The following is a 56285-nucleotide window of genomic DNA, read 5'->3' as shown; positions in this document are numbered from 1 at the left end:
CGTTCCGACCGAGCCGGAGAAGTGTTGGATCGAGATCGGCGGGCGTCATTTCTTCTGGGAGGAAGGCAAGCCTCTGGTGTTCGACGACACGCGCGAACACTGGGTCAAGAACCAGACCGACCAGACCCGGGTCGTGCTGATCATCGACTTCGACGCCCGCATGCCCTTCCCGGTGAACCTCTACACCTCGCTCCGCTACAACCTCATCCGCCGCAGCGCCGAGGTAAAGGCGGTCTACGAACGCGCCGCCATCGGCGTGCCGCCGCGCAACCAGAGCACCCCGGCGCCCGTGCTCGCCAAGGCGGCCTGATCGATCGGCCGCGACCCGTCAGAGTCGAAGGTCCCTCGCCTGCGGCGCTCACCACATCAGGCGCCGTAGGCGAGGGACCTTTTCTCTATTGGCGGCAAGCGGGCACGAACATCGCTGCCGCTGCGCCATGCCGGTGTGGCGCGCGACTCGCTCGACCCGTATGCGGTAGAAACCTTCAATGAGGCATGGCTCGGCGATGATCCTGGGCTTCACCGGCGGCGCGCTGGGCGGCCATCTTGGCGGCTGGCGTCATCCCGACTCGTTTCCCACGACCACCATGCGGCTCGACTGCATGATCGAGATGGCCAAAATCGCCGAACGCGGAATGCTGGACCTGATGTTCCTGGCCGACGGCAACGGCGTGCGACAGATGGACAAGCCTGCCCTGTTCGCGGCGAACAGCCCGTCCGATCGGCCGGCCGTATTCGAGCCGGTGACCCTGTTCGCCGCCCTGGCGCAGCACACCAGGCATATCGGCCTGGTCGCGACAACGACCACGACCTACGAGGAACCTTTCACCATCGCCCGCAAGTTCGCCTCGCTCGACCATCTGAGCGGCGGCCGTGCCGGCTGGAACCTGGTCACGACGCAGTACGTCGAGGATGCCAAGAATTTCGGCCGCGACGAGCATATGGGCCGCCTCGAGCGCTACGAGCGGGCGTGGGAGAGCCTCGATGTCGTACGTGCGCTCTGGGATTCGTGGGCAAGCGATGCCTTCGTTCAGGACAAGTCGACCGGCCAATATCTCGACCCGACCCGCGTGCGCCTGACCAACCATCGCGGCAACCACTTCGCGGTCAAGGGTCCGCTCAACGTGGCGCGCGCGCCGCAGGGCCAGCCGGTGGTCTTCATGGCCGGCCAATCGGATGCCGGCAAGGAGCTGGCGGCCTATGGCGGCGAAGGGCTGTTCGGCACCGCAAGCAACAAGGCGCAGGCCCAGGCGGAGTACGCCGACATCAAGGGCCGCATGCCCAAGTACGGTCGGCCGCCGGAGGCTCTGCGCATCCTGCCGGCGCTGAGCGTCTTCGTTGGCCACACCAGCGCCGAGGCCGACGCGTTGTACGAGGAACTGCAGGGGCTGATCTCGCCGGCGCTCGCCGTCAGCTACCTGTCGAAGCTCGTCGGCCTGGACGTGACGGGGGCCGATCTCGATGGCCCGATGCCGCAGAAGCTCGAGGAGAGCGTCGGCGGCACCGCGATCGGCCGGTCGGTGCTCGACATGGCGGCGCGCGAAGGGCTGAGCGTGCGGCGCACCGCCGAGCGCGTCCTGTCGTCGATGGGCGGCAACACGGTGAAGGGCGATGCCCGCCATGTCGCCGACGTGATGGAGGATTGGTACACCAGCAAGGCCTGCGACGGGTTCATGCTCTCCATGCCGGTGCAGCCGCGCAGCCTGCGCGATTTCGTCGAGCTGGTGGTGCCCGAGCTTCAGCGCCGCGGCCTGCGTCCGCCGGACTATCCCGGCACGACCCTGCGCGCCAACATGGGCCTGGCGGAGCCAGCCGATCCCTTTCGGCGTGACGCAGAGGAGTAGACATGACCTTCTCGATCGCAGGCCGTTGCTCGAGGACCGGAATGCTGGGCGCCGTCGTCGCGACATCGTCGATGGCCGTCGGTAGCCGCTGCTGCTGGGCGGAGCCCGGAGTCGGCGCGGTCCTGACTCAACACCGTACCGACCCGCGTCTCGGTCCCATGATCCTTGAAGAGCTCAAGGGTGGCGCGTCACCCCAGGCCATCATCGATGGATTGGAGAAGCGGGACTCCAACCTTGCATGGCGGCAACTCGCCGTCCTCGCAGCCGATGGAACGGGAGCATTTTTCAACGGCGCCAGGATCGTCTCGGTTGCCAAGGGCCGGATTGGACGCAACTGCGTCGCAGCCGGCAACATCCTGCGAAATGTCGCCGTCGTGGACGCGATAGTCGAGGCCTTCGAGGAGAACGAGGATGTCGAGCTGGCGGAACGGCTCGTGCGCGCCATCGAGGCCGGCGATGCGGCGGGCGGTGAGCTGAAGCAACTGAAGTCCGCCGGCCTTCTCGTTGTTCACCGCGAGAGCTTTCCCTATGTCGACCTTCGCGTCGACCTCAATTCCCAGCCGCTGGTCGAGCTGCGCTTCCTGTGGGAACTCTACCAACCCCAGGCGGCCGCCTACGTGGTGCGCGCCGTCGACCCCGACCAGGCTCCAGGGCCGGCGTAAGGGCTCGCCTCCCCCGATTACGAACGGCATTCGCACATGGCAAAAAGGCCCGTCATCCCGACCGGAGCCGAGCGTAGCGAGGCGTAGTGGAGGGACCTTTCTTCTTGTAGCATCAACAAGAAAGGTCCCTCGACTGCGCCGCCCTTCGGGCGGCTCCGCTCGGGATGATGGCATTTTTTGCCATGTGCAAATGCCCCTGTAATCGGGGAGGAAGGCGCCGGGCTACGCCGCCAGCCGGGCAGTGATGCGGTCGAGCGATTCGAGGCCGTCGATCGGGCCAAGGGCGGCTAGCGTCAGCCTGCCCTGCAGCAGCCGTTGAGCGACGCCGCGAACCGCCTCCTCGTCGACCGCTTCGATGCGCGCCACGATCTCGGCATAGGGAATCGGCCGGCCATGGATGATGAGATGGCGGGCCGCCTGCTCGCAGCGCGCGCCGCTCGATTCCAGCGCCATCAGCGTGCCGGCCTTGATCTGGTTGCGCGCACGCACCAGCTCGGCGGTCGTCAGGCTGCCGGCGACGCCGGCGAACTCCTCGCACACCGCCGGCACGAGCTCCGCCAGATCGTCCTCGCCGGTGCCGGCATAGATGCCGAACAGGCCACCGTCGGCATAGGCGGTGTTGAAGCAATGGATGCCGTAGACCAAGCCGCGCTCCTCGCGGATGCGCTGGAACAGGCGGGACGACATGCCGCCGCCGAACAGCGTCGAATAGACGGCGAGCGCGAAGTAGTCCGGGTCGCGATAGCCGATGCCCTGGCAGCCCAGCACCAGATGGGCCTGCTCGAGGACGCGCACCTCGCGGCCGTCGCCGCCGACATAGCTCAACGGCACCGGCCGCTCGGCATTGGCCGGCGTGCGCGGCACCGAGCCGAAATGCTTCTCCGCCAGGTCGAGGATCTGGGCATGCTCGACCCGCCCCGCCGCCGCCAGGACCATATTGGAAGCCGTGTAGTGGCGCGCCAGATAGGCGAACAGATCATCGCGCCCGATCGCCTCGACCGACTCGGCGGTGCCGAGCACCGGCCGCCCCAAAGGCTGGCCGGGCAGCGCCGTTTCCTGGAACTGGTCGAAGATCACGTCGTCGGGCGTGTCGAGCGCCTGGCCGATCTCCTGCAGGATCACGCCGCGCTCGCGCTGCAGTTCGTCGGGATCGAACACCGAGTTGCGCAGGATGTCCGAAATCATTTCGACGCCGAGCCCGACATCCTCCTTCAGGACCGAGGCGTGATAGGCGGTGATCTCGCGGCCGGTATAGGCGTTGAGGCTGCCGCCGACATTCTCGATCTCCTCGGCGATGGCACGCGCCGAGCGGCTGCGCGTGCCCTTGAAGGCCATGTGCTCCAGCATGTGCGCCATGCCGTTAAGCTCGGCCGTCTCGTGGCGCGTGCCACAGGCGACCCAGATACCGAGAGAGGCCGATTCGACCTCGGGCATTTCGTCGACCGCGACGCGCAGCCCGTTGGCGAGCGTGGTGACCTTGACGTCGCTCATGACAGCACCTTGGCGCGAGTCGGGCTGGCCTGCGTGGTGTCGCGCCGGACGTCGATCAACGCCTTCAGGGCGGCCACGTCGTTCGGCAGGCTGTCCGTACGCTCGGGCCGCCGCAGGAGGTCGCCGAGCCGCGGCGGCAACGCCGGCCGTTCGCCGGTCGCCTTCTCGACCGCGTCGGGAAACTTCGCCGGATGGGCAGTCGCCAGCACGACCATGGGGATCGCCGTGTCGCGCCGATGCTGCTGCGCGACCGCGTATCCCACGGCGGTGTGCGGGTCGATCGTCTCGCCGTAACGCCGGCGGCAGTCGGCGATCGCCGCTAGCGTACCGGCATCGTCGAGCCGGCCGGCGTCGAAGAGCTGACGCACGCCCGCCAGGGCATTGGCGCCGACCGTGAGCTTGCCGGTGCTGCGAAACGCCACCATGGCGTCGGCCAGCGCCGCACCGTTGCGGTCGTAGAGATCGAACAGCAGGCGCTCGAAGTTGCTCGAGATCTGGATGTCCATGCTGGGGCTCAGCGTCGGCATGACGGTCGACGTCTCCATGATGCCGCTCTCGAAGAAGCGGGCGAGGATGTCGTTGCTGTTGGCGCCGACCACGAAATGCGACACCTGCAGGCCCATCTGGCGCGCTGCATAGCCCGCATAGACGTTGCCGAAATTGCCGCTCGGCACCGTGAAGGCGACCGGTCGCTGCGGCGCCCCAAGTCTCAGCGCCGCCCAGAAGTAGTAGACGATCTGCGCCATCACGCGCGCGAAGTTGATCGAGTTGACGGCGGTCAGGGCGTGGCGATCGCGGAACGCGAGATCGTTGAAGCAGGCTTTGGCGAGGTCCTGGCAATCGTCGAACGTGCCGTCGACGGCGATGTTGTGCACGTTGGGCGCCAGCACCGTCGTCATCTGGCGCCGCTGCACCTCGCTCACCCGGCCGCGCGGATACAGCATGAAGATGTCGATGGTCCTGCGGTCGCGCACCGCTTCGATGGCGGCCGAGCCGGTGTCGCCCGACGTGGCGCCGACGATGGTGGCGTGCCTGCCGCGCGCCGTCAGGGTCTCGTCGAGCATGCGGCCGAGCAGCTGCAGCGCCACGTCCTTGAAGGCGAGGGTCGGGCCATGGAACAGCTCGAGCAGATGGAGGCCCCCATCGGACGGCGTCGCGGCGCCGAGCGGCTTCAGCGGCGCCACCTCCGGCGTCTCGAACGAGGCATAGGCCTCGGCGATCAGGCGGCGAAAGGTCGGCTCGTTGAACGTGTCGCCGACGAACGGCCGCATGATCTCGAAAGCCAGGTCGACATAGGACAGGCCGGCGAACCGGGCGATTTCCGTCGTTGAGAAACGCGGCCACTCGGTCGGCAGGTAGAGCCCGCCGTCGCGGGCCAGGCCCGCGAGCATGATGTCCTCAAAGCCCAGCGGCTCGGGCGTGCCCTGCGAGCCGTGGCGCGTGCTGATGTAGCGCACTGTAAACTCCTGCTCGGCAGCTCTGGCTAGGCGACCTGGCGACAGGCTTCATGATCCTTGCGGACACGCTTGGTCGAGGCGGGATACCTCTGCAAGGCCCGCTCCGGCCGGGTCGGCCGCCGGACCAGATCGCCGCCGCAATTGGGGCAATGGCCGCCCAGCCGGGTTCGCGCACACTCCGCGCAGAAGGTGCATTCGAAGGTGCAGATCAGCGCGTCCGGCGCGCCGTTCGGCAGATCCTTGTCACAGCATTCGCAATTGGGTCGGAGCTCGAGCATGGCTTCCTCTTACGCCGGGAGATAGCGGCTTTCCAGATGCGCCTTGAAAGCGGCGGTTCCGAGGGGGGCGCCGGTGGCCTCGGTCAGGATCTGGTCAGTGCTGGCGAACGAGCCCTTGCCATGAACGTTGGCGCGCAGCCAGCCCAGCAGCGGCGCGAAGTCGCCCTTGCCGATGGCGTGCAGGAGATCGGGATGAGCGCGCCCGGCGGCGGCAAACAGCTGGGCCGCCGCCAGGGCCCCCAGGGTGTAGGTCGGGAAGTAGCCCCAGCCGCCATCCGGCCAATGGATGTCCTGCAGGCAGCCCAGCGCGTCGTCGGGCGGGACGATGCCCAGCAGGTCGCGCATCCCCTCGTTCCAGGCCCCCGGAAGTTCCCCCAGCGGCAGGTCTCCGGCGAGCAGCGCGCGCTCCAGGCGGTAGCGCAGCATGATGTGCAGCGGGTAGGTCACCTCGTCGGCGTCGACGCGGATGAAGCCCGGAGCGACCTGCGTGTAGAGGCGGTGGATATTGTCGACCGCCCAGGCCGGCCCGTCCTTGCCGAAGGCGGTGCGCATGCGCGGAGCGGCAAAGGCGACGAAGGCGTCGCTGCGGCAGGCCTGCATCTCCATCAGCAGCGACTGGCTCTCGTGCAGGGCCATGCCGCGGGCATTGCCGACCGGCTGGCGCCGCCAGTCACGCGGCAGCCCCGCCTCGTAGAGGCCATGCCCCGTCTCGTGCAGCACCCCCATCAGGGCGCGCGCGAAATCGGCCTCGTCGTAGCGCGTGGTGATCCGCACATCGTCGGCCGTGCCGCCAGTGAATGGATGCGCCGAGACGTCGAGCCGCCCGTGCGAAAAGTCGAAGCCGATGAGACGGATCAGCTCCTCGCCGAGCTTGCGCTGCTGCTCGACCGGAAAGGGCCCGTCCAGCGCGAGCGGCGGCGGTTGGCTCCTCTGATGCTCGATCACGCGCCCCAACAGCCCGGGCAGGAAGGATTTCAACTCGGCGAACAGCACGTCTATGCGCGCCGCGCGGCCGCCGGGTTCGAACTCGTCGAGCAGGGCGTCGTAGAGCGTCGTGCCCAACGCGGCGGCCTTGGCCTCGCCGGCCCGGCGGACCAGGGTCAGTACTTCGCCGAGCGTCGGCAGCAACGCCTTGAAGTCGGCATTCTTCCTGGCCTCGCGCCACACCATCTCGCAGGCCGCTGTGGCGCGGGTGCGGGCCTCGACGAGATCGGCCGGCAAGGCGCTTTCGTGCACCCACAGCCGCCGCATCTCGCGCAGATTGGCCACCCGCCAGGGATCGAGGCCGGAAGCCCTCGCCTCTGCCCGGCCGAGCAGCTCCGGCATGTCGGGGGCGGAAATCATGCCGTGGGCGATGACGCCCAGGGTCGCCAGCTGATCGGCGCGATCGTCGCTGGCGCCGTCCGGCATCATGGTCGAGCGATCCCAGTTCAGGATGGCGCTGGCGCGCTGCACGGCGCTCAACCGGGCGAATCGGCGCTCGAGCTCGGCGTAGGGATCGTTGGCAATCATGTCTTGACGTTGGTGCGGCCGGCGATCGTGAGACGCCCGTTCTCCCAATGATAGGCGAGGTAGACGCCGGCCAGCGCAAGCGCGATCAGGAACCAGGTGATGGCGTACTGCAGGTGATCGTTGGGAATGTCGAGCCTGGTCTGGCCGCCCACCGGCAGGCCGCCGGGGTTGGGCGTCGCATCGGCCTCCAGGAAGAAAGCGTCGAGCTTCGCGTCCGGCTTGCCGCCGGCCATGCTGCGCATCAGCGGCACGTCGACATGGAACCAGACGTTGCGCTCGGGCACGTTCTCGGGCGCGAACTGGCGGCGCTCCTGGTTGCGCCGCACGATGCCGGTGAGCTCTACACGGCCTTGCAGCTGGCCGGCGGCGCGGCGCGCCGGATCCTTGGCCTCCTGCGCTATCCAGCCGCGATCGAACAGCACGATGCGGCCGTCGTCGGTTCGCAGCGGCGTCACGACCTGCAGGCCGACCTTGTTCTTGAGGCTACGGGCGCCGAGGTAAAACTCCTTGTCGTGCAGGAAGGTGCCGGCAACCTTTACACGGCCGTATTCCAGTCGCAGCGGATCGCCCTTCAGCAGCTCGTCGAGGCTGATCGGCGCCACCGCCTGGTTGGCGGCGATGCGATCCAGAATGTCGCGCTTCCACTCGCGCCGCTCCAGCTGCCAGATGCCGAGCCCCATGGCGACTGCGAAGATGGCCAGCGAGACCACCGACGGCCAGAAGGCGGGCCGCAACGCCAATATCGGCCGGCTACTGCTCATCGAGAGTCGTCGAACGATGGATGAATTGCTGGGCGATCAGCAGCGCCTTCATCAGGCGCAGCAGCCACACCGCCAGGCCGACCGTGATTGGCCCCCACAGCAGGACGTGCAGCCACCACGGCGGCTCAAAGCGGAACTCGACCCAGAACACGAGCATCATGATGATGGTGCCGAGCCCCAGGATGACGAATACCGCTGGCCCATCGCCGGCGTCGTTGCCACGCAGATCGAGGTCGCAGACGGAGCAGCGATCGACGATGCCGAGCACACCCTTGAACAGGCGACCTCGGCCGCAGCGCGGGCAGGCCGCGCGCAGCGCGACGTCGACAGGCGATTGGCGCGGCCATTGCGACATCACCGACTCCTAGATGTTGCTCCTCCCACGCCATGCGTGGGGAGGTGTCGCTATGCGACGGAGGGGTCATGGTGTTTTGGACCGCGGGCGTCCCGCCCGCTCATGACTTGAGCGGGCGGGACGCCCGCGGTCCAAAACACCATGACCCCTCCGTTGGCGAAGACGCCGACACCTCCCCAGCAGAGCTGGGGAGGAATTCAGAGACGCCCCTCAGTGCAGCGCGATCGGCGCGTTGCCGGAGCCCCACCAGTAGATGCAGAAGAACAGGAACAGCCACACGACGTCGACGAAATGCCAGTACCAGGCGGCCGCCTCGAAGCCGAAATGCTGCTTGGGCTTGAATTGGCCGGCCATTGCCCGGAACAGGCAGACGATCAGGAAGGTCGTGCCGACGAACACGTGGAAGCCGTGGAAGCCGGTCGCCATGAAGAAGGTCGACGAGTAGATGTTCTCGCGGAAGCCGAACGGCGCGTTGATGTACTCGTAGGCCTGGATGCCGGTGAAGCAGATGCCCAGGATGACGGTGAGGGTGAGGCCGCGCACCGCGTCGCGCTTGTTGCCTTCCAGAATGGCGTGGTGAGCCCACGTCACCGTCGTGCCCGAGAGCAGCAGGATCAACGTGTTCATGAAGGGCAGGTCGAACGGCGCGATGACGCTGATGCCCTTGGGCGGCCAGACGCCGCCGGTCGCTTCGGCGCGCGCCGGCATCTCGGGGCTGCCCGGAAAGAGCGACGCATCGAAGAAGGCCCAGAAGAACGCCGCGAAGAACAGCACCTCGGAGGCGATGAACAGGATCATGCCGTAGCGCAGGCCGAGCTGGACCACCGCGGTGTGGTACTTGCGAGACTCGACGATGACGTCGCTCCACCACCAGAACATCACCGCCAGGATGAGGCCGAGCCCGGGAGCGATGATCCACCATTGGACCGACTTGACGAGCCCTTCGACACCCTTGCCCAGCAAGTCGGGATGCATGCCGAGGGCGGCGCCGACCGCCAGCAGCAGGGCTCCCAACGCGCCCAGCGCCGGCCACGGGCTGGGATCGACGAGGTGATAGGGATGCTTCGGTGTGCCGTCGGCCATTGTCTCATCCACCCTTTCCGGTCGCACTGGCGGGCGAGCCGCCCAGCAAGGTCTTCGCCCGCTCCGTCTTGGCCTCGAAGAAGGTGTACGAGAGCGTGATGGTGCGGACGTTGTCGTAGCGTCGATCCTTGTCCATCTCGGGATCGACGAAGAAGATCACCGGCAGGTCCACGGACTGGCCGGGCAGGAGCAGCTGCTCAGTGAAGCAGAAGCATTGCACCTTGTTGAACCACGGACCAGCCGGCTCGGGCGTCACGTTGTAGGCCGAGGTTCCGACGATCGGGCGCTGCGAGACGTTGGTCACCCGGTAGTGCGTCAGGTGCTCCTCGCCGAGCTTGACCTTGATCTCGCGCTCGAGCGGCTGGAAACGCCACGGCAGGTTGGGATCGACGTTGGCATCGAAGCGGACGGCCACGGTTCGGGCGAGAATGGGCCGTTCGCCAGCCTGCGCGATCACCGGTGTGCCGCCGAAGCCAGTGGCGCGGCAGAACAGGTCGTAGAGCGGCGATGCGGCGTAGGCGAGCGCCACCATGCCGCCGACCAGGGCGGCGAGCCGCCACGCCAGCCGGGCATTCTTGTCGCCCGCCTTCCCGTCAGGTGCCGCGTTCACCCTTGCCCTCCCATGCGCACGATGGTGAGGAGGAAGAAGATCACCACGAGCACCAGCAGGAATCCGGCCACGAACAGGTTCTTGCCGCGCTGGCGGCGGTGCCTGTCGGTGTCGCCGGGACGGCGGGTCTCGACCATCACGCCACTCATCCGATCACGATCCGGTCGACGGGCAGGGCCGCGAACAGGCCGGCGAGGTAGAGCAGCGAGAAGCGGAACATGCGCCGTGCGGCGGAGTGCCCGTTCTCGTCGTCGGCCGTCCGCCACACCCGGAGGGCGTGTCCGATGAAGGCCAGGCTCAGCAGCAACGCCACCGCGCCATAGAGCCAGCCGACGGTGCCGAGCAGCGTCGGCACCAGAGCCACCGGCGCCAGCAGCACGGTGTAGATCAGCATCTGCCGCTTGGTCTCGCGCGCCCCCACCACGACCGGCAGCATGGGCACGCCGGCCCGACGATAGTCGTCGCAGCGATAGAGTGCGAGCGCCCAGAAATGCGGCGGCGTCCACAGGAAGATCAGCAGGAACAAGGCCACGCTGACGGTGGAGACGTCGCCGGTCACCGCCGCCCAGCCGATCATTGGCGGGAAGGCGCCGGCGGCGCCGCCGATCACGATGTTCTGTGGCGTACGCCGCTTCAGCCAGACCGTATAGACGAACACGTAGAACAGGATCGCCCCAACCAGCAGCCCCGCTGCGACGAAGTTGGTCGCGACCGCCATGAGCAGGACCGAGAACAGCGACAGCAGCACGCCGAGACCGAGCGCGTCGTCCGGCGCCACGCGGCCGGCCGGCAGCGGCCGCCGCCGGGTCCGCGCCATCAGGGCGTCGAGGTCGCGCTCGTACCACATGTTGATGGCGCCGGCGGCGCCCGAGCCGAGCGCGATCGCCAGCACGGCCAGCGCCGCGGCAAAGGGATGGAGATGGCCGGGAGCGATCACGACGCCGACCAGGCCGGTGAAGACGACCAGCGACATCACGCGCGGCTTCAGCAGGTCGACATAGTCGCGAACCCGCGCCGACGGCGTTGCGCCGGTCGGCGGCGCTGCAACAAAGGACCGGGGCAGGATCTGGGCGGTATCGCTCATCGCTTCACGGCGGAGGCGCCACTCGGGCGCCTCCGCTCCTCGGGATCAGTGGTGCGCCGCCGGGGAAATGTGCGGCAGCTCTTCGAAGGTGTGGAAGGGCGGCGGAGACGGGACCGTCCATTCGAGAGTCGTTGCGCCCTCGCCCCAGTAGTTGGCGCCGACCCGGCGGCCGTACAGCAGCGTGCCGAAGACCACGAAGATCAGCCAGAAGATGGTCGAGGCGAAGGAGATGAATGCGCCGAGCGAGGACAGGTAGTTCCAGTGCCACATGGCGTCGGCATAGTCGACGTAGTGGCGCGGCATGCCAGCCAGCCCGCTGAAGTGCATCGGGAAGAAAGTCAGGTTGACACCGAAGAAGGTCGTCCAGAAATGGATCTGGCCGGCCCATTCCGGATACTGGCGGCCGCTCATCTTGCCGATCCAGTAGTAGAAGCCCGCGAAAATGCCGAACACCGCGCCGAGCGACAGCACGTAGTGGAAGTGCGCGATCACGTAGTAGGTGTTGTGCAGGGCGTAGTCGACGCCGGCATTGGCCAGCACCACGCCGGTCACGCCACCGACCGTGAACAGGAAGATCAAGCCGATCGCCCACAGCATCGGCACCTCGAGCCGGATCGAGCCGCCCCACATGGTGGCGATCCAGCTGAAGATCTTCACGCCGGTCGGCACCGCGATGACCATGGTGGCGGCGACGAAGTAGGCGCGCGTGTCGACATCCATGCCGACCGTGTACATATGGTGCGCCCACACGACGAAGCCGACGACGCCGATCGCCACCATCGCGTAGGCCATGCCGAGATAGCCGAAGATCGGCTTCTTCGAGAAGGTCGAGATGATGTGGCTGATGATGCCGAAGGCCGGCAGGATCATGATGTACACCTCGGGATGGCCGAAGAACCAGAAGAGGTGCAGGAACAGCGTCGGGTCGCCACCGCCGGCCGGATCGAAGAAGTGGGTGCCGAAGTTGCGGTCGGTCAGCAGCATGGTGATGGCGCCGGCCAGTACCGGCAGCGCCAGCAGCAGCAGGAACGCCGTCACCAGGATCGACCAGGCGAACAGCGGCATGCGGTGCAGCGTCATGCCGGGCGCGCGCATGTTGAAGATGGTGGTGATGAAATTGATGGCACCCAGGATCGACGATGCGCCGGCGATGTGCAGGGAGAAGATGGCGAGGTCCATGCCGGCGCCTTGCATGGTCGAGAGCGGCACGTAGATCGTCCATCCCGTGCCGACTCCGCCGCCGATCAGCGCCGAGGCGAGCAGAAGGATGAAGGCCGGCGGCAGCAGCCAGAAGCTGATGTTGTTCATGCGCGGGAACGCCATGTCGGGCGCACCGATCATCAGCGGCACGAACCAGTTGCCGAACCCGCCGATCAGCGCCGGCATGACGACGAAGAACACCATGATCAGGCCGTGCGCGGTGACGACGGTGTTCCACAGGTGGCCGTTCGGCGTGCCGTCCGGTCCGTTGAAGTACTGCACGCCGGGCTGCAGCAGCTCGAGCCGCATGACCACCGAGAAGGTCGCGCCGATCAGCGCGGCGATGATCGCGAACACCAGGTACATCGTACCGATGTCCTTGTGGTTCGTGCTGTAAAGCCAGCGGGTGATGCCGGTCGGCGTATGATGCTCGTCGTGCCCGTGAGCGTGGGCGCTGTGGTCGTGGGCGGCGCCGTGCGCGGTGGCCATGTGAACTCTCCTGCGGCGATGCGCTTAGCGGTTGGCGGGAGCGGTGGCGGAAGCGACGTCGGTCGCGGGCAGCAGGCCCGCCGACTTCTTCTTCTGCTCGACCCACTTGTCGAATTCGGGCTTGGAGACGACGCGGACGGCGACCGGCATGTAGGTGTGGTTGTTGCCGCAAATCTGCGAGCACTGACCGAAATAGTAGCCTTCTTCCTTGACGCTGATCCAACCCTCGTTGAGCCGGCCGGGAATGACTGTCTTCTTGATGCCGAAGCCGGGCACCGTCCAGCCGTGCATCGAGTCGGCCGCCGTGCCGATGATGCGGATGACGGTGTCCTTGGGAATCACCATCTCCTCGTCGACCGCGAGCAGGCGCGGCATCGTGGGCTTCTGCTTGAGCCGGTCGGCGTCGCTCAGGATGCGGCTGTCGACCGAGAAATTGCCCTGGTCGGGGTATTCGTAGCTCCAGTACCATTGATGCCCGATGACCTTGATGGTCATCGCCGCATCGACCGCCTTGTCACCGTAATACAGCAGGCGGAACGACGGGATGGCGATCACGACCAGGATCAGGATCGGCACAACCGTCCAGGCGATCTCGAGGACGGTATTGTGCGTCGTCGTGCTCGGCGTCGGATTGCGCGCCGCACTGAAACGCATCACCGCGTAGATCAGCAGCGCCAGGACGAACAGGCAAATCAGCGAAATGATCACCAGCAGGAGGTCATGGAGCGACTCCAGCCGCTGTCCCACCGGCGTGTAGGCCGGCGGCAACCCCATCTGCCAGTCGTGCGGCACGCCGACGATCGGCTGTGCCTGGGCGCCACCGGCAATGCCCAACCCGGCGATTGCCGCCAGTAGTCCCAAGATGCCCCGTGCGCACTTGCCGATCATGCAATCATCCCCTCGGCGGGCCCTCCCCTCTTCAAGGGTTCCGGTCCGCAAAATCCCCCGCCATTTAAAGCGGTTAGTACCAGATATAGACCTGACACGTAACGGGTTTTCGCCCCCACTCGGTATGTGGCGGCCAGTCGCAGTGAAGGCACGCGCTCGGTTGACCTTAGCCCCGCCCACCGACGCCCGGAAGTCCCCGACACCGGCCCTTGTTGCCTGTCCTCCCGTGACAAGCGCCCCGGGTGCGCTTGTATTTCCGGGGTCGGCCAGTATGGTCGCCCGCCGGCCGCATCCGGCCAGTTCAGCAAAGGGACCACCAGATGCGTCTTACCCTGACGCCGTTGATCGTCGCCATCTCTTTCATGTTCGCAGGAGCGACCGCCGCCATGGACAAGGAAAACACGCTTTACATCGACCTCAAGGACGGCCGTGTCGTAATCGAGATGCGCCCCGACCTCGCCCCCAATCACGTCAAGCAGATCAAGAAGCTGGCGCGCGAGGGCAAGTACGACGGCGTCGTGTTCCATCGCGTCATCGAAGGCTTCATGGCACAGACCGGCGACCCCACGGGCACCGGCTCGGGCGGCATGGGCGAAACGCTGAAGGCCGAATTCTCCAAGGAGCCGCACGTCCGCGGCGCCGTCTCGATGGCGCGCACCAACGACCCCAACAGCGCGCGCAGCCAGTTCTTCATCGTCTTCAAGGACTCCAACTTCCTCGACGGCCAGTACACGGTCTGGGGCAAGGTCACGTCCGGCATGGACTTCGTCGACAAGATCAAGCGCGGCCAGGGCCAGTCGGGCTCGGTGCCAGCGCCACAGGACAAGATGATCAAGGTCCAGGTCGCGGCGGACGCGAAGAATTAAAGCCCTCCTCCCCAGCTCAGCTGGTGCTCCGCTGGGGAGGTGTCGGCGTCTTCGCCGACGGATGGGTCAAGCCTCTTCCGGACCGCGGGCGTCCCGCCCGCTCGTGATCTCATGATGATGAGCGGGCGGGACGCCCGCGGTCCGCATGATTTATGACCCCTCTGCCCCGTATGACGGGGCGCCTCCCCCGATTACGGGGGAGGAAAAATGATTCACCCTTCCTTGGTCACGGTATGGAATGTCTTGGAGATGATCTGCCAGCGGCCGTCGACCTTCAGCAGGGTCAGGTAATCGGTGAAGTAGCGCGGCGGCAGCTGGCATTCGACCTTGGCGATTGCCGTGTTGGGGCCGGAAAAATCGATCGACACGATGCGGTCGGCGCGGGCGCTGCCCTTGGCTTTCCCCGAGGGGCGGCTTTCGACCATCTTGAACCACTCGCCGCGTGGCCAGTCGCTGGCCTTGCCGTCGCCGCCGGCTGCATAGAGATGCGACGCCGCATGAAACGCTTCGCCGAGCTTCTTGGTGTCACCCTCGTAGAGGCCGTCGAAATAGACCTGCAGGACCTTCTCGACTGCCGCGACATCGGAACCCATCGCCACTCCTCCTCGCTCAAATCGCCCCGTTCGGGCTGACCAGAATCTTGCCGTTGCGCCCACCCTTGTCGGCATGCGCCAGGGCATCCTTGATGTTCTCTATCGGATAGACCGTGTCGACCGGGGCCGACAATGTTCCCGCCATGACCTGCTTGGCCAGGTCAGCATAGATCGTGCGTATCTGCTCCGCACTGCGCCGCGCCAGGAAGCGGCCAAGCATGAAGCCGGTGAGCCTGACACCGCGATAGATGAAGTTGTTGCGCGTCACCTTGGGGTCCTCGCCGCTCATCGAGCCGTAGTGAACCGCGGTGCCGTCGGTCGCCACGCAGTCGACCAGCCGACCGGTCGCAGCGCCGCCGATCGCCTCGATGCCCAGCGTGATGCGGGCATCGCCGGTGGCCTGGGCGACGCGCTGGGCGAGGTCGTCGCCGTCGACCACCACGATATCGGCGCCCAGGGCCTTCAGCTCGCCGGCGAGCTCGGCCCGCCGCACGATGTTGACGGTGCGCAGGCCACGCTGCTTCGCCAGCACGATCAACAGCCGGCCGACCGCCGAATTGGCGACGTTCTGGATCACCCAGTCGCCGGGCGCGAGGTCGACGAAGTCCGAGAGCATCAGTTGCGCCGTCGGCGGGTTGATGCGCACCATGGCCGCCTGCCTGAGATCGATGCCGGCCGGCAAGGGGATCGCATCGTCGCCCTTCACCTTGCGGCGCTGCGCCCAGTTCTCGCGTTGCAGATTGATGACGAGGTCGCCCGGCTTCACGTGCGACACGGCTCCCCCCACGGCCGTGACCCGGCCGACGCATTCGGCGCCCGGCGTCGCCGGCAGTGGCGGCTTCAGCCGGTAGCTGCCGCGGCAGAACCACATGTCCGCCGGATTGATGGGGAAGGCCAGGACGTCGAACACGACCTCGTCGGCGGCGGGCGCCCCGACATCGGCCATCTCCGCGCAGCGCGCGACTTCCCACGGCGTGCCGTAGCGCTCGATCAGCACCTGCTTCACCGGTCCCCTCCCGCAACAGTCCCGACGGCCCTTTGTTGGCCCATCGATTGCTTATATGTTGATTCGACGGGGGGGTGAAATGCCGGATGGCGGCCAAGGCATTTGACGAGATGAACTCGGGCGCGAGCGATGCGGTGCGCGCGCCCTATCGCGCGGTTGCCGACTGGCTGGCGCGCACAACGCCCGAGAAGGTCGCGGCAACGCGCGCCGAGGTCGACCAGTTCTATCGCCGGCACGGCATCACCTTCGGCGCCTACGGATCGGTCGACGGCAGCGAGACGACGATCCCGTTCGACATCATTCCGCGCGTCATCGCGTGGGACGAATGGGAGCACCTGCACAAGGGGCTTGTGCAGCGCGTGCGCACTTTGAACGCATTTCTCAGCGACGCCTACGGCAAGCGCGAGATCTGCCGCGCCGGCATCATCCCCGAGCGGCAGGTGCTGATGAATGCCGAGTTCGTCGCCATGGCGCAGGGGCTGGAGCTGCCGGGCGGCGTGCACGCCCACATCGCCGGCATCGACCTCGTGCGCGTGGGCGAGAAGGAGTTCTACGTCCTCGAGGACAATGTGCGCACGCCATCGGGCGTCTCCTACGTGCTCGAGAACCGCGAAGTCATGATGCGGCTGGCGCCCGAGCTATTCTTCGCCATGGGAGTGCTGCCGGTCGCCGACTATACGGAGGAGCTGCTGGCGACCCTGCGCTCCGTATCCTTCAGCGACGATGCCGAGCCCAACGTCGTCCTGCTGACGCCGGGCCATTACAACAGCGCCTATTTCGAGCACGCCTACCTGGCCGACGAGATGGGCATCGAGCTGGTCAAGGGCTCCGACCTGTTCGTCGACGAGGGTCGCGTCTACATGCGCACGCCGCGCGGGCCGCAGCGCGTCGACGTGATCTACCGGCGGGTCGACGACGCCTTCCTCGATCCGCTGGCTATGAGGCCGGATTCTTTCCTCGGCGTCGCCGGCCTGCTGGGCGCGCTTCGCGCCGGCCGGGTCAACATCGTCAATGCGCTCGGCAACGGCGTGGCCGACGACAAATCGACCTATACCTACGTGCCGGAGATGGTGCGCTTCTATCTCGGCGAGGAACCGATCCTCGCCAACGTTCCGACCTGGCGCTGCGATCGCGCCGACGACTACAAGTACGTCATCGAGCGGCTTTCCGAGCTGGTGGTCAAGGAGATCCACGGTTCCGGCGGCAAGGGCATGCTTGTCGGCCCGACCTCGAGCAGGGCCGAGATCGAGGAGTTCGCGGCCGTCCTGAAGGCCAGGCCCGACAACTACATCGCCCAGCCGACACTCGCCCTGTCGACCTGCCCGACTTTCGTCAGCCAGGGCGTGGCGCCGCGCCATGTCGACCTCCGCCCGTTCGTCCTGTCGGGCCGCAAGATCACCATCATCCCCGGCGGCTTGACCCGCGTCGCCCTGAAGGAGGGCTCGCTGGTCGTCAATTCGAGCCAGGGCGGCGGCACCAAGGACACCTGGGTGCTGGCGCCGCGCACCGGTGCGAGCGCGCAAGTCCCATGCTGAGCAGCACTGCCAAGAACCTGTACTGGATGGGCCGCTACCTGCAGCGAGCCAAGTCGACGGCCCGCCTGATCGAGGCGACCCAGCGCATGGCCCTTCAGTCGCGTGGCGAGGAGGCCGTCGGCGTGGCGGCGATCTTCGGTATGGAGGACGAGTTCCGCCAGAGCCAGCAGCAGTCGGGCGGCCGGCTGGCCAACCTGATCGACTTCCTGGTGCTCGACCCGAACAACCCGTCGTCGATCGCGAGCTCGATCGATGCGGCACGACGCAATGCCCGCGAGGAGCGCAACAACATCACGGTCGACGTGTGGGAGAGCCTCAACGGCCTGTGGCTCGAGCTCAATGCCCGCCTGCGCCGCGATCGTGCCCTGCTCGACCGCGGCGCCCTGATCGAGATGGTGCGGACCCAGGCGGTGATGATCTTCGGCGCCGCACAGGTCACGCTGCTGCGCGACGAGGCCTACAATTTCCTGCAGCTCGGCGCCTTTCTGGAGCGCGCCGACAACACGGCGCGCATCCTCGACGTCAAGTTCCACGTGCTACGGCCCGACGGCAACCCCTACGCAGGCGGCCTCGACTACTTCGCCTGGTCGGAGGTGCTGGCCTGCATTGGCGCGGTGCGCACGTACCGCCGCATCTACCGCAGCGCGCTGCATCCGATGAAGGTCGCCGAGCTGATGATGCTGCTCCGCGACGTGCCACGCTCGGTGCACCATTGCCTGTGGATGGTCGACATCAGCATGCGCGAGCTCGCCGACGTCTACGGCACCCGCGGCGAGGCCGACCGGCTGGCCGGCGAGCTGCACGCCCGGCTGCGCTATGCCCGCATCGACAAGGTTTTCGACCAGGGCCTGAAGTCGTTCCTGGGTGGCGTGCGCAGCGACATCGCCACGCTGTCCGACGAGATCGGCCGGCAATTCCTGCTGGATTGAGCGAGCACCCATGCGCCTCTCCGTCCACCATGCCACCCGCTTCAAGTTCGACCAGCCGTCCGGCCATTCCATCCACGATGTCCGCCTGACCCCCAAGCCCGCGACCGGGCAGCGCATCGTGTCGTGGCGCATCGAGGGACCGGGCAAGCGCTCGGAGTGGCTCGACGGCCACAACAACCAGGTGACGACCTTCTCGGTGGCGCAGCAGCACGATGCCGTCGAGATCGTGGTCCACGGTGTCTACGAATACAGCGGCGCCGACCATTGGCTGCGCTACGCCGAGGTGCCGACCCTGCCGGCGCCGTTCTGGCTGCGCAATTCGCCGCTCGCCACGCCGGATGCGAGCTTCGACCCGCTGGTCGAGGGTCTGCGCGAGGGGGCTGCCGACCCGGCGGAGCGCGTCGCCGTGCTGCACGAGGTGATGGGCCGCATCGGCAAGCGCATGACCTACGGCACAGGCGCCTCGACCGTCGACACGACCGCCACCGAGGCGTTGGCTCGCGGCGTCGGCGTGGCGCAGGACGAGACGCACATCTTCATCGCCTGCTGCCGGCACCTCGGCGTGCCGGCGCGCTACGTCAGCGGCTACCTGCGCAACGACGATCCCGAGTTGCATGTCGGACGCACCAGCCATTCGTGGGCCGAAGCCTGGGTCCCGGGCCTAGACTGGGTCGGCTTCGACCCGGCCAACGGCATCAGCCCGCGTGGCGACAGCCTTCGCGTCGCGGTCGGTCTCGACTACCGCGACGCCGCCCCGGTGAGCGGCCGGCGCATCGGTTTCGGCGAGGCGACGATGACGGTGGATGCGACGATCAAGGTGATCGATTGAGAACTCATCTCCTCTCCGGCTCTGGCCGGGGAGGTGTCGCCGTCATGTGGCGACGGAGGGGTCAAGAGTCTTGGACCGCGGGCGTCCCGCCCGCGCAGCGACCGCCTCATGATCGGGCGGGGCGCCCCCGGGCCGCATGTTTCATGACCCCGCCGTCGCCGCATGCCGGCGGCACCTCCCCAACTTCGTTGGGGAGGATTAGAGCCGGTACGGGACGAGCGTATTAGAAATAGCTCTCGCCCGGTTCCCTTTCCTTGCAGAGCCCGCGCGTCGTCAGTATTTTCGCGCGCCTTTTCAAACGCCTGAAAGGAGGCGCCGCGTTATGGCTTTCATTGCCGACCGTCTCAGCCGCATCAAGCCCTCTCCGACCAATGCCGCGCAAGGCAAGTTCCTGGAGATGAAAGCGGCGGGCAAGGACGTGATCGGCCTGGCCGCCGGCGAGCCCGATTTCCCGACTCCCGACCACATCAAGGAGGCGGCGATCAAGGCGATCCGCGAGAACGACACCCGCTACACCGCGGTGCCCGGCACGCCGGCCCTGCGCCAGGCGATCTGCGCCAAGATGAAGCGCGACCACGGCCTCGACTACAAGCCCGCCCAGACCGTCGTCACCTCGGGCGGCAAGCAGATCATCTTCAACGCCATGCTGGCGACCCTCAATCCGGGCGACGAGGTGATCATCCCGGCGCCCTACTGGGTATCCTACCCGGAGATGGTCCTGTTCGGCGACGGCACGCCGGTGATCGTCGACTGCCCCGAGTCGAAGGGCTTCAAGCTGCAGCCCGAGGATCTCGAGCGGGCGATCACGCTCAAGACCAAGTGGCTGATCCTGAACTCGCCCAGCAACCCGACCGGCGCCGCCTATACGCGCGCCGACCTGCGCGCGCTGTGCGACGTGCTGCTGCGCCATCCGCACGTTTGGGTGTTGACCGACGACATGTACGAGAAGCTGGTCTACGACGACTTCGTCTTCTCGACGCCCGCCGAGGTCGAGCCCAGGCTGTACGACCGCACGCTGACCATGAACGGCGTGTCCAAGGCCTACAACATGACGGGCTGGCGCATCGGCTACGCCGCCGGCCCGCAGAAGCTGATCGAGGCGATGACCACCGTGCAGTCACAGAGCACGAGCAACGCCAGCTCGATCAGCCAGGCGGCCTCGGTCGCGGCGTTGAACGGACCGACCGACTTCATTCCGAAGAACGTCGCGGTGTTCAAGCAGCGCCGCGACCTGATCGTCTCGATGCTGAACCAGGCCAAGGGCCTGCGCTGCGCCCGGCCGGAAGGCGCCTTCTACGTCTATCCGTCGTGCGCCGGCGTGATCGGCAAGACGACGCCCGACGGCAAGAAGATCGAGAACGACACGGATTTCGTGGGCTATCTGCTGGAGTCCGAAGGACTGTCCGTCGTCCAGGGATCGGCCTTCGGCATGGGTCCGGCGTTCCGCATCTCCTATGCCACCGCGACCGAGCTTCTCGAGGAAGCCGGCCGCCGCATCCAGCGCGCCTGCGGCGCCCTGACCTGATACGACCTCGCTCGGGGCCAATCAGAGGTCCCTCGCGGCGCCAGGAACGACAGGCTCTCCCGTCGGTTCGGACGCTGGCGGGGGACCTTTTTCTTGACAGCAATCCTGGCGCACGACCACGATTTCGTCGGGGAAGTCAGCCAAGACGGCGCTGACCGAAACGGCGAGGCGGCGATGGTGAGCGTGGTGGCCGTTGCCCGGCGTGCGGGCGTGTCGCCGGCCACAGTATCGCGGGTACTGGGCGGCCGCGTGCCGGTCACTGCCGAGACCCGGGTCCGCGTCCTAGACGCGATCGAGGAACTGGGCTATCGACCCAATGAGGTGGCGCGCACCCTGCGGGCAGGACGCGGTCGCTCCCTCGCGCTGGTGATCGCCGACATCCAACAGGGCATCAACGCTGTGCTCGCCAAGAACATGCAGCGCATGCTCGAATTGCAAGGCCTCGACCTGCTGCTCTTCGATCTCGATCATCGCCAGGACCGGTTGCGTGACATCCTGGAGCGGGCACCCTCGCTCGGCCTGCGCGGGCTGTTGCTGTCTTCGCCGCACATCATGGACATGACGCCCCTGCTGCCGGCGCTCCGCACATCCGTCGAGCGCGGCATCGAGGTTTTCTCCGTCAGCCAGGATCTCAGTGCTCTCGGAATAACCTCGGTGGTGCACGACGATGCGGGCGGCGCACGCATCGCGGTCGCGCATCTGTTGGCGAGGCAAAGCGCACCGATAGCGTTCGTCGGCCGCGTCTCCACGTCGGCGATCGGACGCGCCCGCTTCGATGGCTATCGCCACGCCCTTCGAGAGCACGGTCAACCGGTCGACCCGTCGCTGGTGTGGGACATCTCGGAAGGGTTTCGCGCCGATGCGGGGTATCGCGCGACATCCGAGGCGCTCGACCGTGGTCTGCGGTTCCGGTCTGTGCTGGCGGCAAGCGACGAGTTGGCGCTGGGCTGCATGGCGGCGGCGGCCGACCGCGGTCTGTCGATCCCGGCCGACATCGCCTTCATCGGCTTCGGCGGGCTGGGCCTCGGTGGCTTCGTGCGGCCGCCGATCACGGCGGTGTTCCTCGACGTCGACGCGCAGACGCGCACCGTCTGCTCCCTTCTCGGAGCGGGTCGGAGCAGCGCAGGGTCGACGCAATGCCACCTCATTCCGACACAGTTCGTCCGACGCCAGTCGGCCTAGAGCCCATCCGGGCAACGGAAGAAACCGGCCGTTACCTTGGAATTCCTCGAACGGGAGGTCATAGCCGCCGCAGCGCAGCAATTGCGCGCCGCCGCATTGACTCGCCGTAACGGGAATGAAACGATTTCCGCGACAAGGCTTCGCTCCGGCCGACAGTTCCGTAGCGACCACCGTCCGGAGCTTTCAGGCGCGGGCACACGCGCGCGAAGGAGGACGTTGTCATGAACGATATCAAATCCGAGCCGATCACCGGAGGCAGACCAGGCAGCGGCGCGCACCGCGTGGTTGCGTTGTGCGGGCCGTATCTCTCGGGCAAGACCAGCCTCCTCGAAAGCATCCTCTATGCCACGGGCGCCATCGGCCGGCGCGGTTCGACGCGCGCCGGCACCTCGATCGGCGACGGCGCCGCCGAATCGCGCAAGCGCGGCATGGGCACCGAAATCAATGTCGCCTCGGTCGAGTATCTGGGCGACCAGTGGACTTTCCTCGACGCTCCCGGGTCGATCGAGTTCCAGCATGACGCTTTTGCGGCGCTCTCAGTGTGCGACGCGGCGGTGCTGGTCTGCGAGCCCGCGCCCGATCGGCTCGTGGCGCTGACGCCGCTGCTGAAATACATCGAGGATCGCCGCATCCCGCACGTGATCTTCGTCAACAAGATAGACTCGGCGGAAGTCCGCGTGCGCGACATGCTGGCGGCGCTGCAGGCGGTTTCGGCGCGCAAGCTCGTGCTGCGGCAGGTCCCGATCCGGCGCCCGACGGGCGACGGCGGCGACGAGACGGTCGGTTACGTCGATCTGGTGAGCGAGCGCGCCTACCGCTACAAGACGAGCGGCGCCTCGGACCTGATCGAGATGCCGGCCGAGATCCTGCCGCGCGAAACCGAGGCTCGGCGCGAGATGCTCGAGGCGCTTTCGGAATTCGACGACACGCTGCTCGAGCAGCTGATCGAGGATATCGCGCCGGAGAAGTCGCTGATCTACCGCGACATGCACGACGAGTTCGGCGCCGATCAGATCGCGCCCGTGCTGCTGGGCGCCGGCGATCGCGAGAACGGCGTGCGGCGGCTGCTGAAGGCGTTGCGCCACGATACGCCCTTTGTCGACGTCACGGCGCAGCGCCGCCTCCTGCCGTCGGACGGTGGACCGGCCGTGGAGTGCTTCAAGGTTCTGCACCAAGCCCATGCCGGCAAGCTGTCGCTCTGCCGCGTCTGGTCGGGCAGCCTGAACGAGGGTCAGACCGTCGGCGGTCAACGCGTCGGCACCCTGCTGCGCCCGTTCGGCCAGCGCCTCGACAAGATACCGACGGCCCGCGCCGGCGAAATCGTGGCGCTCGCCAAGGTCGATGCCCTGGCCGCCGGCCAGACCCTGTCGGGAGCCGGCATCGCCGCGACGGAGGATTTTCCGGCTGCCGAAGCTCCGGTATTCGCGCTGTCCATGGTCGCCAAGAACCGCAATGACGAAGTCAAGATGTCTGGTGCCTTGCACAAGATCGTCGAGGAGGACCCGTCGCTTTCCTTCGAGCCGCGCGCCGAGACGCACGAGCTCCTGATCAAGGGTCAGGGCGAGATGCATCTCAAGGTGGCAATCGACAAGCTGGCGGGCCGCTACAATGTCGCGGTCGACACGACGACGCCGCGGGTCGCCTACCGCGAAACGATCCAGGGCGGCACCCAGCAGCATGCCCGCTACAAGCGCCAGACCGGCGGCCACGGCCAGTTCGCCGACATCAAGGTCGAGGTCAAGCCATTGCCGCGCGGCTCGGGCTTCCGCTTCGTCGACAAGATCGTGGGTGGCGTGGTGCCGCGCAACTTCATTCCGGCGGTCGAGGAAGGCCTGATCGACTACCTCAAGGAAGGCCCGCTGGGCCAGCCGGTGGTCGATCTCGAGGTGACGCTGTTCGACGGCCAGTTCCACGCCGTCGACAGCTCGGAAATGTCGTTCAAGATGGCGGCGCGAATCGCCATGACCGAGGCGATGCCGAAGTGCCGGCCAGTCCTGCTCGAGCCCATTCTCAAGGTCACGGTCTCGGCTCCCAGCGAGGCGACGCCACGCATCCAGCGCCTGATCTCCGGCCGGCGCGGCCAGCTCCTGGGCTTCGACGCCCGGCCGGGCTGGAACGGCTGGGACGAGGTCACCGCCCTGATGCCGGAAGCCGAAATCGCCGACATGATCGTCGAGATCCGTTCGGTGACCCAGGGCGTCGGCACCTTCCGCACCGAGTTCGACCATCTGCAGGAGCTGGTCGGGCGGACTGCCGAGCGCATCGTCGAGGAGACCAAGAAACGCGCGGCCGCATAGATGGTCACAAGGCGGTGAGGCTGGTCTCTCCAGCTTCACCGCCCTCCTCCCTGCCGACATACTCCGCCCGTGGAATGGATCCACGGGAGCATACGGAGATGTTCAACAGACGATCCGTGATGATGGGAGGCCTTGCGACGGTCGCCGCATCGTCATTGACTGGTGTCGCGCTGGCCCAGGCGGGCAAACCGACACTGGTGTTCGTCGGCCACGAGCTTTGAGGCGGCTGCAAGATCTGGCGCGCCCAGTCCGAGCCCGTCTTCCTGAAGTCCGATGCGATCAACAAACTCGACTACAAAGTCGTCTACCCAGCCAACCAGTCCCTAATCACAAAGGAAGAGTCATGGCCCGCCGACGCGAAATGGGTGATGGCCGCTTTCCTGGCAAGTGACGAAGGCAAGTCACGTCCCGACGCCACGCCGCGCTTCATCCTGGCCCAGAACGACAAGATCATCCTCGCCGTCACCGGCAACGCCGGCTGGAAGGAGAAGATGTGGCCGAAGATCCAGGAGGTCACCGGCACCAGCGCGTGATTCCGCTCTCCTCCCCGGCTCTGCCGGGGAGGTGTCCGCGTCTTCGCGGACCTGCCTTCGCCGAAGCGAAGCCGCTTCGGCTTCGCGCAGGCAGGCGAAGGGGTCATGGTCTTCCGGACCGCGGGCGTCTCGCCCGCTCATGATGCTCTTGATCATGAGCGGGCGAGACGCCCGCGGTCCACTTGAGGATGATTCACGACCCCGCCGTCGCCGTATGACGGCGACACCTCCCCAGCTGCGCTGAGGAGGAAAATGAGGGCGCCTTTTCCTGACGCCGCGCCTGCATCATAGTGACCCTGTGGAGCGTTGCTCCATCAGGAGGCTGCAATGGCCAACGAGCTTTTCCGCCGCCAGCTCGCGAGCTACGCGGCGGTGCACCGCGATTGGCGCAACAAGGCGACCCACTTCGTGGGCATCCCGGTCATCGTCTTCTCGCTGATGCTGGCGCTGTCGCTGTGGCGCTTCGAGGTCCTCGGGCGGGAATGGACGGGCTCGCTTCTGGTCTCGCTCCTCGCGGTGCTGGGCTGGCTGGCGCTCGATCTCGGTGTCGGCATCGTGATGGGCCTGATCATGGTGGTCGCCTGGTACGCCGCCGAGGCGTTGGCCGCGGCGCTCGGGTCTCCGCCGGCGGTGTGGACGGCCTTCCTCGTGCTGTTCGTCGGTGGCTGGGTGCTGCAGTTCGTCGGCCATTTCTACGAGGGCAAGCGGCCGGCGCTGATCGACAATCTCTTCCAGGCCTTCATCGGCCCGATGTTCCTGGTCGCCGAGACCATGGTGATGATGGGCCAGCGCAGCGACCTCGCCGAGGCCATGGGCGAAGGCCCGTCGATGAACCGGACGTAACGGCCGAGTGAGCAGGGTTGATTTGCCGCGCCCTGCCCTTCGGCCCTATGTCGAGGCAAAGGAGCTTTTTCGATGCTGATCAGGCGCAGGCGAGGCTGGGAACTGGGCGAAAATCGGGCGACCCCGGAAGGGCTATACCTGAGACGCCGCGAATTGGTGAGCGCCATGGGTCTCGGCGCCGCGGCGTTCGCCCTGCCCGTCGTCGCGTCGGCCCAGGACAAGGATCCGTCGGCCCGCCTCTATCCGGCAAAGCGCAACGACAGGTACGGCGTGCCCACGCCGATGACCGACGAGAAGCGCGCCACCACCTACAACAACTTCTACGAATTCGGCACCGACAAAAGCATCTGGCGCGACGCCCAGAAGCTCGAGGTTCGTCCGTGGACGATCAAGGTGGGCGGCATGGTCGAGAAGCCGTTCGAGATCGGCATCGACGACCTGCTGGCCAAGATGCCGCTCGAGGAGCGCGTCTATCGCCATCGCTGCGTCGAGACGTGGTCGATGATCGTGCCGTGGAGCGGCTTTGCCATGCGTTCCCTGGTCGAGCTGTGCAAGCCTACCGGCAGCGCCAAGTTCGTCGTGATGAAGACACTCTCCAGGCCGTCGGTCATGCGCGAGCAGCGCGACCTGCTTTATCCCTGGCCCTATACCGAGGGCCTGGCGATGGACGAAGCGATGCACGACCTGACGTTCATCGCCACCGGCCTCTACGGCAAGCCGATCCACAAGCAGAACGGCGCTCCGCTGCGTCTCGTCGCGCCCTGGAAGTACGGCTTCAAGAACGTGAAGTCGATCGTCAGCATCGACTTCACCGACAAGCGGCCGGTCTCGTTCTGGGAGAAGCTGCAGTCGAGCGAGTACGGCTTCTGGGCCAACGTGAACCCGCAGGTGCCGCATCCGCGCTGGAGCCAGGCGACCGAGAAGCCGTTGGGCAGCGACCAGCGCATCCCTACCCTGCTCTACAACGGTTACGCCGAGTTCGTCGCCGGGCTGTACACCGACCGCAAAGCGGAAAAGCTCTTCATGTAGCCTCTTTGCCTCCCTGCGCCGGGCCGCGCTACAACGGGCGCCGATCACCCGACCCAGGGAGGATTTTTGGTGAGTATCAATCGCCGCGCGACGCTGGCAGGCATCGCCGGTCTGACGGCGGCGCCGTTCATTCGGCCGTCTTCGGCCGCCGCCCAGGCTTTCCCGAGCAAGCCGATCAAGATCGTCGTGCCGTTCGCTGCCGGCAGCGCCACCGATCTGACGGCGCGCGGCCTCGGCGCCAAGCTGCAGGAGATCCTGAAGCAGCCTGTCGTCATCGACGACAAGCCCGGCGCGAGCGGCCAGCTCGGCGCCTCGGCGGTCGCGACGGCGCCGGCCGACGGCTACACGCTGCTGATGGGCACCAACACGACCAATGCCGCCAACCCCGCCCTGTTCAAGAAGCTCAGCTACGACCCGGCGAAGGATTTCGCGCCGATCGCGCGCTGCGTCACAGGCGTCAATGCTCTGGTGGTCAACAACGAAGTGCCGGCCAAGACGGTCGCCGAGCTGATCGACTACGCCAAGAAGAATCCCGGCAAGCTCAACTACGCCGAGGCGAGCGCCTCGCAGCGCCTGTCGGCCGAGATGTTCAATCAGATGGCTGGCGTGAAGATCGAACGCGTGCCCTACAAGGCAAGCCCGCAGGCGCTGGGCGACGTCGTCTCGGGGCAGGTCCAGGTGATGTTTCCCGACCTGCCGCAGGCGCTGACCCAGATCGCGGCTGGCAAGGTGCGTGGGCTCGGAACCACCGGTACGAAGCGGACCACGGTCGCCCCCGACCTGCCGGCCATCGCCGAGATGGTGCCGGGGTACTCGCTGGTCTATTGGCTCGCCGTGTTCGCACCGGCAGCCACGCCCAAGCCGATCCAGCAGGCCCTCTACGAGGCCATCGCCGAGGCGCTCAAGGATCCGGCGACGGGCAAGGCGATGACACAGGGGCGCATGGAAATTTCGCCGCTCGGCCTCGACGCCTTCGCCGCCTACGTCAAGACGGAGACCGAATGGTGGGGCAAGGCGATCAAGGCGGCCGGCATCGAGCCCGAATAGCGTAAAGGGGGAACGCCATGAGCAAAGTCATCATCGAGAAGGACGGCCCGATCAAGACCGTCTGGATGAACCGGCCGGAGAAGCGCAATGCGCTCGACAGCGAATTGCTGAAAGAGATGATCGCTGCCTTGCAGGCGCCGGTCGCGGCCGACGACCGCGTCGTGGTGATCCGCGGCAAGGGCAACGTGTTCTGCGCCGGCCTCGACATGGCCGAGCGCAGCAAGTCGGCTGGCGCCGGCGAGGCGAGCGGCATCGAGGTCATGCTGCGCGCCATCGAGCTCTGCCCATTGCCGGTCGTCGCCGTCGTGCAGGGCGACGCCATCGCCGGCGGCAACGAGCTGGCGCTGCATTGCGACCTGGTCGTCGCCAGCGACAAGGCGCGCTTCGGCATGTCGCTCGCCCAGGTCGGCCTCGCGCCCAACTGGTTCCTGGCGAAGAAGCTGATGGAGGTGCTGGGCCCGGTGACGACGCGCGAGATGCTGCTGCTCGGCGATCCCCTGCCCTCGACCAAGCTGCACGGGCTCGGCCTGATCGCGCGCTGCGTGCCGGCCGATGCTCTCGAAGCCGAGGCGAAGAAGGTGATCGACCGGCTGGCGGCCAACGCGCCGTTGTCGCTCAAGGCCATGAAGGCTCTCACCGTGCGCCAGCTCGAGTTCCGCGATTCGATCAAGCACGACGACATCGATGCGCTCGTCCGGGCGGCGATGCAGAGCCAGGACGCCCAGGAAGGCATGAAGGCCCGACTGGAGAAGCGCACGGCCAGGTTCCAGGGCAAGTAGCGTGGCAATCCGGCTCCGCCTCGACAAGCCGTGGCGGCCGCTGACGGCGCAGGAGGCCGCCCGCCTGCCCGGCCAGCTCGGCGTCTACCAGGTGGCCGACGCCCACGGCACGATCCTCTACATCGGCCAGGCCGGGGCGCGTTCGCCCTTCGGCCTGCGCAGCGAGCTGCAGCGCGAGCTGAAAGAGCGCGGCGACGGATACCAGTTCCGCGTCGAGGTGAACATGCAGTACCGCACGCGCTGGTTCGAGCTCCTGATGGTGCACAAGGCCGATCACGGCGGCCTGCCCGTCGACAACGCCAAGAATCCGCCGCCCCTGGGGCGGCTCAGCCCGGCCTGAGGAAGCGTCCATGGATTTCGAGCCCAGTTCAGAACAGCAGATGCTGATCGACCAGGTCCGCAGGTACGTGCGCGAGGAGATCATCCCGCTCGAGGCCAAGCTCGACCCGGACGCGGCCGAGCTGCCAACCGAGGATCACGCGCGGCTGGTCGAGAAGACCAAGGCCATGGGCCTCTTCGGCATCGATATTCCCAAGGAGTTCGGCGGTCCCGACATCGACATCGTCACGCGCGTGCTGCTGGCGATCGAGATGGCGCAGCATCGCGCCGGCCTGTACGTGCCGTGCTACGGCACGTTCGGCGGCGCTGGCCTCGCCCAGATCTTCGAGGCCAACGAGGACCAGAAGGAGCGCTATCTCTATCCGACGCTGCGCGGCGAGAAGAAGCCGTTCTTCGGCCTGACCGAGCCCTCGGGCGGCAGCGATCCGGCGCGGGCGATCCAGACGCGGGCCGAGCGCAAGGACAATGGCTGGGTGCTGAACGGCGCCAAGATCTTCATCTCCGGCGCCGATCGTGCGCAGTACGGCATCGTGTTCGCGCGCACCGACGCCTCGAAGGGCCGCGGCGGCATCACCTGCTTCATCGTCGACGCCGACACGCCGGGCTTCCACGTACGCCGCGTCGTCCACACGCTGCGCTCGTCGAGCTACGCCACCGAGCTCGAGTTCAAGGACTGCTGGGTGTCCGATCACCAGATCCTGGGCGAGGTCAACAAGGGCTTCGCCGTCGCCAACGACCGCCTGACGCGCCAGCGCATCCCCTACGCCGCGGGCTGCATCGGCATCGCCATCGCCGCCCACGAGATGGCGATCGAATGGGCGAAGATGCGCTCGACCTTCGGCGAGAAGCTGGCCAACCGCCAAGCCATCCAGTGGATGCTGGTCGACAACGAGATCGACATCCGCACCGCCCGCCACTTCACCCTGGAAGCCGCCGAGAAGGCGCGGCGCGGCCTGCCCTTCCGCACCGAGGCGGCGATCGCCAAGCTTACCGCCTCGGAAGGCGGCGGTCGCGTCGTCGACCGTGCCATGCAGATCCATGGCGGCATGGGCATGACCAAGGACCTGCCGCTGGAACGCTGGTACCGCGAGATGCGCATCCGCCGTGTCGGCGAGGGACCGAGCGAGGTGCAGCGCATGGTCATCGCCCGCGAGATCCTCGGCAGCAACTTGCGATGACCCGACCGCCCTCTTCCCGTCCATTGGAGGGCATCAAGGTCGTCGAGTTCGGGCAGAACCTGGCCGGCCCCTACTGTGGACAGATTCTCGCGTTCCTCGGCGCCGAGGTGATCAAGGTCGAGCGGCCGGAGGGCGACGACGCGCGCAAATGGGGCCCGCCCTTTCTGGAGGGCGACGCGCTGGGCTTCATCGCCCTCAACCGCGGCAAGAGATCGATCACCTGCGATCTTGCCGACAAGGCCGAGCGCGAAGCGCTGATCGAGCGCATCGGCGCCGCCGACGTGTTCGTCCACAACCTCCGGGCCGACGTTCCGGGCAAGTTCGGCATCGACGGCCCCACGCTTACCAAACGCTTTCCGCGGCTGATCTACGCCGATCTCGGCGCGTTCGGCCATACCGGCCCGTGGAAGGAGCGGCCGGGCTACGAGCCGATCATCCAGGCCGTCGCCGGCCTGATCTCGCTGAACGGCGACCCGTCGGGGCCGGAAGCGCGCATCGGCGTCTCGATCATCGACCTGTCGACCGGCATGTGGACGGCGATCGGCGTGCTCGCGGCCATCACTCGCCGCGCCTCGACGGGCCAAGGCAGCCTGGTCAACACCTCGCTGTTCGAGAGCGGGCTGATGTGGGCCTCCAACCACGTCGCCTCCTACTCGGTCACCGGCAGGATGGCGCCGCGCCAGGGCACCGGCCATCCCTCGTTGACGCCCTATCAGGCGTTCGAGTGCAGCGACGGGCCGCTGATGATCTGTCCAGGCAACGACCGCCTGTGGCGCAAGTTCGCCGAGGCGCTGGGTCATCCGGAATGGCCGGACGAGGCGCGCTTCAGGACCAATGTCGAGCGCATGCAGCATCGCGAGCTGCTGCTTGGCATGATCGCCGACATCATGAAGAGGGAGACTCGCGCCCACTGGTCCGAGCGACTCGATGCGCTGGGCGTGCCCAACGGGCCGCTCAACACCGTGCCGCAGGTGCTCGACCTCGCCCAGGTGGCCGCCCTCGGCATGTTCGCCCAGCCCTATGCCGGCAGCCCGGCGCTGTTCCACGGCCTGCCCATCAGCTTCGACGGCGAGCGCGCCGGCGGAACCGAGGTCGCGCCGAAGATCGGACAGGACAACGGCAAGGTCTGAGAGATCGAATCATGCTCTTCCGGACCGCGGGCGTCTCGCCCGTTCATGAATCATGATGATTCATGAGCGGGCGAGTCGCCCGCGGTCCGGAAGAGGAGAACCTCAGCCGGCGAAGCTCAGGCAGTATTCGCGCACGCGCTCCAGGGGGATGCGGGCGTGGCTCTGGACGATGATGAACTTGCCGCCGGGGTCGCTGCCGTTGGGCAGCTTGACCAGGCGCTCGAAATCGTCCGCACCCCAGACACACGACTGCTCGGAGAACAGGTGCACGTCGGCGGCGTAACAGGTGTTCCATTCGACATGATAGTCGAACAGGTTGCCTTTCAGTTCGGCCACGCTGGTGTAGAGCGAATACTCGGTCCACGGCACGCCGACGGGGCGGCGCACCTTCCACGACATGAGAGGCAGCAGACTTCCCAATGTGTCGTGGCGCAGGTGCTCGAGTGCCTGCTCGGCGAGATCGGCATGCAGCAGGTTCGGCGTCACCGAGAGACCGTGGCCCTTGGCGTCGTACGTCGTGCCGACCACGTCCGTCACGTTGCGCCACCATTCGTGGTGGCGCTTGGGCTCCCAGCGCGACAGTCCCCTGCCATCCTGAATGAAGGTCATGGCATCGAAATCGCCGACGCAGCATACGTCGGAGTCGAGGGTCAGATAGCCTTTGAAGCCCATCAGCGCGGGCACCCGCAGCTTGACGATCTGCTGCCGGTACCAGCCGGTCATGAGGTAGAAGCCGCTGAGCGGCGAGAAGAAGTCGCTTTCGGGCCGCACCGACACGTCGATATTGGGAAAGCGCGGCAGACTCGTCCGCAGCAGGTCGGCATCCCATCGCGGCGAAACGATCAAGAGCTCGAACGGCTTGCTGTCCCGCCAATGCTTGGCGAGCGACTCGATCAGGAGACCCGCGCGCTCCAGATCGCCCCGGCGCGTAATCTTGCGTAGAGCGAGGGGCAGAATGGCTTGGCGAACCTCTGAAAACATCGAACCTTGTCTTTAAGGTGAACGATACATATGGCAACAGGGGGCTGCCACATCAATTGCTGGCGGCGATCCACCGATCGACATACCAGCGGCAGAACGTCCCAAGTGTCGCCGGCTTGTCTGCGCACACGGCCTGCCGAAACGAGCCGCTCCGACACAACGGCTGCTTTCGGATAACTTGTTGAAAAGACAGACATCCTGAAGAGTATGCCCAGTGCGCGGCGCGTTCCGGGCAGAGCGTTCGCCGTCCGCGATGCGGACAGTGCGGGAACGCGCTCTCCCTGCCGCCTGGATTGCGGGGCCGTCGACGCCCGGAAATGACAAAGCAGTGCCAACTCGAATCGGTCGCTTGCGGAGCAAGGGTCGGAGGTGCCGGACCTCACGCTGTTGCACAACCCCGCAAACACAGGTGAAGTCACGAGCGACGGAATGGGCGTGATCGACATGGACGAGTGCAAAGCAAGCCCCGATGGACCTTGAACAGGTTTCGATGCCAGCGACGCAGGACCGCAGCTGGACCAATCGAGCGATCGACCTGCTGCAGGGAGACCGCCGACGGTCGGCCGACACGCATCTGCTCAAACCCGTCTTCAAGGGCCTGGCGGGGTTGTCGATCTATCTCAAGGACGAATCGACTCATCCGACCGGCAGCCTGAAGCACAGGTTGGCGCACTCGCTGTTCCTCTACGGCATCTGCAATGGCTACATCGGCGCCGGCACGACCGTGGTCGAGGCCTCTTCCGGGTCGACAGCAGTAAGCGAGGCCTATTTCGCCCAACTTCTTGGCCTGCCCTTCATCGCCGTCATGACGCGCTCAACCAGCCGGACCAAGGTCGAAGCCATCGAGCGGTTCGGGGGACGCTGTCATTTCGTCGAGGCGCCCGGCGAGGTCTACGAGGCCGCGGCGCGGGTCGCCCGCGAGACCGGCGGCCACTACCTCGACCAGTTCACCAATGCCGAGCGGGCGACCGACTGGCGTGGCAACAACAACATTGCCGAGAGCATCTTCAACCAGATGGCAGCGGAGGTGCATCCGGTGCCGGACTGGATCGTCATGAGCGCCGGGACCGGCGGCACGTCGGCCACCATCGGGCGCTACATTCGCTATCGCAACCTGGCGACACGGCTGTGCGTCGCCGACGTCGAGCACTCGGCCTTCTACGACGCCTATGTCAGCGGCGACAGGTCCGTTACATGTTCCACACCGTCGCGTATCGAGGGGGTCGGCCGGCCGCGGGTCGAGCCGTCCTTCATTCCCGGCGCGATCGACCACATGATGCGTGTTCCGGACTCAGCCTCCATCGCCGCGGCACATGTGCTGTCGGAACGGCTGTTCCGCCGTGTCGGCGGCTCGACGGGCACGAACTTCTATGGATTGTGCCGCCTCGCAGCGGGCATGCTCCGCGAACGTTGCAAGGGGTCGCTGGTGACCCTGATCTGCGACAGCGGCGAGCGCTATGCCTCGACCTATTTCGATTCCGATTGGCTGCGCGAGCACAAGATCGACATCACGCCGTACAGGTCCAGGATCGAGCGCTTCCTCGACAGCGGCACGCTGGAGTAGCTCCATCCGCCGCGTGTCGAGCCAAGGCGCTTACCTCCAATGCCCTGATATGATTGACAAAAAAATGCCGGGCCCGAGGGCCCGGCGAAGTCAAACAGGGAGGCTTCACGTCTGGGAGACGTGGGATCATGAGGATCCCGAGTTTCGAACGCGATCGGCCAAAGCCATCCGCTCCGAAAACCTGACCTAAACCTAGTCCTCTGCAGCGCTATTGCTAGGGGGCGATTTCCGATCACTGGCATGCGATCGCTGCATGCCTTTCATCAACTATGCAATCCCGCACATCTCGCCGTCAAAAGCGCGTCTCGGCGACCTTGCGCAACAGGAAGTCCCGAAAGACCGCGATTCGCTTCGAGTGCCGCAGCTCCTCCGGATAGGTGAAGTAGACATCGGTCGTCCGCACGTTCAAGTCGGGCAGCAGCATCTCGATCTTGGTCGATTCGCGCGCCAGGTAGTCGGGCAACGAGGCGATGCCGAGGCCTGACTCCACGGCGCGAAAGATGCCATACACATTGTTGACGCGCAGCACGACTACCCGACCTGAGGGGTCGACGTGCCCCTCCTTCAACAGCCAGTTGACGTCCGGCGCAGGCGCGCGGGCATCCTCGCCGAAGATGATCAGGCGATGCCGGTCGAGCTCGTCGATGGTCGACGGCTTGCCGTACTTCTGGATGTAGCCGTGCGAGGCATAGACGTGGCTGCGCACGGTGAGCAGGTGGCGCTGCACGAGGCCCGGCTGGCGCGGCATCACCATGCGGATCGCGACGTCGGCTTCGCGCATCCCGAGATCGAGCTCGTTGTCCGACAGCACCAGGCTGACGTCGATTTCGGGGTACATGGTGATGAAGTCGTGCATCTGCGCCGTCAGCCACGTCGAGCCGAAGCCGACCGTGGTCGTGACCTTGAGGCGCCCTGCCGGCTTGTCCTGGTTCGCACGCAGCAGGGCCTCGGCCGTATTCACCTTGGAGGCCATGTCGCGGGCCGTGCGGTACAGGAGCTCGCCCTGCTCGGTCAGGATCAGGCCGCGCGCGTGGCGATGGAACAGCATGACGCCGAGCTGCTCCTCGAGGGCGCCGATCTGGCGCGAGATCGCCGACTGGCTGAGCTTCAGCGTCTCTCCGGCGTGGGTGAAACTTCCGGCATCGGCCACGGCCTGGAAGATCCGCAGCTTGTCCCAATCCATGACGTTCGCCTCCCGTGCGCGGCCGGCTACTCCGCCGCTTGCGCAAGACGCGCTTCCTGGCGCGCCAGCCACTTTTCCGCTTCGAGGGCGGCCATGCAGCCCGTCCCGGCCGCCGTCACGGCCTGGCGGAATATTTTGTCCTGCACGTCGCCCGCCGCGTAGACGCCTTCGACATCGGTCGCCGTCGAGTCGGGCTTGGTGATCAGATAGCCCTCGCTGTCCATGGCGAGCTTGCCCTTGAACAGCTCGGTGTTGGGCGAATGGCCAATGGCGATGAACACGCCATCGACTTTCAGCTCGGTATAGACACCCGTCTTGACGTTACGCACGCGCACGCCCTGGACCAGCGGCGCCGGCCTGGTCTCCCCGACAATCTCCTCCAGCGTGTGATCCCACAGTACGGTGACCTTGGGATTGCGGAACAGCCGCTCCTGCAGGATCTTCTCCGCGCGAAAGGAATCGCGGCGATGGACGATCGTCACCTTCGAAGCATGATGGGTGAGGTAGAGGGCTTCCTCGACCGCAGTGTTGCCGCCGCCGACGACCACGACCTCCTTGCCGCGGAAGAAGAATCCGTCGCACGTCGCACAGGCCGAGACTCCGCCACCGCGAAACGCCTCCTCGCTGGGCAGGCCGAGCCACTTGGCCGTGGCGCCCGTCGAGATGATCATGGCGTCCGCCTCGTAGCGATCACCTGAATCACCCAGGCAGACGAATGGCCTGCGGTTCAGGTCGACGTCGACGATGGTGTCGAAGAACAGCGCTGTGCCGACATGCTCGGCCTGCTTCTGCATCTGCTCCATCAGCCACGGACCCTGGATCACGTCGGCGAAGCCCGGATAGTTCTCGACATCGGTCGTGATGGTGAGCTGGCCGCCGGGCTGGATGCCCTGGACCAGCATGGGCTTCAGGCTTGCACGCGCCGCGTAGATGGCCGCGGTGTATCCCGCTGGTCCCGACCCCAGAATGAGCACCTTGCCCCGATGAGTTGCCGCCATGTCCTATCCGCATCCCATAAACCGCATATCTTTGACATATATGCAAACCTCGGCCGACGTGCACGACCCTTCTGAAGGTGCCGACGCAATTGTTCACAGATGTCCGCGCTCTCTCCGCAACTTTATTGCGCAAATGGCATGGTTCTGGCATACGACCGCGGCTCAAGGAGGAAACTGAATGGCTCGCGCAAAGCTCGATCGTGTCGACCGGCGCATACTGAACGATCTGCAATCGAACGGCCGCATGACCAATGTCGAGCTGGCAGAACGCGCCGGAATATCGGCACCGCCCTGCCTGCGTCGCGTGCGGGCGCTCGAGCGCGCCTCGGTCATCAAGGGTTACCACGCCGAGCTGAGCGCCGAAGCCCTGGGCTACAGCGTGGCAGTGTTCGCCCTGGTCGGCCTGAACAGCCAGGCCGAGACGGACCTCAAGGCGTTCGAGGAGCTGATGGCAACCTGGGACGAGGTTCGCGAATGCCACATGCTGGCGGGCGAGGCCGACTTCCTGCTGAAGATCGTCGCCGAAACTTGGGACGAGTATCAGAAGTTCCTGACCACCCGCCTGACCTCGGCACCCAACGTGAGCCACGTAAAGTCGATGATGGTGTTTCGCACTGCCAAGCAGCTGCCCGGCGTTCCGATCTCGATCGACTAGAAGCCCTCACATGGACGGAAGCCTTGCACCCGACGTCACGCTGGATCGCCTGCACGAGATTGCCGGCGCCTTTGCCCTCCGCGACGTCGATGCGATCGTGAGCTGCTTCGCCGACGACGGCGAGTTTCGCAACGCACGCGGACCCCATCACTGGGGAGAGAGCTTCAAGGGAAAGGCGGCGATCCGCAGCTATTTCGAGCCGCTGTTCGCCGCCAGCAGCGACGTGAGCTGGCGGCACACGAGTGAGTTCATCTGCGGCAACCGCGCCGTCACCGAGTGGCACCGCACCGCCACCCTGGTCTCAGGCGAGCGCCAGGAATGGCTGGGCTGCGACCTTTACACTTTCCGCCGCGGCCTCATCGTCATGAAGGACACGTTCATCAAGGTGGTGGTGAAGTAGTCCAAGGTCTCAATGCTCTTCCGGACCGCGAGCGTCTCGCTCGCTCATATGACTTGAGCGAGCGAGATGCTCGCGGTCCGGAAGAGCATGAATTCCGTTGCGGGAAACGCTGTGAATAGATACACGGCGTTACCGTAATCGCGGAGGCCTTCATGGCAAACCTCCTTCGATCGGCCCGGCTGCTGGTGTCGGATCTGGCTTCGACAATTCTGTTCCTGGTCGTTCTGCTCGCCACCAAGGACCTGATCCTGGCCGTCACCCTCGGCGTCGGTTTGGGTGTTCTGCAGATCAGCTGGTTGCTGGTGCGCCGCCAGAAGATCGACGCCATGCAGTGGCTGAGCCTCGGCCTCGTCGTCGTCTCGGGCGTGGCGACGCTGCTGACCAGCGACGCCCGCTTCGTCATGCTGAAGCCGAGCGTCATCTACTGCATTGTCGGCGCCTACATGCTGCGTCCCGGCTGGATGAACCGCTATCTGCCGCCGGTTGCCGTCCAGACGGTTTCAGACATCGCCTACATCTACGGCTTCGTCTGGTCCGGTCTGATGTTCGGCTCGGCGGTGCTCAATATCGTGCTTGCCCTGACGCTCGATCCGGTCGCATGGTCGGCCGCGATGTCGATCTGGGGTATCGCGAGCAAGGTCGTCCTGTTCCTGATTCAGTACGCCACGATGAGGATGATCGGCGTCCGGCGCGGGCGCACCGCCGCGATTGCATCTCCCTGATCTGATGGCATGGCTGGGAATGCGTGAGCGCGCCTTCATGCTCTTCCGGACCGCGAGCGTCCTCGCTCGCTCTTCCACCATGTGCGAGCGAGGACGCTCGCGGTCCGGAAGAGCATGAAGCGGCTACCTACTTGAACTGGACGCCGACCACTTCGTAGGAGCGCGCGCCCCGCGGCGTCTGGACCTCGACGGTGTCGCCCACCGACTTGCCGATCAGCGCCCGTCCGATCGGCGAGGTCACCGAGATCCGGCCCTTGGCGAGATCGGCCTCGTAGGGACCGACGATCTGGTACTTGACCTTCTCCTCGGTGTCCTCGTCGGCCAGCTTCACGGTGGCGCCGAACTTGACGGTCTTGCCTGACAGCTTGCTGAAGTCGATCACATCGGCGCGCGAGATGATGTCCTCGACCTCCGCAATGCGACCCTCGATGAAGCCCTGGCGCTCGCGCGCAGCGGTATATTCGGCATTCTCCGAAAGATCGCCGTGCTCGCGCGCAGCTGCGATCGCCTTGATGATCGCCGGGCGCTCGAAACTCTTCAGCTGCTTCAGTTCGTCCTCGAGGCCCTTCAGCCCCTCGGCCGTCATCGGAACCCGTTCCATCAGATAATCGTCCTCAATCAAATGCGCGCCGTCAACGGCCAACGCAGGCCCCTGGTGGGCCGAACTCTGGGGGATGGGAGGCTAGAAAGCCGTCTTGAAGTAGGCTTGCAGGGGCGCCACGTCCAGTGCCCCGGCCTTGAGCGCGGCGATGCCCTCGACCGACGCCTTGGCGCCCGCAACCGTCGTATAATACGCGATCTTGTGCATCAGGGCGGTTCGCCGCAGCAGGAAGCTGTCGGTCAACGCGCCGGCACCGTCGACGGTATTGAACACGAGCTGGACCCGGCCGTCCTTCATCTGGTCGACGATGTGCGGCCGCCCCTCCAGCACCTTGTTGACCCGCTGCGCCTCGATGCCATGCCGCCGCAGGTACTCGGCCGTGCCGCCGGTTGCGATCACACGGAAGCCGAGCTCGACCAAGCGTTTCACCGGACGCACCATGGCCTGCTTGTCGGAGTCCTTGACCGACACGAAGACCACGCCGTCGACCGGCACCTTGCTGCCGGCGCCGAGCTGCGATTTGGCGAAGGCCCGGCCGAAATTCGAATCGAGGCCCATTACCTCGCCGGTCGAGCGCATCTCGGGACCGAGGATGATGTCGACACCGGGAAAGCGCGCGAACGGGAACACGGCTTCCTTCACCGCGATATGCTTGCCGCGCGCCTTGCGGATGGCGAGCGACTTCAACGATTCGCCGGCCATCAGCCGGGCGGCGAACTTGGCGATCGGCTGGCCCGTCGCCTTGGCGACGAACGGGACGGTCCGGCTGGCCCGCGGATTGACCTCGAGGACGTAGACGTGCCCGTCCTTCACCGCATACTGCACGTTCATCAGGCCGACGACCTTGAGCGCCTTGGCAAGCGCCTCGGTCTGGCGCTCGATCTCGCCCAGGATCTTGGCCGGCAGCGAATAGGGTGGCAGCGAGCACGCCGAGTCGCCGGAATGGATGCCGGCTTCCTCGATGTGCTCCATGATGCCGGCGACGAACACGTTCTGCTCGCCATCGGCCAGCGCATCGACATCGACCTCGATGGCATCGCGCAGGTAGGAATCGATCAGCACCGGGTTGGCGCCCGACACCTTCACGGCATCGCGGGTATAGCGCTCCAGCCCCTCGCGATCGTAGACGATCTGCATCGCCCGGCCGCCCAGGACATAGGACGGGCGGATGACCACCGGGTATCCGATCTTTTCGGCGACGGCGATCGCCTCGTCCTGCGAGGTCGCCGTGCCGTTGTCGGGCTGGCTGAGCTTCAGCTGATGGATGAGCTTCTGGAAGCGCTCGCGATCCTCGGCCAGGTCGATGGCGTCCGGCGACGTGCCGAGAATCGGAATTCCAGCCGCCTCGAGCGGCTTGGCAAGCTTGAGCGGCGTCTGGCCGCCGAACTGCACGATCAGGCCCAGAAGCTCGCCGCGCCGGCGCTCGACCTCGACCAGCTCGATCACGTCCTCGGCCGTCAGCGGCTCGAAATACAGCCGGTCGGCCGTGTCGTAGTCGGTCGACACCGTCTCCGGATTGCAGTTGACCATGATGGTCTCATAGCCCGCCTCGCGCAGCGCGTAGACGGCATGGACACAGCAATAGTCGAACTCGATGCCCTGGCCGATGCGGTTGGGTCCGCCGCCCAGGATGATCACCTTGCGCCGATCGGTCGGCTCGGCCTCGCACTCGGCCGGGCGCAACCCGTCGCCCTCGTAGGCCGAATAGAGATAGGGCGTGCGCGAGGCGAACTCGGCGGCGCAGGTGTCGATGCGCTTGAATACCGGCCGCACGCCCAGCGCACGCCGCCGCTTGGCAACCTCGGCCGCCGACAGGCCCGTCAGCTCGGCCAGCCGATCGTCGGAGAAGCCCTTCTTCTTGAGGTCGATCAGGGCCTTGGCGTCATCGGGCAGGCCATGCTCGCGGATGACGGCCTCGGCCTTCACCAGCTCCTCGATCTGACGCAGGAACCACGGCTCGAACTTCGAGGCGTGCGCGATCTCCTCCGCCGACAGGCCGAAGCGGAAGGCCTGGGCGATCACCAGCACGCGGTCCGGCGTCGGCGTGGACAGCGCGCCGACGATCGCCGACTTGTCGGGGGCACCCTTGATCTCGATCTCGTTGAGGCCGGTCAGGCCAGTCTCCATCGAGCGCAGCGCCTTCTGCAGGGACTCCTGGAAGGTCCGGCCGATCGACATCGCCTCGCCGACGCTCTTCATCGAGGTGGTGAGCAGGGCTTCCGCGCCGGGGAACTTCTCGAAGGCGAAGCGCGGCATCTTGGTGACGACGTAGTCGATCGTCGGCTCGAACGAAGCCGGCGTGGTGCCGGTGATGTCGTTCAACAGCTCGTCCAGCGTGTAGCCGACGGCGAGCCGCGCCGCGACCTTGGCGATCGGAAAGCCGGTCGCCTTGGAGGCCAGGGCCGAGGAGCGCGACACGCGCGGGTTCATCTCGATCACCACCATGCGGCCGCTCGCCGGGTCGACGGCGAACTGCACGTTCGAACCGCCGGTATCGACGCCGATCTCGCGCAGGCACGCGATCGAGGCGTCGCGCATGATCTGGTATTCCTTGTCGGTGAGCGTCAGCGCCGGCGCGACGGTGATCGAATCGCCGGTGTGGATGCCCATCGGATCGACATTCTCGATCGAGCAGATGATGATGCAGTTGTCGCGGCGGTCGCGCACGACCTCCATCTCGTACTCTTTCCAGCCGAGCACCGATTCCTCGACCAGCACCTCGCCGACCGGCGAGGCGTCGATGCCGCCCTGGACGATCTCGAAGAACTCGTCGCGATTGTAGGCGATGCCGCCGCCCGTGCCGCCGAGCGTGAACGACGGCCGGATGATCGCCGGCAGGCCGACCCGGTCGAGCGCGCTCACCGCCTCCTCGCGGTTATGCACGACCTCGCTCTTCGGGCATTCCAGCCCGATCTTGACCATGGCCTCGCGGAACAGCAGGCGGTCCTCGGCCTTGTCGATCGCCGCGGCATTGGCGCCGATCAGCTCGACTCCGAGCTTCGCCAGGCGGCCATCGCGGTGCAGCGCCATCGCCGTGTTGAGCGCCGTCTGGCCGCCCATGGTCGGCAGGATGGCGTCCGGCCTCTCCTTCTCGATGATGCGCGCCACCATGTCGGGCGTGATCGGCTCGACATAGGTCGCATCGGCCAGACCGGGATCGGTCATGATCGTCGCCGGGTTGGAGTTCACCAGGATGACCCGGTAACCCTCGTCCTTCAGCGCCTTGCAGGCCTGGACACCGGAATAGTCGAACTCGCAGGCCTGGCCGATCACGATCGGGCCGGCGCCGATGACCAGGATGCTCTTGATATCTGTGCGCTTGGGCATGCCCCCGTCCTACCTGCCCTTGCTCTTCTCGATCATCTCGACGAAGCGGTCGAAGAGATAGTGGCTGTCGGTCGGGCCGGGCGACGCCTCGGGATGGTACTGGACGGAAAAGGCCGGTTTATCGGTGCAGCGCAGGCCTTCGTTGGTGCCGTCGAACAGCGAGATATGAGTCACCTCGACGGTCTCGGGCAGCGATTCCGGCACGACGCAGAAGCCGTGATTCTGTGACGTGATCTCGACCTTGCCGGTGGTCAGGTCCTTGACCGGCTGGTTGGCGCCGCGATGGCCGCGCTCCATCTTGCGCGTCTTGCCGCCGAGCGTCAGGGCCAGGATCTGGTGACCGAGGCAGATGCCGAACAACGGCACGCCCTTGTCGAGCACGCCCTGGATAGCGGGAACGGTGTAGCCCGTCGTCGCCGCCGGATCGCCTGGCCCATTCGACAGGAATACGCCGTCGGGCTGATGGCGCAGGATGTCGTCGGCCGTGGCGGTCGCGGGAACCACGGTGACCCGGCAGCCGGTGTTGGCGAGGCAGCGCAGGATGTTGCGCTTGGCACCGTAGTCGATGGCGACGACGTGATAGCGCGCCTTGTCGAGCTTGCCGTAGCCCTTGCCAAGCGCCCATCTGGTCTCGTCCCAGGCGTAGGTCTGCTTGGTCGTTACCTCGATTGCGAGGTCCATGCCGTCCAGCCCGGGCCATTCCTCGGCGATGCGGCGCATCTCCGGGATATCGAACTTGCCGTCCGGTGCATGAACGACCACGCCGTTCGGCGCACCGCCATCGCGGATGCGCCGCGTGATGGCACGCGTGTCGACGCCGCAGACACCCGGCAGGTCGTGGCTCTTCAGCCAATCGTCGAGCGGCTTCACGGCACGCCAGTTGGCGGGACCGGTGATGTCGCCACGCAGCACGACACCGCGCGCCGCCGGCGTGATGCTTTCGATATCTTCGAGATTGGTGCCGACGTTACCGATATGCGGGAAGGTGAAGGTGATGATCTGGCCGGCGTAGGAGGGATCGGTGATGATCTCCTGGTAGCCGGTCATCGACGTGTTGAAGCACACCTCACCCACGGCATGGCGGCCTGCACCGACACCCTTGCCCCAGAATACCGCACCGTCGGCCAGCACAAGGGCGGCCGTGGCCCAACGCGGCGCGGCGTCAGTCGCGCCGGCGGTAGAAGGGGAAGTCATGATGAGCTTGTCCGTTCGTGCGGCCCAGCCCGGCTGCGCCCGGGCGGGCGACCGGCAGGCCGCGCGGTTTGTAACCAAGCAGTCGCACAGGGTCAAGGTAATGTCGACAGCCAATTGACCAGCGTTTTCAAGAGCTTATTGGCCTTGCCAACACCTCGGCGCGGGAGCTTTGCCAACACCTTGGCCTGGGATTAGTTTCCGCCCCGCATTCCACCGAGGCAATGACCATGCTGCGCGACAAACTGAACGATGCGCTGAAAGAGGCGATGCGCGCCCGCGATATGGCGTCCGTAGGCGCCATCCGGCTGATTCTGGCCAAGCTCAAGGAGGTCGACATCGCCGCCCGCACGGAGGCCAGCCGGGAGGGCGTCCCCGACGACCGGATCCTGTCGATGCTGCAGGGCATGATCAAGCAGCGCAACGAATCGGTCGTCCTCTACGAGAAGGGCAATCGACCGGAACTGGCCGAGAAGGAGAAGGCCGAGATCGCCGTGATCGAGCGCTTCCTGCCCCGGCAGATGGACGAGGCCGCCATGGAGACGGCGGTGCGCGACGCCATCGCCGCCGCCGGCGCCAAGACGATCAAGGACATGGGCGGCGTCATGGCGGCCCTGAAGGCCAAGTATGCCGGCCAGATGGACTTCGCCAAGGCATCGGCGACGGTAAGGAAGGTCCTGGCGGGCTGAGGCGATTCATCGTCTTCCCGGACCGCGGGCGTCCCGCCCGCTCATGATGCTGCGAGCGGGCTAATTCAGGCATAGGGGCCCGCGGGCGTCCTACTCGTTCGGACGCCATGAGCGGGCGGGACGCCCGCGGTCCGGGAAGAACATGAGCGCCGATGACCGGCGCTCCAGCGACGCCATTCAAGTTTCCCCCGCAATTCTTCGCCTTTCTCGTGGCGCTGCGGGATGTTGGGGCCCATCCTTGGCGTATGGCCTTTCCCCCGGGCTTCCTCGACGAGCTGCGCTCGCGGCTCACCTTGTCCGAGATCGTCGGCCGCAAGGTCGTGCTGAAGCGCAAGTCGGGGGCCGAGTATCTCGGCTTGTGCCCGTTCCATAACGAGAAGACCCCCTCCTTCACGGTCAACGACCGGAAGGCCTTCTTTCACTGCTTCGGCTGCGGCGAGCATGGCGATGCAGTGGGCTTCGTCATGAAGACGGAGAATCTCTCCTTCCCGGAGGCGGTCGAGAAGCTCGCGCGCGAGGTCGGATTGGCGGTGCCCAGGGCGACGCCTGCGGAGCGCGAACGGGCCGAGCGGGTTGCCACCCTGCACGACGTCGTCGAGCAGGCGGCGCGCTTGTTCCAGAAGCAGCTCCGCCTGCCGGTCGGCCGGCAGGGCCTGGACTATCTGCGCGGACGCGGCCTCGACGACGCAACGATCGACGATTTTCGCCTGGGCTTCGCCCCCGATGCGCGGGATGGCCTGACAGGTGTCCTGCAGCGCGAGGGTGTTCCCCTCGACAAGCTGCTCGAGGCCGGCCTCGCCATTCAGCCCGACGACGGCCGGCCCGCCTATGACCGCTTCCGCGGCCGCGTGATGTTCCCGATCGCCGACCGCCGCGGCCGGATCATCGCCTTCGGCGGCCGGGTCATGGGGCCCGGCGAGCCCAAGTACCTCAACTCCCCCGAGACACCCCTGTTCCACAAGGGCGCCAATCTCTATTGCCTCGACCGCGCCCGCCTCGCCGCGGCCAAGGACGGACCGGTGATCGTGGCCGAGGGCTACATGGACGTGATTGCCCTTCATGGCGCCGGCTTCACCGGGGCGGTCGCCCCGCTGGGAACCGCGCTGACGGAGGGTCAGCTTGGCGAGCTTTGGAAGCTCGCCGACGAGCCCTATCTCTGCTTCGACGGCGACAATGCCGGACGGCGCGCCGCCGGGCGGGCGGCTGAGCGCGCCCTCCCCCTGCTGCGCGACGGCAAGAGCCTGCGCTTCCTTGCCCTGCCGGCCGGCGAGGACCCCGACAGCCTGATCCGGGTTCGCGGCGTCGACGCGATGCGGCGGGCTCTTTCCCTGGCACGCCCCCTCGCCGACGTGATCTGGGACCTCGAAACCGACGGCCGGGCCGCCGACACCCCGGAACGGAGGGCCAGCATCCAGCGGGCGGTCGAGCGGCGGGTGGCGGAAATCGCCGATCCCGTCGTGCGCAATTACTACAAGTCCGACATGAAGGAGCGCTTTGCCAGCCTGTGGCGGCCGGCCGTTTATCAGGCCGGACGCCGTGGCGACCGGCGCCCGGATCGGCGGTTCGAGCACGATCAGGCACCCTTTGCCGCCGGCGCGGCGGCCCGCCGGGCCAGCGTCGATCTCGACGAATCACGCCAGCAGCGCATCCTGCTTGGCGCGCTGCTCGAGCGCCCATTCCTGCTGCACATCCTGGCCGAGGAGCTGGCTGAGCTGCCGATCGCCAATGCCGAGCTGGCGCGGCTGCGCCAGGGGCTGCTGGATGCGCTCGCACTGGCCCCCTCCGGGATCGATCCGGCTGCGGCAGAATCGCTGGCTGGCGACGTCGACGCGGATCCGCTTCTTGAAGTTGGCCTGCTCGAAGCGCATCTGGAGCGCCTCGGGCTGGGACGAATTGCGGCCAACGCCCGGGACAAGGCGCGCGGCATCTTTCGCGAGGCCCAGTCCGGCGGGGCCCAGTCCGGCGGGGGCCAATCCGGCCAGGCCCAGACCGGGCCGGACGATTGGGTCGCCCAGTGGCGCCGGGCTGCCCGGCATCTCGGCCGATTGGCCATCGAACCGAGCGAGCTAAAGCAGGCCGAGCAGGCTCTGGCCGAGGATCTGAGCGAGGAGAATTTGCATCGACTCCGGGAGATCCTGGACCGGATGCGCCGGATACCAGGGGACTCCGAGACGGCATAGCCACACCGGATACGATTTGAGCAGGGAACCTCTACCGCCGCTTGAACTTTGCTCCCATATAGTAGAAGGGTAGATTTGCGGGGCCGCCCTCTCCGCCTCCTCTTCTTGCAGCTAATTCCGCGGCCAGAACCGGCCGCTCTGTCTATTTGTGCACCCAAGGATCACGAATGGCGACCAAGACAGCAACTGTTGTCCAGCCAGAAGCCACCGATACCCGCGAAGAGGGGCCAGACGCCCCCCTGCTAGACACCCTGGGGGCCGAGCTGAAGAAGCTTGTCCAGAAGGGCAAGGAGCGCGGCTATATCACCTATGACGAGCTGAACGCCGCCCTGCCGCCCGACGAAGTGTCGTCCGAGCAGATCGAGGACACGATGGCGATGCTGTCGGAGGCCGGCGTCAATGTCGTGGAGGCCGAGGAGCAGGAGGACACCCTTTCCGCCAACCCGGCCGAGCCGGCCAAGACGGCGGTAGTCGCGGCAGAGGCGACGGGCGAGGATGAAGAGCTCGGCCGCACCGACGACCCCGTGCGCATGTATCTGCGCGAGATGGGCAGCGTCGAGCTGCTGAGCCGCGAAGGCGAGATCGAGATCGCCAAGCGCATCGAAGCCGGCCAGGACAGAATGATCGGCGGCATCTGCGAGAGCCCGATGACGATCACGGCGCTGCTGACCTGGCGCGACGCGATCAACGAAGGCCGCATGCTGCTGCGTGACGTGATCGACCTCGAAGCGACCCAGGGCGGCGCGCCCGGCGAAGGCAAGGGCGCCGCCGTGCCTGCGGCCGCCGCCGCTGCCGCGGCAGTGCCGATGCCTCGCCCGGCGGTGCCGAAGCTCGTGCGTCCGCCGACGCCGCCAGCCGCGAACGGCGAGGCCACCGAAGGCGGCGTCACGACGGAAGGCGGCGAGGAGGACGACGAGAACGCGCTGTCGCTGTCGGCGCTCGAGGAGAAGCTCAAGCCCGAGGTGCTGCGCACGCTCACCCGCATCGCCAAGGTCTATGCCGAGATGTCGAAGGTGCAAAATCGGCGCCTGTCGACCCTGAGCCGCGGCCAGAAGCCCAGCGCCGAATTCGAGAAGAGCTACGAGCGGCACCGCAAGAAGATCGTCGAACTGGTGCGCACGGTGCACATCAACGCCAACCGCATCGAGCAGCTGAAGCTGTCGCTATACGACCTGAACCGCAAGCTGATGATGATGGAAGGCAAGCTGATGCGGCTTGCCGAGGCTTATCGCATCCCGCGCCAGGAGTTCCTCGACAACTACCTGACCCACGAGATCGACCCCAACTGGCTCGACAAGGTCGGCAAGCTGTCGGGTCGCGGCTGGAAGGATTTCGCCAAGAAGCGCCCGGCCGACATCGAGAAGATCCGCGCCGAGATCAAGGTGATCTCCGACTCCGCCGGCGCGCCGATCTTCGAGTTCCGCCGCATGTGCAAGACCGTGCAGGACGGCGAGCGCGAGATGATGCGCGCGAAGAAGGAGATGATCGAGGCCAACCTGCGCCTCGTGATCTCCATCGCCAAGAAGTACACCAACCGCGGCCTGCAGTTCCTCGACCTTATCCAGGAAGGCAACATCGGCCTGATGAAGGCGGTCGACAAGTTCGAGTACCGCCGCGGCTACAAGTTCTCGACCTACGCGACATGGTGGATCCGGCAAGCGATCACCCGCTCGATCGCCGACCAGGCGCGCACCATCCGCATCCCCGTGCACATGATCGAGACCATCAACAAACTGGTCCGCACCAGCCGCCAGATGCTGCACGAGATCGGCCGCGAGCCGCAGCCCGAGGAACTCGCCGAGAAGCTCGGCATGCCGCTCGAGAAGGTGCGCAAGGTCCTGAAGATCGCCAAGGAGCCGATCAGCCTCGAGACGCCGATCGGCGACGAGGAGGACAGCCATCTCGGGGACTTCATCGAGGACAAGAACGCAGTCATCCCGCTCGAGGCGGCGATCCAGGGCAATCTGCGCGAGAGCACGACCCGCGTGCTGGCGACCCTGACGCCGCGCGAGGAACGCGTCCTGCGCATGCGCTTCGGCATCGGCATGAACACCGACCACACGCTCGAGGAGGTCGGCCAGCAATTCTCGGTGACGCGCGAGCGCATCCGCCAAATCGAGGCCAAGGCACTGCGCAAGCTGAAGCACCCGAGCCGCTCGCGCATGCTGCGAAGCTTCCTCGATCAGGGTTGAAGCGAATCAATTCATCAACGTCGCCAGGTGCGAGCTCTGGCGGCGCAGGAAGGCCTCGAGGCGGGCATCGTAGTCGGCGACGACGGCGTTGCGCACGGACGGCCGGTTGGCGAGCGCGCAGCGCCACGCCTGGACTTTGGGCAACCCGTCGAAGGTGCCGAGATCGACGATCCGGTCGAACACGTCGAAGTAGCGGAACACCGGAGCGAACACCGCGTCGACAAGGGCGAAGCGCGCGCCGGCGAACCACGGACCGCCCCCCAGCTCGCCTTCCAGGCGGGCAAACTTCTCGCGCAAGGTCCGACGCCTGGCCTCGAATGCGGCCGCATCGGCCGTGGTCTCGATCGCCCAGATGTCGCCCAGGATCGACGAGCCGAATTCCATCCAGCCGCGATGACGTGCCCGATCGAGAGGATCGGCGGGATGCAGCGGCGCGCCGCGGGTCTCGTCCAGGTATTCGACGATCACGGCGCTCTCGAACAGCACCTCGCCATCGACCTGCAGCAGCGGTACCTTGCCGAGCGGCGACATCGCCTTGAACCAGTCGGGCTTGTCGGCGAGGTCAACGGTGCGCCGTTCGAACGGCACGCCCTTCTCCGCCAGCGCTATCGCGGCGCGCTGCACGTAGGGACAGAGGTCGAATGAAACGAGGGTCAGCACGGCGGTCTCCAGTTAGATGCAATTGCATCCATATAGGCCGGACCGGCAAGCCGATCAAGGTTGATGCAAATACATCGATCCCTATGATGGCACGATGCCCAGCCCGCCTTCCGACGCCGTTGTCCGCGCCTGGACCCGCCTCGAGCGCGCCCACCGCGCTGCCCTGGCCGACGTGCAGGACCGCCTGAAGAAGGCCGGGCTGCCGTCGCTCGAATGGTACGATGTTCTGCTCGAGCTCGAGCGTGCCGAACCGGCCGGCCTCCGGCCCTTCGAGCTGCAGAAGGCGATGCTGTTCGCCCAGTACAATCTGTCGCGCCTGATCGACCGGATGGAAACGGCGGGGCTGGTGGCGCGGGCGGCGAGCGAATTGGACGGTCGCGGCCAAGTGCTGCATACTACGCACCAGGGACGCGCCCTTCGCCGACGAACGTGGCCGACCTACGCTGCGGCGATACAGCATGCGGTCGGACGGCACCTTTCCGAGGCCGAGGCGCGGACGTTGGCGTCGCTTCTTGGCCGGCTGCACGGGGCTGTGGACTAAGGCGCCCCTGCCCAATTCCGGCCACAACTCGCCGGTACGCATTTCCGAGCCGGCCGGGCAAGCAGGATGACGATTAGGAGCCTTATGAAACGAAGCGTCGGCGTCGGGCTGTTGCTTCTCTCCGGATGCGATGTGGCGAGGAACATGCGGGACGACTTCACACGTCTGACCTCGAGCAAACCAGCGGCCTCGCAGCCGAAGAAGAGCATGCCGCCAACCCAATCGGCTCCCACGCAGGCCAGCCAGCCCGCGACGTCTCCCTCGCGCACAGCGACCGCCGCCCCGCCGGCTTCGCCGGCGCCCGCACCGGCCCCCATCGGCTCGCTGCCGCTCGCCGGCAAGAGCGAGTCCGAGATCCGGGCGGCATTCGGAGCACCAAGCGCAGAGGAGGAACGGCCGCCGGGCAAGCGTTGGCGCTACCGCGACGGCCAATGCACCCTCGACATCCAGCTCTATCCCAATGTCGAGACGAAGCAGTTCACCACACTTGCGTACGATGTGAGGAACAATGTCGACAGCGATGAAGGAAAGCGGCTCTGCATGGCCCAATTCCAATCCCGCCTCGGAAATGCGCGATAGCCCCGAAGCCAGGATCCGGCTCGCATTTGTCGAGGACGACGACGACTATCGCGAGGTCGTCGGCAACGAGCTCACCGATCACGGCTTCGACGTCGAGGGCTTCGGCGATGGCGAATCCCTGCTGGCGGCGTTCGAGGACGGCGCCTCCGTCGACATCATCCTGCTCGACTGGAACCTGCCGAGCGTGTCGGGCATCGATCTGCTACCGCGACTGCGTCGCAACGGCATCAACCTTCCCGTCGTCTTCCTGACGGGACGGTCGCAACCGGTCTACGAGAAGCTTGCGCTCGATCGCGGCGCAGTCGACTTCGTCGACAAGGGCCGCGGCGTCCCCATCCTTGCCCACCGGCTCAAGCTGATCCTGTCGGCCAAGAGCAACATCAACCCGAGCGATGCGGAGAGCTTCCATTGCGGCCGCCTCATGCTGAAGCCCGGTACGAGCCGGGCGTTCTGGGATAACGTCGATCTCAATCTGACGACGACGGAGTTCAAGATCGTGCATCTGCTTGCCGCCAACGTCGGCAGGTTCGTGACCTACCGCTCCGTGTATGATTGCATGCACTACGTCGGTTTCATTGCCGGGAGCGGCGAGAATGGCTACCGAACGAATGTCCGCTCCTGCATCAAGCGAATCCGCAACAAGTTCCGCGCTGTCGACCCCGAGTTTGCCGAGATCGACAACTATCAGGCCTTCGGCTACCGCTGGGGCAAGGCCTAGGACGGCAGCGACGACCGGCTGGCGGCGGGCCATCCGCCGGCTGGCCGGCTCGCTGACGCTGAAGCTTGCCGCCCTGATCGCCATCTTCATTGCACTCCCGGTCGTGCTCTATGGCCGGTTCGAAAGCGCCGACCGCCAGACACGAGAGCTCGTGACGCGCGCCATCCAGGACCGCAGCGCCCTCATCGCGGACGTCCTGGCACCGACCCTGAGAGAGCTCGATCTCACCAATGCCGCGTCGCTCAACGCCGACCTTGCCCGCTACGGCAGCGATGAGACGACGCTCAAGCTGCTGTTCCAGCCGGCCGGCGGCCAGCAGGCGGGGCAGTTCTACTTTGTGGCGTCGGCGCCGCAAATCAAGGCGGAGCGGGTGTCGGCCGAGCTCGACGAGCTCAACCGGCGCGGCATCCTCGGGCGACTGTCGGGCGCCTGCACGGCCGGGGCGAGCGACGAGATCCGCTACCGGCAGGCCAGCGGCGCGGTCGAGCTCCTGACCTCGATCATCCCGATCAGCGGTGCCGCCGGATGCTGGGTGCTGACGACGACCCACAGCACCGAGGACTTCCTGCGGACCTCGATCGGCCGGCCTTACTGGCAGACCGAGGAGATACGGGCCGCTGCGGCGATCTATGTCGCCCTCGCCTTGCTGGCAATCCTGGTCGCCGTCGGCATCCGGCTCGGCCTGCGGCGTTTTCGCGACGTCGCAGCCGAGATCGGCGCCGGCCGCATCGGCGATGACGCCTTCGCCCGCCGCAACGTCGTGCCCGAGCTGACGAGCGTCGCGCGCGATTTCGACCGGCTGGTGCTCGCCCTCAAGCAGGCATCGCGCCAGATCCGCCAGTCGGCGGAGGAAAAGGCCCATTCCTTCAAGACTCCCCTGGCGTCCATCCGTTCGGCCCTCGAGCCGGTACGCCGCACCGTGCCGGAAGACGACCGGCGTGCCCGGCGGGCCCTCGAGGTCATCGACTCCGCCCTCGGCCGCCTGTTCGATCTCGTGGTGGCCGCCCAGCGCCAGGAGATCGGCACCGCCGACCTGATCGGCGCGCCACGCCTGCCCATCGATCTCACCGGCCTGGTCGAGAGCGTGACCGACGACCTCGCCGAGATGCTCGACGAGCACGGCATCCATCTGACCATGGAGCTCGCCCCGGCCATCACCGTGCGGGCCGGCCAGGGCATGCTGGAGACGGTGGTGCACAGCGTGCTGGAGAACGCCGTGAGCTTCTCGCCGCGCGGCAGCACGATCTTCGTCCTGCTGGTCGGCGACGGGCACGCGGCCGAGCTGACCATCGCCGACGAAGGGCCGGGAGTCGACGGGGCGCTGATCACACAAATCTTCGAGCGCAACTTTTCTTTCCGCCCGCGCAACATCGCGTCGCGGCCTTCCGACCATGCCGGCCTCGGCCTGTGGATCGCCCGCAGCACGGTCGAAGCGCTCGGCGGCTCCATCGAGGCCGTCAACCGCCCCGCTGGCGGCCTGTCGGTCACGATCACGCTGCCGCAGTAGGCCTCTTCTGGACCGCGGGCGTCTCGCCCGCTCATGATTTGTGAGCATGAGCGGGCGGGACGCCCGCGGTCCACATGAGCATGACCCCTCCGTCCGCGACTACGCGGACACCCCCAGCGAAGCCGAGGAGGAGAATCATTCAGCCGAACTTCGGCATCACCCTGGTGGCCATGAGCTCGAGCGAGGTCAGGATCTGGTCGCGCTCGTGGAGGCCCTGCGGGATCAGCAGTATCACTTCGTCCTGATCCGGCAGCACCTGCTGCACCTGGTCGAGCCGGCGCGCGATCGTGTCGGGCGAGCCGACCAGCAGCTCGGGCACGCCCTGGCCGAACGGCGTCGCCCAGCTTTGCCAGAACCACATCATGTCCCTGGCCCATTCCTGGGCCTGCGCATCGGTCGGCGCGCAGATGAAGATGCCGCCCCAGCCGGCCTGCTGGCCGTTCTTCACCATGCGGCCGTGCCTGGCCGCCTCCTCGGTGTAGCCGCGGCAGAGCTGATCGTAGAACTTCAGATTGTCCGTAAGCACGATCGGCTTGCCGCCATACTTGGCCCAAAACAGCGCCGTGCGCATCGACGCGGCAAAGCCGCCGTAGAGCGGCGGATGCGGCGTCTGCAGCGGCCGTGGCGCGATTCCGACCTGCTCGATCTTCATCGCCGGCGTCACGCCCCGGCCGTACTTGACGTAGACTGGATGCTCGTGCGGATTGACCATGCCGGCGGGCGGGAACGTCCAGTACTTGCCGTGATGACTGAAAGTCTCGTTCGACAGCGCCTTCACCACGACGTCGACGAACTCGCCGAAATACTCGCGATTGGCGACGTCGGCGGGCTGATCCTTGTTCCACGGCCCGACCGCGTTCAGCTCGTCTCGGATCTTGAAGTTCTCGACCCAGCGCGCCTGGTAGCCGCGCACCAGGCCGACGCCGAAGCGACCGCCCAGCATGTGATCCATGGTGGCGATGTCCTCGGCCACGCGCAGCGGATTGTGCGTCGTAGACACGAAGCCGCAGGTGATGATGCGCAGCTTCTTCGAATGCCGGCCGAGCCACATCGCCATCAGGCGCGGATCGTTGGAGATCTCGAAGCCTTCGATCTGCAGATGGTGCTCGGGATGGCCGAAGCCGAAATAACCGGCGTCGTCGGCGAAGCGGGCATACTCGGCGATCTCGTCGAGCATGCGCTGATAGAGCTCCGGCTTGCGCCCCGCCATGCCCGCCTCGAGCTCGGCCCGGCGGCCGACCGTGCAGTACATGAAGAGGCTGAAGCGCACGACGGCCTACGCCGCGAGCTTGTAGAGCTCGGCCACGTTGTCGCGCAGGATGCGCTTGCGCAGCTCCGGGCTGAGATGGGCCGTCTGCTCGGCGATCACGTCCCGGCTCCACGGCCAGGTCGAATCGCTGTGCGGGAAATCGCTGGCCCACATCAGCTGGTTCGGATCGAGCATGTCGGCGAACTGGAAGGCGGTCCAGTCGTCCTGGAAAGTGAGCGCGATGTGTTCGCGGAAATACTCGGATGGCAGGCGGGCGAGCTCCTTGCCCTTCATCCAGTAGCGGTGCCGCTTGTAGGCGTGGTCCATGCGGTACATGAAGTGCGGCGCCCAGCCGGCATCGGCCTCGACGCAGACGACACGCAGCTTGGGATGGCGCTCGAAGACGCCGCTGTACACCAGCATGCCCATGATGTCCTGGCAGCCGCGGATGATCGACAGGAAGGAGTTGATCTTGGGACCGCGCGGCTTGGTCATGGTGTTGTCGCCGCTCGAGGTCAGGATATGGAACGAGAGCGGCATCTCGAGCGCCACAGCGGCTTCCCAGAACGGATCGTAGATCGGATCGTCGTAGTCCTTGTCGCGGGGATTGCCGGGCATCATGACGCCGCGAAAGCCCATTGCCTTGATGCGCTCGAGGTCGGCGATGCCCTCTTCCACGCTGCGCATGGCAGTCTGGCCAAGCCCGATCAGGCGATCCGGGGCGTGGGAGCAATAGGACTGGAGCCAGCGGTTGTAGGCGTCGAAGCAGGCCTTCTTGTAGTCGAAGTCGGGGTGGTTGCAGAGCATCATGCCGACAGTCGGATAGATGATCTCGGCGCCGACGCCGTCCTTGTCCTGGTCGGCCAGACGGCAGCTCGGGTCCCAGCCGCTGCGGTGCAGATCCTCGAATTTGGCACCGCCCAGGCGAATATCCTGCGGCGCCACGCCTGCCGCAGCGACGAGCCCCATCGGCACCGGCGTCTTCATGCCGTCGACGACGTAGATGTCGCCCAGCCCTTCCTTGTTGACGACGTGGGGCGCCTTGTCCCGCCATGCCGGGTCGATATGGTCGACGTAGCAGTTGGGGGGTTCGGTGATGTGCGAATCGGCCGAAATCGGGCGCCAGTCCATGCCGTAGCTCCTTGCCTTATCCGGCAAAGGGTAGGCAGAGCAGGCCGCAAGCGGCAAGCCGTCGCGTGCGAAGGATTTCGGCGAGCGGCAGCGGTTGAACCCCGCCTCCCCCTATGGCATACCCCCGGCCGCGCGCTGCCGTAGCTCAGTGGTAGAGCACTCCCTTGGTAAGGGAGAGGTCGACAGTTCAATCCTGTCCGGCAGCACCAGCGCCTTCACAGCTAGTTCCGGTCCGAACGCCACCTCGGAGCGCCGCGACCTCGAGACGTACGATCTGACTGGCGGCCGCATCGCCGCGAATGGCGGGCGATGACCTCGGGCCTGTCCGCCCGGCAGGTTATCGCGCGCCTCTTCGGGGCAGCTACATCCTGGGCAGGATGGCGATATCCTTGGCGCCGGTGGCGAGACCGTCGATCTTGCCGGCGGCCGTGGCTTTGCCCGTCGCCAGGTCGATCGACCACAGCTGGCCGTCGATGAGAGCCCACGCCTCGTTCCTGGTTCCATCGGACCAGATGTCGAAGGCGATGGTGTCGAACCTGGCGCCCAGCGGCCCCACCGTGTTGAGGATCCCGTCGTTGGGCGGCGCCTGCTTCACGAGCGAGCCGCTGGCGGCATCGATGTCGAACAGCGTCGTCTCCTTGGTGCCCTTGACCGAATTGGTATAGGCGCCGGCCACGACCTTGGGCGTCTTGTCCTTGTTGGCATCGGTGGCAGCGTACTTGAGGCTTCCGTCCTTGACGACCTTGCCGTCGTCGACATTGACGCGCAGGCTGGTGCCGTCGCTGCCGATGACGCGCAGGCGATCCGCTGCGGGGTTGAAATCGACGCTGGCGATCACACCGGTCGGCAGCATGGTCTCGAGCTTCGACTTCATCGTCGCCTTGCCGTCCGTGGCAATGGTGTAGAGCGTGCCGTCGGCGGTCAGGCCGTACAGCACCCCGTCAGCGGGACGCACGTCGACCCCGACGAGCGGCGCGGCGGTTCCGGTCACCTTCATCGTCTTGATGACCTTTTTCGCGGCCGTGTCGACGATGGCCATCGAGCCGTCGGCCATCAGCACGCCGACATCGGCCGCCTGGGCAGCGCCCGCGAGAAGCAGCAGCGACGATGCGGAGCAGGCCAGGAGTCTCTTCACGATTATGTGTCGTTCCCTCTCTGTTGGGCGCCCGTTGTCATGACGGTCGCCCTTCAGATACTGGCGACCCGCCCTGCCGGATTTGCTTCGGAGGCTTGGGAGCGATCACACCGTCGTTACTGCGGCGATCGAGATGTTTGCCGATGACGGGCGAGACCCTCGGCGCGTGCGGTGCGCACCCGACACAGTGAAATGTCGGCTGCTCGCAAGAAGCTCATGGCTGAGGGCGTTCACCAGCAAGAACCAAGGTCCGCCGGGAGCGCGCCACTCCGTGGCGCTCATGGCTGGACCGCGGGCGTCTCGCCCGCTCATGAATCATGAGAAGAGCGGGCGAGACGCCCGCGGTCCAGAAGAACATGAGCGCCACGGAGAGGCGCGTCCCGGCCACGCGTTTCATCCTCAAGGATCGGCCATCAGGCCGGTGGTCAACGCCAGTGGCGCGTCTTCTTAGTGATCGACGATGATCGCGCCACCGTGGCGGAGTTTACTTGCCGCCAGTGGCGTGCCCGCAGTGCATCTTGAGGCGACACGATCGCCCGAACGCACAAACGACAAGGGCGACCCGAAGGGCCGCCCTTGCACGTTCAATCTTCCGGCAATCTACTGGATGACGATCTCGACGCGGCGGTTCTGCGGCTCGCGCACGCCGTCGCCGGTCTGCACCAGCAGGCCCTGCTCGCCGCGGCCGATCACCGTGATCGCCGTCGCCGGCACGCCCTCGCGCACCA

54 protein-coding genes and 1 tRNA gene (1 of these 55 running past the window's edge) are annotated in these 56285 nt (G+C 66.3%); 31 read left to right on the top strand and 24 right to left on the bottom strand.

The genetic code is table 11. The annotated features are described in order from the left end of the window. The 3 genes from AB7O82_RS03415 to AB7O82_RS03405 form a co-directional block, all read left to right on the top strand. Positions 1-310: the final stretch of an aspartyl/asparaginyl beta-hydroxylase domain-containing protein gene (locus AB7O82_RS03415; RefSeq protein ID WP_428539634.1), read on the top strand. It extends 497 nt beyond the left edge of the window; 310 of the gene's 807 nt are visible here — the last part of the coding sequence; its start codon lies beyond the left edge, outside the window; it ends in the stop codon at positions 308-310. 178 nt (positions 311-488) lie between these two features. Beyond that, positions 489-1844 carry an LLM class flavin-dependent oxidoreductase gene (locus tag AB7O82_RS03410; protein ID WP_428539631.1) on the top strand — a complete coding sequence of 452 codons (1356 nt, stop codon included), beginning with the start codon at positions 489-491 and terminating at the stop codon, positions 1842-1844. Positions 1845-1846: 2 nt separating this feature from the next. Further along, positions 1847-2506 (top strand): DUF1028 domain-containing protein, encoded by a 660-nt coding sequence (locus tag AB7O82_RS03405; RefSeq protein ID WP_428539629.1) that lies wholly within the window; start codon positions 1847-1849, stop codon positions 2504-2506. A 222-nt stretch (positions 2507-2728) separates the two neighbouring features. On the opposite strand, the gene AB7O82_RS03400 is transcribed toward AB7O82_RS03405, so the two are convergent. From AB7O82_RS03400 to coxB, 12 genes are all read right to left on the bottom strand, one after another. Continuing rightward, a complete protein-coding gene (locus AB7O82_RS03400) occupies positions 2729-3997 on the bottom strand; it encodes a M16 family metallopeptidase (RefSeq protein WP_428539626.1) in 1269 nt (422 codons plus the stop codon). After that, entirely contained in the window at positions 3994-5454 is a 1461-nt protein-coding gene (gene thrC / locus AB7O82_RS03395; RefSeq protein ID WP_428539623.1) for a threonine synthase, read from the bottom strand. The genes AB7O82_RS03400 and thrC overlap by 4 nt, the downstream gene beginning before the upstream one ends. 26 nt (positions 5455-5480) lie before the next feature. Further along, positions 5481-5732, bottom strand: a complete 252-nt coding sequence (locus tag AB7O82_RS03390) for a DUF1272 domain-containing protein (RefSeq protein WP_428539620.1) — start codon at positions 5730-5732, stop codon at positions 5481-5483. 9 nt (positions 5733-5741) lie between these two features. Further along, positions 5742-7244, bottom strand: a complete 1503-nt coding sequence (locus tag AB7O82_RS03385; protein WP_428539617.1) for a carboxypeptidase M32 — start codon at positions 7242-7244, stop codon at positions 5742-5744. After that, positions 7241-8005 carry an SURF1 family protein gene (locus tag AB7O82_RS03380; protein ID WP_428539614.1) on the bottom strand — a complete coding sequence of 255 codons (765 nt, stop codon included), beginning with the start codon at positions 8003-8005 and terminating at the stop codon, positions 7241-7243. The genes AB7O82_RS03385 and AB7O82_RS03380 overlap by 4 nt, the downstream gene beginning before the upstream one ends. Next, the gene (locus tag AB7O82_RS03375) at positions 7995-8360 is read right to left on the bottom strand and encodes a DUF983 domain-containing protein (protein ID WP_428539611.1); all 366 of its coding nucleotides are present in this window, start codon (positions 8358-8360) and stop codon (positions 7995-7997) included. Before AB7O82_RS03375 ends, AB7O82_RS03380 begins: the two co-directional genes overlap by 11 nt. 210 nt (positions 8361-8570) lie before the next feature. Continuing rightward, entirely contained in the window at positions 8571-9443 is an 873-nt protein-coding gene (locus AB7O82_RS03370) for a cytochrome c oxidase subunit 3 (RefSeq protein ID WP_428539608.1), read from the bottom strand. Between the two features lie 4 nt (positions 9444-9447). Further along, positions 9448-10053: a cytochrome c oxidase assembly protein gene (locus tag AB7O82_RS03365; protein ID WP_428539605.1), complete on the bottom strand. Its 606-nt coding sequence runs from the start codon at positions 10051-10053 to the stop codon at positions 9448-9450. Beyond that, positions 10050-10190 (bottom strand): hypothetical protein, encoded by a 141-nt coding sequence (locus tag AB7O82_RS03360; protein ID WP_428618646.1) that lies wholly within the window; start codon positions 10188-10190, stop codon positions 10050-10052. The genes AB7O82_RS03365 and AB7O82_RS03360 overlap by 4 nt, the downstream gene beginning before the upstream one ends. A gap of 8 nt (positions 10191-10198) precedes the next feature. Further along, a complete protein-coding gene (locus tag AB7O82_RS03355; RefSeq protein WP_428539599.1) occupies positions 10199-11137 on the bottom strand; it encodes a heme o synthase in 939 nt (312 codons plus the stop codon). A gap of 45 nt (positions 11138-11182) precedes the next feature. Next, positions 11183-12826, bottom strand: a complete 1644-nt coding sequence (gene ctaD, locus AB7O82_RS03350) for a cytochrome c oxidase subunit I (protein WP_428539596.1) — start codon at positions 12824-12826, stop codon at positions 11183-11185. Positions 12827-12850: 24 nt separating this feature from the next. Beyond that, on the bottom strand, positions 12851-13714 hold the full coding sequence (coxB, locus tag AB7O82_RS03345) for a cytochrome c oxidase subunit II (RefSeq protein ID WP_428539593.1): 864 nt from the start codon (positions 13712-13714) through the stop codon (positions 12851-12853). A 320-nt stretch (positions 13715-14034) separates the two neighbouring features. Between coxB and AB7O82_RS03340 the strand changes: the two genes are divergently transcribed. Then, positions 14035-14580, top strand: a complete 546-nt coding sequence (locus tag AB7O82_RS03340; protein ID WP_428539590.1) for a peptidylprolyl isomerase — start codon at positions 14035-14037, stop codon at positions 14578-14580. A gap of 212 nt (positions 14581-14792) precedes the next feature. Here the strand turns inward: AB7O82_RS03340 and AB7O82_RS03335 are convergent, their stop codons facing one another. Next, positions 14793-15173, bottom strand: coding sequence for a nuclear transport factor 2 family protein (locus tag AB7O82_RS03335; RefSeq protein WP_428539587.1), 381 nt, complete (start codon positions 15171-15173; stop codon positions 14793-14795). A gap of 16 nt (positions 15174-15189) precedes the next feature. Continuing rightward, the gene (locus AB7O82_RS03330) at positions 15190-16179 is read right to left on the bottom strand and encodes a zinc-dependent alcohol dehydrogenase family protein (protein ID WP_428539584.1); all 990 of its coding nucleotides are present in this window, start codon (positions 16177-16179) and stop codon (positions 15190-15192) included. An 86-nt stretch (positions 16180-16265) separates the two neighbouring features. Here AB7O82_RS03330 and AB7O82_RS03325 point away from each other — a divergent pair, with 86 nt between their 5' ends. The 15 genes from AB7O82_RS03325 (at position 16266) to AB7O82_RS03255 (ending at position 31354) form a co-directional block, all read left to right on the top strand. Next, positions 16266-17714, top strand: a complete 1449-nt coding sequence (locus tag AB7O82_RS03325; RefSeq protein WP_428539581.1) for a circularly permuted type 2 ATP-grasp protein — start codon at positions 16266-16268, stop codon at positions 17712-17714. Further along, the gene (locus tag AB7O82_RS03320; RefSeq protein ID WP_428539578.1) at positions 17708-18643 is read left to right on the top strand and encodes an alpha-E domain-containing protein; all 936 of its coding nucleotides are present in this window, start codon (positions 17708-17710) and stop codon (positions 18641-18643) included. The genes AB7O82_RS03325 and AB7O82_RS03320 overlap by 7 nt, the downstream gene beginning before the upstream one ends. 10 nt (positions 18644-18653) lie before the next feature. Then, a complete protein-coding gene (locus tag AB7O82_RS03315) occupies positions 18654-19472 on the top strand; it encodes a transglutaminase family protein (RefSeq protein WP_428618644.1) in 819 nt (272 codons plus the stop codon). Between the two features lie 322 nt (positions 19473-19794). Next, positions 19795-20997, top strand: coding sequence for a pyridoxal phosphate-dependent aminotransferase (locus AB7O82_RS03310; RefSeq protein WP_428539572.1), 1203 nt, complete (start codon positions 19795-19797; stop codon positions 20995-20997). A gap of 93 nt (positions 20998-21090) precedes the next feature. Further along, positions 21091-22179 carry a LacI family DNA-binding transcriptional regulator gene (locus tag AB7O82_RS03305; protein ID WP_428539569.1) on the top strand — a complete coding sequence of 363 codons (1089 nt, stop codon included), beginning with the start codon at positions 21091-21093 and terminating at the stop codon, positions 22177-22179. Between the two features lie 221 nt (positions 22180-22400). Next, positions 22401-24476 carry an elongation factor G gene (locus AB7O82_RS03300; protein WP_428539566.1) on the top strand — a complete coding sequence of 692 codons (2076 nt, stop codon included), beginning with the start codon at positions 22401-22403 and terminating at the stop codon, positions 24474-24476. A gap of 98 nt (positions 24477-24574) precedes the next feature. Then, on the top strand, positions 24575-24697 hold the full coding sequence (locus AB7O82_RS03295; RefSeq protein WP_395712547.1) for a hypothetical protein: 123 nt from the start codon (positions 24575-24577) through the stop codon (positions 24695-24697). A 147-nt stretch (positions 24698-24844) separates the two neighbouring features. Further along, positions 24845-25009 (top strand): hypothetical protein, encoded by a 165-nt coding sequence (locus AB7O82_RS03290; protein WP_428539562.1) that lies wholly within the window; start codon positions 24845-24847, stop codon positions 25007-25009. Positions 25010-25336: 327 nt separating this feature from the next. Continuing rightward, positions 25337-25852 (top strand): DUF962 domain-containing protein, encoded by a 516-nt coding sequence (locus AB7O82_RS03285; protein ID WP_428539559.1) that lies wholly within the window; start codon positions 25337-25339, stop codon positions 25850-25852. 72 nt (positions 25853-25924) lie between these two features. Then, entirely contained in the window at positions 25925-26881 is a 957-nt protein-coding gene (gene msrP / locus AB7O82_RS03280; protein ID WP_428539556.1) for a protein-methionine-sulfoxide reductase catalytic subunit MsrP, read from the top strand. Between the two features lie 69 nt (positions 26882-26950). Next, on the top strand, positions 26951-27928 hold the full coding sequence (locus tag AB7O82_RS03275) for a Bug family tripartite tricarboxylate transporter substrate binding protein (protein ID WP_428539553.1): 978 nt from the start codon (positions 26951-26953) through the stop codon (positions 27926-27928). Positions 27929-27945: 17 nt separating this feature from the next. After that, positions 27946-28707: an enoyl-CoA hydratase/isomerase family protein gene (locus tag AB7O82_RS03270; RefSeq protein WP_428539550.1), complete on the top strand. Its 762-nt coding sequence runs from the start codon at positions 27946-27948 to the stop codon at positions 28705-28707. Position 28708: 1 nt separating this feature from the next. Continuing rightward, on the top strand, positions 28709-29047 hold the full coding sequence (locus AB7O82_RS03265; RefSeq protein WP_428539547.1) for a DUF7508 domain-containing protein: 339 nt from the start codon (positions 28709-28711) through the stop codon (positions 29045-29047). Between the two features lie 10 nt (positions 29048-29057). Beyond that, a complete protein-coding gene (locus AB7O82_RS03260) occupies positions 29058-30224 on the top strand; it encodes an acyl-CoA dehydrogenase family protein (RefSeq protein ID WP_428539544.1) in 1167 nt (388 codons plus the stop codon). Then, positions 30221-31354 (top strand): CaiB/BaiF CoA transferase family protein, encoded by a 1134-nt coding sequence (locus tag AB7O82_RS03255; protein ID WP_428539541.1) that lies wholly within the window; start codon positions 30221-30223, stop codon positions 31352-31354. The genes AB7O82_RS03260 and AB7O82_RS03255 overlap by 4 nt, the downstream gene beginning before the upstream one ends. Before the next feature lie 102 nt (positions 31355-31456). Here AB7O82_RS03255 and AB7O82_RS03250 read toward each other — a convergent pair whose 3' ends face one another. Next, entirely contained in the window at positions 31457-32335 is an 879-nt protein-coding gene (locus tag AB7O82_RS03250; protein ID WP_428539538.1) for a DUF6492 family protein, read from the bottom strand. A 490-nt stretch (positions 32336-32825) separates the two neighbouring features. Between AB7O82_RS03250 and AB7O82_RS03245 the strand changes: the two genes are divergently transcribed. Then, on the top strand, positions 32826-33899 hold the full coding sequence (locus AB7O82_RS03245; protein WP_428539535.1) for a PLP-dependent cysteine synthase family protein: 1074 nt from the start codon (positions 32826-32828) through the stop codon (positions 33897-33899). A 292-nt stretch (positions 33900-34191) separates the two neighbouring features. On the opposite strand, the gene AB7O82_RS03240 is transcribed toward AB7O82_RS03245, so the two are convergent. Together AB7O82_RS03240 and trxB are read right to left on the bottom strand one after the other, a co-directional pair. Further along, the gene (locus AB7O82_RS03240) at positions 34192-35082 is read right to left on the bottom strand and encodes a LysR family transcriptional regulator (RefSeq protein WP_428539532.1); all 891 of its coding nucleotides are present in this window, start codon (positions 35080-35082) and stop codon (positions 34192-34194) included. A 26-nt stretch (positions 35083-35108) separates the two neighbouring features. Beyond that, entirely contained in the window at positions 35109-36080 is a 972-nt protein-coding gene (trxB, locus tag AB7O82_RS03235; protein ID WP_428539529.1) for a thioredoxin-disulfide reductase, read from the bottom strand. Between the two features lie 178 nt (positions 36081-36258). Between trxB and AB7O82_RS03230 the strand changes: the two genes are divergently transcribed. The 3 genes from AB7O82_RS03230 (at position 36259) to AB7O82_RS03220 (ending at position 37857) form a co-directional block, all read left to right on the top strand. Beyond that, entirely contained in the window at positions 36259-36735 is a 477-nt protein-coding gene (locus tag AB7O82_RS03230; RefSeq protein ID WP_428539526.1) for an Lrp/AsnC family transcriptional regulator, read from the top strand. Between the two features lie 10 nt (positions 36736-36745). Beyond that, positions 36746-37135 (top strand): nuclear transport factor 2 family protein, encoded by a 390-nt coding sequence (locus AB7O82_RS03225; protein ID WP_428539523.1) that lies wholly within the window; start codon positions 36746-36748, stop codon positions 37133-37135. 152 nt (positions 37136-37287) lie between these two features. After that, positions 37288-37857 carry an inner membrane-spanning protein YciB gene (locus AB7O82_RS03220; RefSeq protein WP_428539520.1) on the top strand — a complete coding sequence of 190 codons (570 nt, stop codon included), beginning with the start codon at positions 37288-37290 and terminating at the stop codon, positions 37855-37857. Between the two features lie 127 nt (positions 37858-37984). Here the strand turns inward: AB7O82_RS03220 and greA are convergent, their stop codons facing one another. The 3 genes from greA to carA all read right to left on the bottom strand — a co-directional run bounded on the left by greA (position 37985) and on the right by carA (position 42979). Beyond that, positions 37985-38458, bottom strand: a complete 474-nt coding sequence (greA, locus tag AB7O82_RS03215; protein ID WP_428539517.1) for a transcription elongation factor GreA — start codon at positions 38456-38458, stop codon at positions 37985-37987. Positions 38459-38539: 81 nt separating this feature from the next. After that, positions 38540-41785 carry a carbamoyl-phosphate synthase large subunit gene (carB, locus tag AB7O82_RS03210; protein WP_428539514.1) on the bottom strand — a complete coding sequence of 1082 codons (3246 nt, stop codon included), beginning with the start codon at positions 41783-41785 and terminating at the stop codon, positions 38540-38542. Between the two features lie 9 nt (positions 41786-41794). Beyond that, on the bottom strand, positions 41795-42979 hold the full coding sequence (carA, locus tag AB7O82_RS03205; RefSeq protein WP_428539511.1) for a glutamine-hydrolyzing carbamoyl-phosphate synthase small subunit: 1185 nt from the start codon (positions 42977-42979) through the stop codon (positions 41795-41797). 227 nt (positions 42980-43206) lie between these two features. Here carA and AB7O82_RS03200 point away from each other — a divergent pair, with 227 nt between their 5' ends. The 3 genes from AB7O82_RS03200 (at position 43207) to rpoD (ending at position 48037) form a co-directional block, all read left to right on the top strand. Then, positions 43207-43665, top strand: coding sequence for a GatB/YqeY domain-containing protein (locus tag AB7O82_RS03200; protein WP_428539508.1), 459 nt, complete (start codon positions 43207-43209; stop codon positions 43663-43665). A gap of 152 nt (positions 43666-43817) precedes the next feature. After that, positions 43818-45845 (top strand): DNA primase, encoded by a 2028-nt coding sequence (gene dnaG, locus AB7O82_RS03195; protein ID WP_428618642.1) that lies wholly within the window; start codon positions 43818-43820, stop codon positions 45843-45845. 167 nt (positions 45846-46012) lie between these two features. Next, positions 46013-48037, top strand: coding sequence for an RNA polymerase sigma factor RpoD (gene rpoD / locus AB7O82_RS03190; RefSeq protein ID WP_428539502.1), 2025 nt, complete (start codon positions 46013-46015; stop codon positions 48035-48037). 6 nt (positions 48038-48043) lie between these two features. On the opposite strand, the gene AB7O82_RS03185 is transcribed toward rpoD, so the two are convergent. Beyond that, positions 48044-48697 (bottom strand): glutathione S-transferase family protein, encoded by a 654-nt coding sequence (locus AB7O82_RS03185; RefSeq protein ID WP_428539499.1) that lies wholly within the window; start codon positions 48695-48697, stop codon positions 48044-48046. A gap of 94 nt (positions 48698-48791) precedes the next feature. Between AB7O82_RS03185 and AB7O82_RS03180 the strand changes: the two genes are divergently transcribed. The 4 genes from AB7O82_RS03180 to AB7O82_RS03165 all read left to right on the top strand — a co-directional run bounded on the left by AB7O82_RS03180 (position 48792) and on the right by AB7O82_RS03165 (position 52042). After that, positions 48792-49238, top strand: coding sequence for a MarR family winged helix-turn-helix transcriptional regulator (locus AB7O82_RS03180; protein ID WP_428539496.1), 447 nt, complete (start codon positions 48792-48794; stop codon positions 49236-49238). An 84-nt stretch (positions 49239-49322) separates the two neighbouring features. After that, positions 49323-49817: a hypothetical protein gene (locus AB7O82_RS03175; RefSeq protein ID WP_428539493.1), complete on the top strand. Its 495-nt coding sequence runs from the start codon at positions 49323-49325 to the stop codon at positions 49815-49817. Continuing rightward, positions 49747-50535 (top strand): response regulator transcription factor, encoded by a 789-nt coding sequence (locus AB7O82_RS03170; RefSeq protein WP_428539490.1) that lies wholly within the window; start codon positions 49747-49749, stop codon positions 50533-50535. The genes AB7O82_RS03175 and AB7O82_RS03170 overlap by 71 nt, the downstream gene beginning before the upstream one ends. Further along, positions 50483-52042, top strand: a complete 1560-nt coding sequence (locus tag AB7O82_RS03165) for a sensor histidine kinase (RefSeq protein WP_428539487.1) — start codon at positions 50483-50485, stop codon at positions 52040-52042. Before AB7O82_RS03170 ends, AB7O82_RS03165 begins: the two co-directional genes overlap by 53 nt. Positions 52043-52181: 139 nt before the next feature. Here the strand turns inward: AB7O82_RS03165 and AB7O82_RS03160 are convergent, their stop codons facing one another. Further along, positions 52182-53312 carry an LLM class flavin-dependent oxidoreductase gene (locus AB7O82_RS03160; RefSeq protein WP_428539484.1) on the bottom strand — a complete coding sequence of 377 codons (1131 nt, stop codon included), beginning with the start codon at positions 53310-53312 and terminating at the stop codon, positions 52182-52184. 6 nt (positions 53313-53318) lie between these two features. Further along, the gene (locus tag AB7O82_RS03155) at positions 53319-54422 is read right to left on the bottom strand and encodes an amidohydrolase family protein (RefSeq protein ID WP_428539481.1); all 1104 of its coding nucleotides are present in this window, start codon (positions 54420-54422) and stop codon (positions 53319-53321) included. A 134-nt stretch (positions 54423-54556) separates the two neighbouring features. On the opposite strand from AB7O82_RS03155, the gene AB7O82_RS03150 reads away from it, so the two are divergent. Further along, positions 54557-54631: transfer RNA gene (locus AB7O82_RS03150), tRNA-Thr, on the top strand. Between the two features lie 152 nt (positions 54632-54783). Here AB7O82_RS03150 and AB7O82_RS03145 read toward each other — a convergent pair. Continuing rightward, positions 54784-55557, bottom strand: a complete 774-nt coding sequence (locus AB7O82_RS03145) for a DUF4394 domain-containing protein (RefSeq protein WP_428539478.1) — start codon at positions 55555-55557, stop codon at positions 54784-54786. Positions 55558-56285: the final 728 nt, after the last annotated feature.

The sequence above is a fragment of the Reyranella sp. genome (assembly GCF_050185545.1).
Taxonomy (GTDB): domain Bacteria; phylum Pseudomonadota; class Alphaproteobacteria; order Reyranellales; family Reyranellaceae; genus Reyranella.
The sequence above is the reverse complement of the archived record's forward strand: the minus strand, read 5'-3'. Positions and strand labels throughout refer to the sequence as shown.

Excerpts from the sequence above, each read along its gene's own strand:
- rpoD (WP_428539502.1), top strand. The coding sequence starts at position 46,013 with ATGGCGACCAAGACAGCAACTGTTGTCCAGCCAGAAGCCACCGATACC.
- ctaD (WP_428539596.1), bottom strand. The coding sequence starts at position 12,826 with ATGGCCACCGCGCACGGCGCCGCCCACGACCACAGCGCCCACGCTCAC.
- carA (WP_428539511.1), bottom strand. The coding sequence starts at position 42,979 with ATGACTTCCCCTTCTACCGCCGGCGCGACTGACGCCGCGCCGCGTTGG.
- AB7O82_RS03170 (WP_428539490.1), top strand. The coding sequence starts at position 49,747 with ATGTCGACAGCGATGAAGGAAAGCGGCTCTGCATGGCCCAATTCCAAT.
- AB7O82_RS03375 (WP_428539611.1), bottom strand. The coding sequence starts at position 8,360 with ATGTCGCAATGGCCGCGCCAATCGCCTGTCGACGTCGCGCTGCGCGCG.
- AB7O82_RS03300 (WP_428539566.1), top strand. The coding sequence starts at position 22,401 with ATGAACGATATCAAATCCGAGCCGATCACCGGAGGCAGACCAGGCAGC.
- AB7O82_RS03175 (WP_428539493.1), top strand. The coding sequence starts at position 49,323 with ATGAAACGAAGCGTCGGCGTCGGGCTGTTGCTTCTCTCCGGATGCGAT.
- AB7O82_RS03225 (WP_428539523.1), top strand. The coding sequence starts at position 36,746 with ATGGACGGAAGCCTTGCACCCGACGTCACGCTGGATCGCCTGCACGAG.
- AB7O82_RS03410 (WP_428539631.1), top strand. The coding sequence starts at position 489 with ATGAGGCATGGCTCGGCGATGATCCTGGGCTTCACCGGCGGCGCGCTG.
- AB7O82_RS03230 (WP_428539526.1), top strand. The coding sequence starts at position 36,259 with ATGGCTCGCGCAAAGCTCGATCGTGTCGACCGGCGCATACTGAACGAT.
- AB7O82_RS03155 (WP_428539481.1), bottom strand. The coding sequence starts at position 54,422 with ATGGACTGGCGCCCGATTTCGGCCGATTCGCACATCACCGAACCCCCC.
- AB7O82_RS03240 (WP_428539532.1), bottom strand. The coding sequence starts at position 35,082 with ATGGATTGGGACAAGCTGCGGATCTTCCAGGCCGTGGCCGATGCCGGA.
- AB7O82_RS03200 (WP_428539508.1), top strand. The coding sequence starts at position 43,207 with ATGCTGCGCGACAAACTGAACGATGCGCTGAAAGAGGCGATGCGCGCC.
- AB7O82_RS03400 (WP_428539626.1), bottom strand. The coding sequence starts at position 3,997 with ATGAGCGACGTCAAGGTCACCACGCTCGCCAACGGGCTGCGCGTCGCG.
- msrP (WP_428539556.1), top strand. The coding sequence starts at position 25,925 with ATGCTGATCAGGCGCAGGCGAGGCTGGGAACTGGGCGAAAATCGGGCG.
- AB7O82_RS03370 (WP_428539608.1), bottom strand. The coding sequence starts at position 9,443 with ATGGCCGACGGCACACCGAAGCATCCCTATCACCTCGTCGATCCCAGC.
- AB7O82_RS03270 (WP_428539550.1), top strand. The coding sequence starts at position 27,946 with ATGAGCAAAGTCATCATCGAGAAGGACGGCCCGATCAAGACCGTCTGG.
- AB7O82_RS03295 (WP_395712547.1), top strand. The coding sequence starts at position 24,575 with ATGTTCAACAGACGATCCGTGATGATGGGAGGCCTTGCGACGGTCGCC.
- greA (WP_428539517.1), bottom strand. The coding sequence starts at position 38,458 with ATGGAACGGGTTCCGATGACGGCCGAGGGGCTGAAGGGCCTCGAGGAC.
- AB7O82_RS03310 (WP_428539572.1), top strand. The coding sequence starts at position 19,795 with ATGGCTTTCATTGCCGACCGTCTCAGCCGCATCAAGCCCTCTCCGACC.
- carB (WP_428539514.1), bottom strand. The coding sequence starts at position 41,785 with ATGCCCAAGCGCACAGATATCAAGAGCATCCTGGTCATCGGCGCCGGC.
- trxB (WP_428539529.1), bottom strand. The coding sequence starts at position 36,080 with ATGGCGGCAACTCATCGGGGCAAGGTGCTCATTCTGGGGTCGGGACCA.
- AB7O82_RS03245 (WP_428539535.1), top strand. The coding sequence starts at position 32,826 with ATGCCAGCGACGCAGGACCGCAGCTGGACCAATCGAGCGATCGACCTG.
- AB7O82_RS03390 (WP_428539620.1), bottom strand. The coding sequence starts at position 5,732 with ATGCTCGAGCTCCGACCCAATTGCGAATGCTGTGACAAGGATCTGCCG.
- AB7O82_RS03180 (WP_428539496.1), top strand. The coding sequence starts at position 48,792 with ATGCCCAGCCCGCCTTCCGACGCCGTTGTCCGCGCCTGGACCCGCCTC.
- AB7O82_RS03325 (WP_428539581.1), top strand. The coding sequence starts at position 16,266 with ATGGCGGCCAAGGCATTTGACGAGATGAACTCGGGCGCGAGCGATGCG.
- AB7O82_RS03380 (WP_428539614.1), bottom strand. The coding sequence starts at position 8,005 with ATGAGCAGTAGCCGGCCGATATTGGCGTTGCGGCCCGCCTTCTGGCCG.
- AB7O82_RS03260 (WP_428539544.1), top strand. The coding sequence starts at position 29,058 with ATGGATTTCGAGCCCAGTTCAGAACAGCAGATGCTGATCGACCAGGTC.
- AB7O82_RS03360 (WP_428618646.1), bottom strand. The coding sequence starts at position 10,190 with ATGGTCGAGACCCGCCGTCCCGGCGACACCGACAGGCACCGCCGCCAG.
- AB7O82_RS03385 (WP_428539617.1), bottom strand. The coding sequence starts at position 7,244 with ATGATTGCCAACGATCCCTACGCCGAGCTCGAGCGCCGATTCGCCCGG.
- AB7O82_RS03405 (WP_428539629.1), top strand. The coding sequence starts at position 1,847 with ATGACCTTCTCGATCGCAGGCCGTTGCTCGAGGACCGGAATGCTGGGC.
- AB7O82_RS03220 (WP_428539520.1), top strand. The coding sequence starts at position 37,288 with ATGGCAAACCTCCTTCGATCGGCCCGGCTGCTGGTGTCGGATCTGGCT.
- AB7O82_RS03255 (WP_428539541.1), top strand. The coding sequence starts at position 30,221 with ATGACCCGACCGCCCTCTTCCCGTCCATTGGAGGGCATCAAGGTCGTC.
- AB7O82_RS03340 (WP_428539590.1), top strand. The coding sequence starts at position 14,035 with ATGCGTCTTACCCTGACGCCGTTGATCGTCGCCATCTCTTTCATGTTC.
- AB7O82_RS03285 (WP_428539559.1), top strand. The coding sequence starts at position 25,337 with ATGGCCAACGAGCTTTTCCGCCGCCAGCTCGCGAGCTACGCGGCGGTG.
- AB7O82_RS03315 (WP_428618644.1), top strand. The coding sequence starts at position 18,654 with ATGCGCCTCTCCGTCCACCATGCCACCCGCTTCAAGTTCGACCAGCCG.
- AB7O82_RS03320 (WP_428539578.1), top strand. The coding sequence starts at position 17,708 with ATGCTGAGCAGCACTGCCAAGAACCTGTACTGGATGGGCCGCTACCTG.
- AB7O82_RS03250 (WP_428539538.1), bottom strand. The coding sequence starts at position 32,335 with ATGTTTTCAGAGGTTCGCCAAGCCATTCTGCCCCTCGCTCTACGCAAG.
- AB7O82_RS03290 (WP_428539562.1), top strand. The coding sequence starts at position 24,845 with ATGGCCGCTTTCCTGGCAAGTGACGAAGGCAAGTCACGTCCCGACGCC.
- coxB (WP_428539593.1), bottom strand. The coding sequence starts at position 13,714 with ATGATCGGCAAGTGCGCACGGGGCATCTTGGGACTACTGGCGGCAATC.
- dnaG (WP_428618642.1), top strand. The coding sequence starts at position 43,818 with ATGACCGGCGCTCCAGCGACGCCATTCAAGTTTCCCCCGCAATTCTTC.
- AB7O82_RS03355 (WP_428539599.1), bottom strand. The coding sequence starts at position 11,137 with ATGAGCGATACCGCCCAGATCCTGCCCCGGTCCTTTGTTGCAGCGCCG.
- AB7O82_RS03335 (WP_428539587.1), bottom strand. The coding sequence starts at position 15,173 with ATGGGTTCCGATGTCGCGGCAGTCGAGAAGGTCCTGCAGGTCTATTTC.